This window comes from Actinacidiphila yanglinensis, assembly GCF_900107965.1.
Classification (GTDB): Bacteria; Actinomycetota; Actinomycetes; order Streptomycetales; family Streptomycetaceae; genus Actinacidiphila; species Actinacidiphila yanglinensis.
On sequence record NZ_FNVU01000017.1, the window covers coordinates 1 to 57,671 of the forward strand.

Consider the following 57,671-nt stretch of genomic DNA (forward strand, 5'->3'; position numbering starts at 1 on the left):
ACCTGTCGAAGGAACGGGACGCTCCACCACTGTGGTTATGGTCCTCCAAGACCGGTGCCACCCCCGACGATGTGAACCGCTTCTGGCAGGCATTCCTCCGCCGCTTCGACCTGGAGCACACCTTCCGCTTCGCGAAGCAGACCCTCGGATGGACCACCCCGAAACTCCGCACCCCCGAGGCCGCGGACCGCTGGACCTGGATCCTGATCGTCGCTCACACCCAGCTCCGGCTCGCCCGGCCCCTCGCCGCGGACCTCCGCCAGCCCTGGGAGAAACCCGCCGCCTCCGGCCGGCTCACCCCGGCCCGGGTCCGCCGGGGGTTCAGGAACATCCGCGCTCATCTCGCCTGCCCGGCCCGTGTTCCCAAACCCCGAGGGGCCGGTCCTGGACGGCCACCCGGCGCCAAGAACAAGCACCGGGCACCCCGCTACGACGTCGGCAAAACCGTCAAACGCCCCGACACCCTCAAAGCCATCGGCAAGCCCGGAAGATCTTGGTAGATAAAGAACAAGCTGACGGTCGGTGCCATGCGCTACGTGACGGTCCAGGTACTCCCGTTGACATACGGTTCGCACGCTGGGTACGACGGCTCCATGACGGTGCTGGAGACTCCGGAGCGGCGCCTGCTGGCCTACCTGGAGGCACAGGGCCACAGCTTCCTGGTCGAAGATTGCGACAAAGTCAGTGAACTCAACCAGCGCTATGGGATGGTCCGTTCGCAGGCGCTTAGTGTGAGGGAGTCCGCGAAGGTGATCGAGCAGATGGCAGGAGAGCTATGACCTCCGAGCTCAGCTGGTTCAAGAGCAGCTACAGCGGAAGCGCGGGCGGCGCCTGCGTCGAAGTCGCCCTGGACTGGCGCAAGTCCAGCCACAGCGGCAGCGAGGGCGGGGAATGCGTCGAGGTCGCGGCCTGCCCGCACACCGTCCACGTGCGGGACTCCAAGGACCCCAAGGGCCCCGCCCTCGCCTTCCCCGCCGACGCCTGGGTCGCCTTCGTGGCCTACGCCGCCGCGCGCGCGTAGAAACGGACCACGTCGACCAGGGCCGTCACCAGGACCAGCACCACGGAGCACCCGAAACCGAGCAGCCCGGTCGCGATCCACTCGACCGGACGCCAGTCCGTGCAGGCGAACAGCGGTGAGCAGCCGGGGTCCTGCGGAGTGACCGGCGGGCTCTTCATGCCGAGCCCGATGACGGCGCAGAACACGGAGACCACGCCCGCGGCGGACAGCAGGCTCCACCGGATCCACCGCGGGCCCCACCACGACACGATCCACCCGGCGGCGATCACCCCGGGCATGACGAACACGTAGTCGCTGACTATTCCCACACCGCATCCCGCGACATCGAGTTCCGGCCGATCTGCCGTGGGGCGACGGCGGCCGCCCGTGCCGACCCACCCTACCGAGGGCTGCCCGACCGGCAGGCGTCCGGCCGATCCCCCGGCCGGACGCCCCGCGTCGTCCGGGCCCCACCTCCGCTAACCCGCGGGGGCGGCCTTGCGCAGCACCTCCAGGAACGCCCGCATCCAGGCCGGGTGGTCCGGCCAGGCGCGGGCCGAGACCAGGTTGCCGTTGACCACGGCCTCGCCGTCCTCGTACTCCGCGCCGGCGTAGCCGATGTCGGGTTCGAGTGCGGGGTAGGCGGCCGTGCGGCGGCCGGACAGGGCGCCCGCGGCAGCGGAGATCAGCGGGCCGTGGCAGATCTGGGCGACCGGCTTGCCCTCGGCGAAGAAGTGCTCCACGATCCGCCGCAGCCGCGGGTCGTTGCGCAGGTACTCGGGCGCGCGTCCGCCCGGGATGACCAGGGCGGCGTACCCGGCCGGGTCGACCTCGTCGAAGCCGAGGTCGGCGGGCCAGGTGTAGCCGGGCTTCTCGGTGTACGTGTCGAAGTCGTCGACGAAGTCGTGCACCACGAACTGGAGCTTCTTCTTCGTGGGCGCCGCGATGTCGACCGCGTAGCCCTCCTCCAGCAGCCGCTGGTAGGGGTACATGACTTCGAGGGACTCGGCGGCATCCCCGGTCACCAGAAGGATCTTCACCGTCATTGGTCGGATTCCCTTCGCTCCTCGGCACGCCGCTCCCGGCGCCCTCCCCCACGATCCCGCAAACCGCCGCGAATGCCCCCGGCCGTTCAGGGCGTTTCGGATCACCGATTCCGGCCGGCCTCAGCCGACCTCGGCGACCAGCAGCCGCAGCCCGACGTCGAGGTGCGGCTCCTCCCGCAGGTGCCCGTGCTCCCGGTCCCAGCTCCCCGTCTCCAGGTCGCGGGCGAGCCGGGCCACCACCTCCGCCACGCGTGCGGCGTCCATACGGGCGAAGCCGCTGGTGGCCGCGCGGGCGCCGGGGTCGAGCACCGCCTCGGGACGGTTCCAGAACGAGAGGATGAACCCGTCGGTGCAGTCCGCGGGAATCGGCACGGTGACCACCCGCGTCGGCGCCTTCAGTTCCCTGACCAGGCGGGCGATCGACGGGAACTCGTGCCGGTCGCGCGCGACCACCTCGGGGACGTAGTCCCGGAGCAGCCACATGTCCGACTCGACGTCGACGTCGATCGTCAGCAGCACGATCCGCCGGCGCGCGACCCGGACCAGTTCGGCGAGGCCGCGGTCCACGTCCGCCCAGTGGTGCATCGTCAGCACGGCCATGGCCGCGTCCGCGGTGCCGTCGGCCAGCGGCAGGCTCTCCGCGACCCCGAGGACGGCCGGGGGCAGCGCCGGATCACGTTGCAGGGTCATCGCCGTCGACGGCTCGACGGGGATCACCGGGCGGTCCGTGGGCTCGTAGGACCCGGTGCCGGCGCCGACGTTGACCACCGTCCGGGCGTCGCCGAGCGCGGCGTGCACGGCGGCCTCGATGCGCGGGTCGGCCCGCCGGTAGGCGGCGTAGCCGCGGCCGATCGTGTCGTAGCGCACGCCCCCGGAGGACATCGCCGTCACCAGGGTCTTCAGCTGCGCCCACGACGCGAAGCCGTGCTCGCGGGCGACGACGAGCTGGGCGGCGGCCAGCGACCGGGTCAGACCGGGCGCGTGGGTGGCGAGGCGGGCGAGCGCCTCCGGCCGGTCGGCCCGCAGTTGCCGCAGCAACAGCTTGGCGTCGCGCCGGAGATGCTCCAGATCAGGACGGGCAGGCAGAGCAGAGGTCACGGTCGACCACCTTCCTGGTGCCTCGACGGGTCCGCGTCAGGTCGAGCACAGGAGGGTGGTGACGGAAGAAGGCCGAGCACGCCCCGGGGTGGGCGTGTCGCCCGATCTGCGGACCAGACGCGGCCCCGGCCGCGCTGACGCCCACAGTACAACGGCTCGCGCCCGGCCTCACCCGCGTTTCTTCTACCGCCCGTTGACCTACTGGGGCGACGTGCCGAGCGCCGCGCCGCCGTTCACCGCGAGGTCCTTCGCACCGCCGGCCGGGGCGTCCTGGGGAGCCCGGTCACCGTGGGCGGCCCGGTCGTCCGGGGCGCGGCGGACCGTCGCGAAGACCACGGCCCCGCCGGCGAGGGCGGCCAGCGCGGAGGCCAGGAAGATCCGGTCGAGCCCGGAGGCGTAGGCCGCGTGGAGGTCACCGCCATGGGCGGTGACGTGGCGGAGCCTGGAGCTGAACATCGAGCCGAACAGCGCGATGCCCAGGCTCATGCCCAGCTGCCGGAAGGTGTTGACGGCGCCGCCCGCCATCCCCGAGCGGTTCAGCGGGACCGCGTCGACCGCGGTGGAGACCAGCACCGGCATCGACAGCCCGACCCCGACACCGACCACGGCGAGCCCGGCGTACAGCGAGGCCGCGTGCGACCCGGCCGACACCGACTGCCACAGCAGGGCCGAACCCGCGGCGACCAGCACCAGCCCGCCGCCGATCGGCACCGCGGGCGCGAAGCGGTGGGCGTGCTTCCCGGCCACGGCGGCGACCACGAAGGAGGCGCCGGCCAGCGGCATCAGCGCCAGGCCGCCGCGGATCGGGCTGAGGCCGAGCACGTTCTGGAGCCACAGCGAGACGTAGACCAGCCCGCTGAACGCGGCGGCCTGGTAGAGCAGGGAGGCCCCGAGCAGCCCGGAGAAGGTGGGCCGGCGCAGAAGCGACAGGTCCAGCATCGGGTGGGCGGAGCGCAGTTCGGCCACCACGAAGGCGACGGTGGCCACGGCGGCCACCACGAAGGACGTGAGGGTCGGACCGTCGGTCCAGCCGTGGTCGCCGCCCCGCATCAGCGCGTAGGTGAGCGCCGCGGCGGCCAGCGTGAAGGTGACGGCGCCCGGCACGTCCAGCCGGCCGGCGCCGCGGCGGCCCTCGGGCAGCACGCGCAGGGTCAGGACCACGGCGACGACCGCGATCGGCAGGTTGACCAGGAAGATCGCCTGCCAGCCGAAGCCCTCCGTGAGCAGCCCGCCGAGCACCGGTCCGAGCGCGGCCGCGGCGCCGTTGACCGCGCCCCACACGCCGAAGGCGGTGCCGCGGTCGCGGCCGTGGTATGTCGTGGCGACCAGCGCGGCCGAGGTGGCGAACATCGCCGCGCCGCCGACGCCCTGCACCGCCCGCGCGGTGATCAGCGTCGCGGCGTTCGGCGAGAGCGCCGCCGCCAGCGAGGCCAGCGCGAAGATCACCAGGCCCACCACGTAGAGCCTGCGGTGTCCGAAGAGGTCGGCGAGCGACCCGGCGGCGAGCAGCAGCGCGGCCAGCGCCAGGGCGTACATGTCCATCACCCATTGCAGGGAGGAGAAGGACGCGTTGAGGTCGGACGCCATGCTCGGCAGCGCGACGTTCACGATGGTGACGTCGACCAGCAGGATGAAGGCGCCCAGGCAGATCGCCACGAGGGGCAGCCACTTGCGCATGGGTGGGACTCCGTTCCGGTTTCCGGGGTGGTTCGGGGTGGTGCGGCGAGAGGTGCACGGGAGTGCACCGGTGGTGACCGCTTCACGATGCCCACGGCTCGCGGCGAACCCCAGCCACGGCGGCCTTGGCGGCGTATTCCGACATCGCCTAGCCTGGAGCGGTGGAATCCGACGTCTCCTCCGGCGGCAACCCCGGCTCTGACACCGACCCGGACGCGGCCTGGAGCCCCCTGGCCGCCCTCGACGCCCTCGACCGGCAGATCGTGCACGCGCTGCAGGTCGACGGCCGGGCGCCCTTCAACCGGCTCGCGCAGGTGCTGGGCGTCTCGGACCAGACCGTCGCCCGCCGGTACGCCCGGCTGCGGCGCGAGGGCGCGGTGCGGGTGCTCGGGCTGACCGACCCGCTCCGGCTCGGCCTGACCCCCTGGCTGGTCCGGGTGCGCTGCACGCCCGACGCGGCCGCCTCGATCGGCGAGGCGCTGGCCCGGCGCACCGACACCCGCTGGGTGAGCCTGACCTCCGGCGGCACCGAGATCTTCTGCGTCACCCACGCCGCGCGGGCCGGGGAGGCCGACGCGCTGCTGCTGCAGAAACTGCCGCGCACGCCACGGGTGGTGGGGGTCGCCGCGCACGCACTGCTGCACGTCTTCTTCGGCGGGGACCACAGCCCCGTCAGCCGCACCGGCCCGCTCGGGCCCGACGAGATCCGCGCGCTGACCGCGCCGGACGCCCCCGCCCGGCCGCCGGACACCTCCGAGCCGGTCCGGCTCGGCCCCGCCGACCACCGGATGCTGGAGGTTCTGGCGATCGACGGGCGCACCTCGGCGGCCGACCTCGCGACCGCCACGGGCTGGTCGCAGACCACCGTACGGCGCCGGCTGTCGGAGCTGCGGTCGTGCGGGGCGCTCTACTACGACCTGGACTTCGGCGGCGGCCGGCTCTTTCCCGAACTGCGCACCGGGCTCTGGCTGGAGGTCGATCCGGCGTGCCTGGCGGAGGTGGGGGCGGCGCTGGCCGGGCACCACCAGATCGCCTTCGCGGCGGCGATCACCGGGAACGCGAATGTGTACGCGTCGCTCACCTGCAAGGATCCGGAGGCGCTGTACCGGTATCTCACCGGCCCCATCGCAGCGTTGCCCGGTTTGCGCCGGACCGAGACGGCGCCGATCCACCGTCTCCTCAAGGGCGCGGGCCCCTTCCCCCTCTGAGCCCTCCCGCCGCAACAGTTCAGGCCGCGCCTACCCGCGCCCCCTGGTCGGTGACCCTCTTTTCGCGGAGGGACCCGCACAAACCCAGGGGCGCGGGGAACTGCGCGAGCAACCCACCACCGGCAGGTGGTCCCTCAACCGGCAGGACGGGGCAGCCGGGTGGGTCAGGGGCACCCGGGAGGGTCAGAAGCCGAGCTTGCGGAGCTGCTTGGGGTCGCGCTGCCAGTCCTTCGCCACCTTGACATGAAGATCGAGGAACACCGGCGTACCCAGCAACCCCTCGATCTGGTGGCGGGACTTCATCCCGACCTCCTTGAGGCGGGCGCCCTTGGGGCCGATGATGATCCCCTTCTGGCTGGGCCGCTCGATGTAGAGGTTCGCGTGGATGTCGAGCAGCGGCCGGTCCGCGGGCCGCCCCTCGCGCGGGATCATCTCCTCGACCACCACCGCGATGGAGTGCGGGAGTTCGTCCCGTACCCCTTCGAGCGCGGCCTCGCGGATCAGCTCGGCGACCATCACCTGCTCGGGCTCGTCGGTGAGGTCCCCCTCCGCGTAGAGCTGGGGGCCCTCCGGCAGGAGCGGGACGAGCAGGTCGGCGAGCAGGCCGACCTGGGTGTCGCCGACCGCCGAGACCGGCACGATCTCGGCCCATTCGAGCCCGATCTCCTGGCCGAGCCGGTCGACCGCGATGAGCTGCCGGGCGAGCTGGTCGGCGTCGACCAGGTCGGTCTTGGTGACGATCGCCACCTTCGGGGTCTTCCTGATCCCGGCCAGCTCGCGCGCGATGAAGGTGTCGCCCGGGCCGAGCTTCTGGTCGGCGGGCAGGCAGAAGCCGATCACGTCGACCTCCGCCCACGTGGTGCGGACCACGTCGTTGAGCCGCTCGCCGAGCAGGGTGCGCGGCTTGTGCAGCCCGGGGGTGTCCACCAGGATCAGCTGCGCGTCGGGCCGGTGCACGATCCCGCGCACGGTGTGCCGGGTGGTCTGCGGCCGGTTGGAGGTGATGGCCACCTTCTGGCCGACCAGAGCGTTCGTGAGGGTGGACTTGCCGGCGTTGGGGCGGCCGACGAAGCAGGCGAAGCCGGACCGGTGCGGCGACATGCCGGCGGGCCCGGCGGTTCCGGCGGAGGGGGTACGAGCGCTCATGGCCCCCATTCTCCCCGATACCGCAGAGGTGTACGGACACCGCTCGATCGAGCGGCCCCGGCCCCGGCCCGGGCCCCGGCGGGACGTGAGGAGCCGGAAACGCGGCGGCAACACGAAACACCGCGGAAACACGTACGCCCACGTCCGGTAACGCGTACGCCCGACGCTCGTGCTAGCCGCCGACCGAAGGGACCCCTCCGTGCTGCTCCTGTCCGCCGGCCACGCCCCCTCCCTCAGCCCCTCCCGCGTGCCCCTCGCTCCGCTCGCCGCCCCCGCCGCCCACCACCCGGTCATCAGTGCCGGGGACACCGCCTGGCTGCTGGCCGCGACCGCGCTGGTGCTGCTGATGACCCCGGGCCTGGCGCTCTTCTACGGCGGGATGGTCCGCAGCAAGAGCGTGCTCAACATGCTGATGATGAGCTTCGTCTCGATCGCGCTGGTCACGCTGGTCTGGCTGGTGGCCGGCTACACCCTCGCCTTCGGGCCGGACGCGGGCGGGCTGGGCCTGATCGGGAACCTCAGCCACCTCGGCATGCACGGCGTCGGCCCGGACGACGTCACCAAGCACGTGCCGACGCCGCTGTTCGCCGCGTTCGAGCTGTCCTTCGCGATCATCACCGCCGCGCTGATCAGCGGGGCGATCGCCGACCGGGCCCGGTTCAGCGCGTGGGTGGTGTTCGTCCCGGTGTGGACGCTGGCCGTATACGTCCCGGTGGCGCACTGGGTGTTCGCGTCCGGCGGCTGGGTGGTGGACCGGCTGCACGCGCTGGACTTCGCGGGCGGCACCGTGGTCGAGGTCTGCTCCGGCGCGTCAGGGCTGGCCCTGGCGATGGTGCTCGGGCCGCGGCTGGGATTCCGCAGGGATGCCATGCGCCCGCACAACCTGCCGCTGGTGCTGCTGGGCGCCGGGCTGCTGTGGTTCGGCTGGTTCGGCTTCAACGCCGGTTCCGCGCTGGGCGCCAACGGGCTGGCCGCCTCGGCGTTCCTCAACACCCAGGCGGCCGGGTGCGCCGGGCTGCTCGGCTGGCTGGTGGTGGAGAAGCGCAGGGACGGCCACGCCACCACGCTCGGCGCCGCGTCCGGCTCGGTCGCCGGCCTGGTCGCGATCACCCCGGCCTGCGGCAGCGTGGACCTGCTCGGCGCGGTCGTGGTGGGTCTGGCCGCCGGCGTGCTCTGCTCGTACGCGGTGAGCTGGAAGTTCCGCTGGGGCGTGGACGACTCGCTGGACGTGGTGGGCGTGCACCTGATGGGCGGCGTCGTCGGCACCCTGCTGATCGGCCTGTTCGCCTCCGCCACCCTGACCCACGGCCCGCGGGGCCTGTTCTACGGCGGCGGCCTCGGCCAGCTCGGCCGGCAGGCGGTCGCGGTGGCCGCCGTCGGCGCGTACGCGTTCACGGTGACGTACGGCATCGGCCGGGTGATCGACCGGCTGATGGGCTTCCGCGCGAGTGAGGAGGAGGAACGTACCGGTCTGGACCTGACCGTGCACGCCGAAACCGCCTACGATCACGGCGTACTCACCCACGGGATGGCGGGCGGGGCACCGTTCCCGGGCGGCGCCGGGCACCTGCTCCCGGCCCCGAAGGACAGGAGCCCACTGGCATGAAGCTGGTCACCGCCGTCATCAAGCCGTACAAGCTGGATGACGTGAAGACGGCGTTGCAGGAGCGGGGCGTGCAGGGCCTGACCGTGACCGAGGCCAGCGGCTACGGGCGGCAGCGCGGGCACACCGAGGTGTACCGGGGCGCGGAGTACCGGGTGGACCTGGTGCCGAAGGCGCGGATCGAGGTGCTGGTCGAGGACGCCGAGGTGGACGCGGTGATCGACGCGCTGGTGGCGGCGGCCAGGACCGGGAAGATCGGCGACGGCAAGGTGTGGGCCGTGACGGTGGACACGGCGGTGCGGGTGCGGACCGGGGAGCGCGGCCCGGACGCCCTGTAGCGGACGCTCCCGCGCCCACCGCCTCCACGGCGCGAGGGACTGCCCCGGGACCCGGGGCCCGGCTCAGCCGGCGGTGACGGTGAGCCGCAGGGTGCCGTCCGGGCCGGCGAGCAGCAGCGGCGTGTCCGGGCCGCCCAGGTCGCGGACGGCGGCACGGTCGGCGTCCGCCGGGGCCTCGGCCGCGGTGACCACCGCGGCCGCCTCCAGCGACTTCGCACCGCTGGCCACGGCCATCGCGACCGCGGTCTGCAGCGCCGTCAGCGGCAGGGACGGGAGGTCCACCGTGCCGGCCACGTAGGTACGCCCGGTCTCGTCGCGGACGGCGGCGCCCTCCGGCACACCGTTGCGGGCCCGGGCGGACCTGGCGAGGGTGAGGAGCTTGCGGTCCTCGGGGTTCTCGGGGGCGGCGGGCGGCTGCGTCTGCGGCTCGGTCATACGCGCGATCATAGGACGTTCACCGCACAGGCCGACCCGAGGCGCCGTCACTCTTCGTCACCAAAGATGCGCACGCGGCGACCGCCGCCTAACCTCTTCAGGAGCAATGCCCTCTTCTGAGGAGATGTGGGTGATTCCACGATGCTGCTGCACATGCCCCTCGTCATCGCACTCGCCGCGGCCACGTTCTTCCTGAGCCGCAAGGCCGAACTCAAGGTGACCCACGCACTGGCCTGCGGTGCCTTCGGCTTCTACCTGGCCGACACCAGCCTGGCCACATCCATCCACTCCGCCAGCGCCAACATGCTCGGCATGATCGGGCAGATCGGCTTCTGAGCGCGGCCCGCCTCTCCCGGCGGTCGGCGGGTCAGCGGGTCAACGGGCCTCGGCCCGGCGGTCAATGACCCGGCGTTCGGTGGCCCGGCGTTCGGTGGCCCGGCGGTCAGCTCGCGCGCTCGTCCCGCAGCGGGACCAGCGCACCCCGCCGGCCCTCCCGCCCGGCCAGCCGCTCCAACTTGCCCGCGGTCTCCGCGCCGAGCGGGCTGTGCACCACGATCACCAGGTCCGGGCGTGCGGCCAGCCGCAGTTGGGTGCTCTCGAAGTGCAGGGTGCCCACCACCGGGTGGGTGATCCGCTTCTCCAGCTGGCCACTCGGCTGGATGTCCCCGCGCGCCCACAGCCCGGCGAACTCGGGGCTGAGCGCGGAGACATCGGCGACGATCCGGTGGAAGCCCTCGTCGCCGGGGAACTCCGAGGCCGCCGCGCGGTACTGCGCCACCACGGTGGCCGCCACCGAGTCGACGTCCTCGACCATCGAGCGGAAGACCGGACTGGTGAAGAAGGAGACCAGGCAGTTGCCGGTGTCGTCGGTGAAGCCGAAGGCGCGCCCGGCCGCGTCGTTGTACGCCACGATGTTCCAGTAGGCGTCCATGATGTGCGCCGGGTACGGCATCCACCCGTCGAGCAGCCGGTACAGCCCCGCGCACACGTCGATCTCCGGAGTGGCCTCCGGCAGCGGCGGGTTGAGCCCGGCGAGCACGTAAAGGTGGCGCCGCTCGGGCCCGTTGAGCCGCAGCACCCGCGCGACGGCGTCGAGCACCTGCGGCGAGACGGTGATGTCGCGGCCCTGCTCCAGCCACTGGTACCAGGACGCGCCGACCCCGGCGAGCACCGCGACCTCCTCGCGGCGCAGCCCCGGCGTCCGCCGCCGGGGACCGCCCGCGGGCAGTCCCGCCTCGGCGGGCGACACGCGTGCGCGCCGGCCCTTCAGGAACTCGCGCAACTCCTGCCGGCGCCGCTGATCCGCCGCTGCCCCTGTCCCCGCCACTGGCTCCCCCTCGGCCGTCGGCCCGGCTGGTGGTCCGACCACCAGCATAAGCTGCGGCTCCCCAACGCCGGCCCGTCCGCCGGATGGTGGCCGCATGGCAACCGACACCACGGCGACCACGAGGTCGCCCCGCCCCCCGGCCGGACCCGAGGCGCAACGGCTCGGCACCCGCGCCCGGTTGATCCTCTTCGTGCTGTGCGCGGCCCAGTTCGTGGTCGCGCTCGACTTCTCCATCCTGAACGTGTCGCTGCCCGTGCTCGGCGCCGACCTCGGCATGAGCCAGGCCAACCTCCAGTGGGCGGTGACCGCGTTCGCGCTGCCGTCGGGCGGCTTCCTGCTGCTCTTCGGGCGGATCGCGGACCTCTACGGGCGGCGCCGGCTCTTCCTCACCGGCCTCGCGCTGTTCGCCGTCGCCTCCCTGCTGGCCACGCTGGCGTGGAACCCGGCGGCGTTCCTGGCCGCGCGCTCGCTGCAAGGGCTCGGCGCGGCGATGATCGTGCCCACCGGCATGTCCCTGCTGACCACGACCTTCCCCGAAGGCCCGCAGCGCGAGCGGGCGTTGGGCATCAGCGGCACCTTGCTGTCGCTGGGCTTCACCATCGGGGTGGTGCTGGGCGGCACCCTCACCGACGCGTTCGGCTGGCGCTCCACCATGGGGCTGCTCGCGGGCGTCGCCGTGCTGGTGCTGGCCGGGGCGCCCGGCCTGCTCACCGAGTCCCGGCACCCGTCCCGGCCGCGGATCGACGTGCCCGGCGCGGTGACGGTCACCGGCGGGCTGCTCGCGCTGATCTACGCGCTGTCGACCGCGGCGCAGCGCGGTTTCGGGGACCCCGCGGTGATCGCGACGCTCGTGCTCGGCCCGGTGCTGCTGGGCGCGTTCGCGGTGATCGAGTCGCGGACCGCGGAGCCGATGGTCTCGCTGGCGATGCTGGGCCGCCGCAGCGTGGCCTTCGGCAACCTCGCCGGGCTGACCACCTTCGCGATGATGAGTTCGGTGGTCTTCCTGATCACGCTCTATCTCCAGGACGTGCGGGGGCTGTCCGCGTTCCGGGCCGGGCTGGTCTTCGGCGTGCAGGGCGTGTTCGCCGCGGTGACCGGGATGACCGCGGCGAGGGTGATCGGGCGGATCGGGGCCCGCGCGACCGTCCTGACCGGGCTCGCCGTCCAGGCCCTGCTCACGCTGCCGCTGGTGCTGATCGGTTCCGGTTCCTCCGGGACGTGGCTGGCCATGGCGGCGATCTCGCTCGCGTGCGTCGGTCACCTGCTGGTCGTCGTCTCCTACGGGATCACCGCGACGTCGGGGGTGCCCGATCATGAGCAGGGGCTCGCGACCGGGCTCGTCACCAGCTCGCAGCAGGTGGGGCTCACGGTCGGGATTCCCCTCCTGTCCGCCCTCGCTGCCGGCCGAGCCGATTTCCTGAGCGGAGCTCACCTCGCCCTCGGGGTGGACGCGGCGGCCGTCTGCGCGGTAGCCCTGCTCGTCGCGGCCGGCCTCCCCCGCAAGCAGTAGCGGGGTGCCCCTGACCCCCCAGGCTGCCCCGTCCTGTGGACTACGGGACCTTGCGGTCCGTGGGTGGCTTGTCGCGCAGTTCCCCGCGCCCCTGGGTATGTGCGGCTCCCTCCGCGAAAAGAGGCCAACCCCCAAGGGGCGCGTGGGGGCACCTCCCAGCCGCCAGGCTGGGGGAGAACTGCGCGGGAACCCACCACCGGCAGGTGGTCCCTCAACCGGCGGACCGGGGCACCCTGGAGGGTCAGGCGCCCTCAGCCGCGCTGACCGGCTCCACCAGCACCGTACCGATCCGGTTCCGCCGCCCCGCCTGGGTCTCCGCGGTGAGCCGCAAGGCAACCGCCCCGTCCGGACCGACCACCGAGGGATCCACCGGCAGCGGCACCACCGTGACCGCCCCCGGAATCGGCACCCGCCCCAGCGACTTCGCCAGCAGGCCGCCGACCGTCTCCACGTCGTCGTCGTCCAGCGGTACCCCGTACAACTCCCCCAGATCCCCGATGTCCAGCCGCGCGGTGACCCGGAACCGGCCACCGCCCAGCCGCTCCACCGGCGGCGTCTCCCGGTCGTACTCGTCGGTGATCTCCCCGACGATCTCCTCCAGGATGTCCTCGATCGTCACGATGCCGGCGGTGCCGCCGTACTCGTCCACGACCACCGCGACGTGGTTGCGCTGCTGCTGCATCTCCCGCAGCAGATCCCCCGCGTTCTTGGTGTCCGGCACGAAGGACGCCGGCCGGATCAGCGAGGAGACCTGGTCCGACTCGGCCTCGCGGTTGATGTGCACCCGCCGCGCCAGGTCCTTGAGGTAGACGAAGCCGACCACGTCGTCCTCGCTCTCCCCGGTCACCGGGATCCGGGAGAAGCCGCTGCGGAGCGCCAGCGTCATCGCCTGACGGACCGTCTTGAACCGCTCGATCATGACGAGTTCGGTCCGCGGCACCATCACCTCGCGCACGATCGTGTCGCCCAGCTCGAAGACCGAGTGCACCATCCGGCGCTCCTCGTCCTCGATCAGCGACTCGGACTCGGCGAGGTCGACGGCCGCGCGCAGTTCCGCCTCGCTCGCGAACGGCCCGCGCTTGAAGCCCCGCCCGGGGGTGAGCGCGTTGCCGAGCAGGATCAGCAGCCCCGGCACCGGACCCATCACCCGGGCCAGCGGCAGCAGGACGTACGACGCGGCGGTCGCGGTGTTCATCGGGTGCTGGCGGCCGATGGTGCGCGGCGAGACGCCGACCGCCACGTACGACACCAGCACCATCACGCCGATCGCGACGCACAGCACCTGCCAGGTGCGGTCGAAGTGCCGGTCCGCGACAACCGTGATGAGCACGGCCGCCGCGGTCTCGCAGGCGACCCGCAGCAGCAGCGCCACGTTGAGGTAGCGGGTGGGGTCGGACGCGACGGCGAGCAGGTTCGCCGCGCCGCGCCGGCCCGAGCGCAGCGCGTCCTCGGCGCGGAACCGGGAGACGCGGGCCAGCCCCGCCTCGGCGCACGCCGCGAGCCAGGCGACGATGACGAGCAGGACAGCGAAGACGATCATGACGGTGCTGCCGCGGCCGTCAGCGGGTGGTGGGCGCGGGCGAGGGGCCCTCGACACCGCGCTCGGCCCGCCAGCCGTCCAGGATCGCCTTCTGGAGGCCGAACATCTCGGCCTTCTCCTCCGGCTCCTCGTGGTCGTACCCGAGCAGGTGGAGGACGCCGTGCACGGTGAGCAGCTGCAGCTCCTCGTCCATGGAGTGCTTCGTCGGCGCCTCCTCACCCTGCTTCTTCGCCACCTCCGGACAGAGCACGATGTCCCCGAGCAGGCCCTGCTCGGGTTCGTCGTCCTCCTTGCCGGGCCGCAGCTCGTCCATCGGGAAGGACATGACATCGGTGGGGCCCGGGAGGTTCATCCACTGAAGGTGGAGCTGCTCCATCGCGGGGGCGTCCACCACGATCACCGAGAGTTCGGACAGCGGGTGGATGCGCATCCGGTGCAGGGCGTAACGCGCGGCGTCGAGAACCGCCTCGTCGTCGATGTCCCAGCCGGACTCGTTGTTGACGTCGATCGCCATGGTGGTGGGGTGCTTACCTTCTCTTCGACCCTGGGGCGTTGGCGCGGGCGCGCCCGGCGTCGTGGCCGCGCGCGGGCTCCTCCTCGGCCTGGGCGTTGTCGTAGCGCTCGTAGGCGTCCACGATGCGCCCGACCAGCTTATGGCGGACCACGTCGGTGCTGGTGAGCCGGGAGAAGTGCACGTCGTCCACGTCGAAGAGGATGTCCTGCACCTGGCGCAGGCCACTCTTGGTGCCACCGGGCAGGTCGATCTGGGTGATGTCGCCGGTGATCACGATCTTCGAGTCGAAGCCGAGCCGGGTCAGGAACATCTTCATCTGCTCGGCGCTGGTGTTCTGCGCCTCGTCCAGGATGATGAACGCGTCGTTGAGCGTGCGGCCGCGCATGTACGCCAGCGGGGCGACCTCGATGGTGCCGGCCGCCATCAGGCGGGGGATCGAGTCGGGGTCGAGCATGTCGTGCAGCGCGTCGTAGAGCGGGCGCAGGTACGGGTCGATCTTCTCGTAGAGGGTGCCGGGCAGGAAGCCCAGCCGCTCGCCGGCCTCGACCGCGGGACGGGTCAGGATGATCCGGTTGACCTGCTTGGACTGGAGGGCCTGCACGGCCTTCGCCATGGCCAGGTAGGTCTTGCCGGTACCGGCCGGGCCGATGCCGAAGACGATGGTGTGCCGGTCGATCGCGTCGACGTACCGCTTCTGGTTGACCGTCTTGGGACGGATGGTGCGGCCGCGGCTGGAGAGGATGTTCTGGGTGAGGACCTGAGCGGGCGTCTCCGCCTCGCCGTCAGCCGACTTCCCGTTGGCCCGGAGCATCGCGATGGAGCGCTCGACGGCGTCCTCCGTCATGGGCTGGCCGGTGCGCAGCACCAGCATCATCTCGTCGAACAGCCGCTGGACCAGTGCCACGTCGGCGGCGTCGCCGACCGCGCTGATCTCGTTGCCCCGGACGTGGATGTCGACGGCCGGGAACGCCTGCTCGATCACCCTGAGAAGGGCGTCACCGGAGCCCAGGACGGTCACCATGGGGTGCTTGGCCGGGACGACGAAGTGGGCGCGCGCCTGCTGCGGCTGCGGCTGCTGCGGCTGCTGGGTCGGTGTCTGAGTCATGGGCCGGCGCTAGGGCCTGCTCATCCCGCCTTCTGCTGGTCGAGGGGCCCGACGGGGCCTTGGAGTACCAAGCCTACGACGCGGAACGCCGCAGGCAGAGGGGATTACGGCTCCCCGTTGCGGGCCGGCCTCCCCGGCTGCTCGTCCGCCGGGCGGAAGCCGATGGTGGGGACCGCGCGCCGCAGCGGCCACGGGCGGGTGGCCGCGGGCAGCAGCTCCTCCAGGAAGCCGTACCGGTAGAGCGCCTCCCGGTCGCCCGGGGCCTGGCCCGCGTACGCCTTGGCCTGCGCCCACCACCCGGCGATCTCGATCCAGCCGGGCGCGGACAGCGACCCGCCGAACTCCTGCACCGACAGCGCGGCGCACAGCGAGGCGAAGGCCAGCCGGTCGGCCAGCGGCCACTTCGCCAGGGTGCCGGTGACGAAACCCGCCACGAAGACGTCCCCCGCGCCGGTCGGGTCCAGCGCCTCGACCGCCAGCGCGGGCACCTCGGCGGTCTCGCCGTTCGCCGAGTCCACCGCGAAGGCGCCCTGCTCACCGAGGGTGACCACGGCGAGCGGGACGAGCTCGGCGAGCCGGCGGGCCGCCTCCCGGGGGCCGTCGGCGCGGGTGTAGCGGACCGCCTCCTCGGCGTTCGGCAGGAACGCGGCGCAGTGCCGCAGGCCCGCGAGGTCGGCCGGATCCCAGCGGCCGGTGTCGTCCCAGCCGACGTCCGCGAAGACCTGGGTGCCGGACGCGGCTGCCCCGGCGATCCAGTCGTACCGCTCCGCTCCGCCCTGCCCGCCCTGGCCGGCGCTGTCGCCCCCGAGCGAGGCGACCGCGGCGCGGGCCGGCGGCGGGCAGGCCGGCACCGCCTCCTCGGGCGGCGGCGCCTGGTGGCCGTGGCTGACCATGGTCCGCTCGCCCTCGTACGCCATCGAGACGGTCACCGGGGAGTGCCAGCCGGGGATGCGGCGGGACGGGCCGAGGTCGATGCCTTCGCCCTCCCGGAGGGACTCCCAGCAGTAGTCGCCGTACATGTCGTCGCCGAAGGCCGCGGCGAGCGTCGTGCGCAGCCCGAGGCGGGCCAGGGCGGTCGCCATGTTGGCGACCCCGCCGGGGCTGGAGCCCATGCCGCGGGCCCACGACTCCGTGCCGCGCACCGGGGCGGTGTCCAGCCCGGTGAAGATGATGTCCAGGAAGACCGTGCCCGTCAGGTAGACGTCCGTGCCGGGGTCGCCCGGCGCGCGCAGTCCTTCCAGGGGGTCGAGAACGGGGTGATCGTCCATACCAGCAACGATCGCACGCCGCCCCCGTCCCCCCGGGTTTCCCCGTCCTGTGCGTCGCGGGACCACCCGTCGCGGGGTGACGCTCTTTCGCGGGAGGACGCGCACATATCCAGGGGCGCGGGGAACTGCGCGACAAGCCAGAACGGACCGCAAGGTCCGGGGACGGGCTCAAGGGGCTGGGCGGACGGGCTGGGCGGGCGAACCCGCTAGGCTCACCCGGGTGCGGCTGACAATTCTGGGTGGCGGCGGATTCCGGGTCCCCCTGGTACACAGGGCCCTCCTGGGCGACCCCACGATCACGGAACTGGTCCTGTACGACACGGACCGCACCCGCCTGGGAGTGATCGCGAAAGTCCTCGCCGCACAGGCGCAAGCAGAAACGGGCGCAGCCCGAAAAGGCCCCCACGTACGCATCGAGCCGCACCTGGACGACGCCCTGCGCGGAGCGGACTTCGTGTTCTCGGCCATCCGCGTCGGCGGCACCCGGGGCCGGGTCCAGGACGAGCAGCTCCCCCTCGCGGAGGGCCTCCTCGGCCAGGAGACCGTCGGCGCGGGCGGCGTGCTCTACGGCCTTCGCACCCTCCCGGTCGCCATGACCATCGCGGAACGCGTCCGCGCCCTCGCCCCGGCCGCCTGGCTGATCAACTTCACCAATCCCGCGGGGATGGTGACGGAGGCGATGGCACGCGTGCTCGGCCCCCGCGTCATCGGCATCTGCGACTCCCCGGTGGGACTGGTGCGCCGCGCCGCCCGCGCGGCGGGCGCGGACCCGGACGCCCCGGGCTTCTCCTACGACTACGTGGGCCTGAACCACCTCGGCTGGCTGCGCCGGCTCACCGCGGACGGCCGGGACCTGCTGCCCGGTCTGCTCGCGGACCCGGCGGCGCTCGGCACGTTCGAGGAGGGCCGGCTGTTCGGCCCGGAGTGGCTGCGGGCCCTCGGCTCGCTGCCCAACGAGTACCTGCACTACTACTACTTCCGCCGGGAGGCCCTGGCGGCGGTGCGCACGGCCGAGGCCACCCGGGGGGAGTTCCTGCACCGCCAGCAGTCGGACTTCTTCGCCGCGGCCGACCGCGCGGACCGGGCCGGCGGCGGACCGACGCCCTTCGACCTGTGGGAACGCACCCGGCGGGAGCGCGAGGAGACCTACATGGCCGAGAACCGCGCGGCCACCGGCGGCTGGCAGCGCGACCCGCACGACCTGGACGGCGGCGGCTACGACAAGGTGGCGCTCGCCCTGATGCGGGCCGTCGCCCGCGACGAGCGCACCGTGCTGATCCTCAACGTGCCCGGCGGCGGCGCGGTTTCGCTGCTCGACCCGGACGCGGTCGTCGAAGTGCCGTGCGAGGTCGGCGCGTTCGGGGCCCGGCCGCTGCCGGTGGCCGCGCCGGACGAGCACCAGGCCGGGCTGATGCTCGCGCTGAAGTCGGTGGAGCGCGCGGCGATCGAGGCGGCGGCCACCGGTTCGCGAGCGGCGGCGCTGCGCGCGCTGGTCCACCATCCGCTGGTCGACTCCGCGGCGGCGGCGAGCCGCGTCCTCACCGCCGCAGGATGGTGAACGCACCACCGCACCACGCCTGAACTGCGGGTTAACGCAGGCGAAACCGCCAACTGCCCCCGCACGGACCGCCACGCGCGTAGATACTCCTTGACCTGCTCGGATGCCGGGGTCTACATTCCGCCGCACCAACGAGCTCTGAAGGAGCACCGCCATGCCCCGTGCCCGTCTGTCCCTGCGCACCCGCGCGCTCGCCGTCGCCGCCGCCGCGGCCACGCTCGGCGCCACGTTCTACGGTGTCGGGGTCGCCACCGCCGACAACTCCGTGCCGCGCAGCGACCAGCAGATCCCCAACCTGACCGACGTCGTCAACCAGATCAAGGCGTACTACGGCGACACCGTCGACACGTCGGGCGAGCACCAGGCGTCCGCGACCAGCAACTACGCCAAGCAGGTCGCCGGGATCGAGGCGAAGGCGAAGGCGTACCTGGCGCACGCGGAGGCGGGCGCCGGCCACGACAAGGGCCACGGCAAGGGCGGGAAGCCGGCGATCGTGCTCGACGTCGACGACACCAGCCTGCTCACGTACAACTACGAGCTGGAGGTCGGCTTCAACTACACCCCGGCGAGCAACCAGGCGTACCTGGACACCAAGAACATGCCGGCGGTGTTCGGCATCGACACGCTCACCAACTGGGCCGCCGCCAAGGGGATCACGGTCTTCTGGATCACCGGCCGGCCGGAGTCGCAGCGGGCGGACACCGTGCGCAACCTGACCGCGTCGGGCTTCCAGCCGGCGGCCGACACCGCGCACCTGTACCTGAAGAACACCGCCACGCCGCCGTCGTACCTGCCGTGCGGCGCGACCTGCACCACCATCGAGTACAAGTCCGGTACCCGCGCGCACATCGAGTCGCTGGGCTACGACATCGTCGGCAACTTCGGTGACCAGTACAGCGACCTGTCGGGCGGTCACGCGGACCGGTCGTTCAAGCTGCCGAACCCGATGTACTACCTGCCGTAGGGCCGTTCGCCCTCGCCTTCCGGCGGGTCCTCAGCCGTCCTCTGCGCGGCGGCGGGGCACCTGGACGCGCATCAGGTCGTGGGCCACGGTGAGTTCGCCGGTGAAGCCCGCCGCGCGGGCCTGCCGCCCGAAGTCCTCGGGGTCGGGGTAGCGCTGCGAGAAGTGGGTGAGCACCAAGTGGCGCACACCCGCTTCCGCGGCCACCCGGCCGGCCTGGCCCGCCGTCAGGTGGCCGTACTCCTCCGCGATCCCGGCGTCCTCGTCGAGGAAGGTCGACTCGATCGCCAGGAGGTCGCAGCCGGCGGCGAGTTCGGGCACCGCCGGGCACATCCGGGTGTCCATCACGAACGCGAACGACTGCCCCGGGCGGACCTCGCTGACCTCGTCCAGCGCCACCCCGCGCAGCGCGCCCTCGCGTTGCAGCCGGCCGATGTCGGGTCCCGCGATGCCGTGCTCGGCCAGCCGCTCCTGGAGCATCCGCCGCCCGTCCGGCTCGTCCAGCCGGTAGCCGAACGCCTCCACCGGGTGCGACAGCCGCCTGGCCGACAGCGTGAAGCCGGCGCCGGTGGCGATCGGGCCGTCCGCGTCGACCGGCTGCTCGCGCAGCTCCACGCTCTCGTAGTACGCGGTCGCGTGCCGCAGCCGGTCGAAGTACCGCTGCCCGCTCGCCGGGTAGTGCGCGGTGATCGGATGCGGCACCCGGTCCAGGTTGATCCGCTGCACCACCCCGGCCACGCCCAGACTGTGGTCGCCGTGGAAGTGCGTGACGCAGATCCGGGTCAGGTCGTGGGAGGTCACCCCGGCGTGCGTCATCTGCCGCTGGGTGCCCTCGCCGGGGTCGAAGAGGATGCCCTCACGGTCCCAGCGCAACAGGTAGCCGTTGTGGTTGCGTTGCCGGGTCGGCACCTGGCTGGCGGTGCCGAGGACGACGAGTTCGCGCGGTGACATGGTGCGGGTGCCGCTGCCCTTACGGTCGTCGGTCGCGGGCCGGAAGGGGCGGGTGCCGGTACGGCCCCCCGCCCGCCGCCCGGCTCAGACCAGCCGCTGGAGGTCGCGGCCGCCCAGCACGTGGGCGTGCGCGTGGAAGACGGTCTGGCCCGCGCCCGGACCGGTGTTGAACACGATCCGGTAGCCGGAGTCCACCACCTTCTCCTTCGCGGCCACCTCTCCGGCCTCGCGCAGCACGTCCACGACCGCCGCCGGGTCGCCCGCGGCCAGCTCGGCCGCGTTCGCGTAGTGCACCCGCGGGATCACCAGCACGTGGGTCGGCGCCTGCGGGTTGATGTCCCGGAAGGCCACGGTGGTGTCGGTCTCCCGGACCACCGTCGCCGGGATCTCCCCGGCCACGATCTTGCAGAACAGGCAGTCCGGCTGCGCTTCTCCCGCCACCGCGGCACCCCTTCGTCTTCCGGCTCGTCGTGCCGCCCGGCGCCACCGCCGACCGGCCACCCGGGCATCGTAGCGGCCCGGACGGCCCCGGCCCCGTAAGGGCCGACGTCCACCGTGTGGGGGATGCCCGGCAGCGAGGGAGAGGAGCATCGTGGGGGGATGGGACGCTTCGCGAAGGACTGGGGAGTGGGGGCGGCGGGCGCCGTCCTGGTGATCGCGGCGGTCGCGGCCTGCGATCCGGTGGACGGGCTGAACAGCTCCAACGTCTCCGTGACCACTGATCAGTTGGCCACCAAGGCGCTGAAGCAAGACCACGTCAAGGTGCAGTGGCTGTCGTGCAGCGCGAGCGAGGACACGAAGGACCCGAAGGTCGACTGCGTCGGACGGACGAACGACCAGAAGAAGATCACCGTGAAGGGGGACGTGACCCGGCAGTCGGACCTCAAATGCGTCCAGGGCCACCTGACCGGCGCGGTGGACGGCCGCACCGTGTTCGACGTACACGGCCTCGGCAACTGTTGAGGGCCACTGCTCAGGGCAGTTGATCGTGGTTAGGCTGGCGTGGTGACGCAGTCCTCGCTCTCCGCGCGCCCTCCGGGCCCCGCACAGCCCTCGTATCCGAGGTACCCGCATCCGCACGGCGACCTGGTCGTCTTCACCGCCGAGGACGACGTGTGGGTGGCGCCCCTGGACGGCGGCCGGGCCTGGCGGGTCAGTGCGGACAACATGCCGGTCCGCCGGCCCCGGATCTCCCCGGACGGCACGTCGGTGGCGTGGACCTCCACCCGTGACGGCGCGCCCGAGGTGCACGTCGCGGCGCTGGCGGGCGGACCCGCGCGCCGCCTCACGTACTGGGGCAACGCCCTGACAGGCGTGCGCACCTGGACACCGGACGGCGAGCTGGTGGTGGTGACCACCGCCGGCGAGGCGTCGATCCGCCGCACCTGGGCGCACCTGCTGCCGCTGGACGGCGGCCCCGCACGGAAGTTGCCGCTCGGCCCGCTCGGCGACCTCGCCTACGGCCCGGACGGCGCGGTGCTGCTCCAGTCGGTGACGATGGGGCGCGAGGCGGCGTACTGGAAGGGCTACCGGGGCGGCACAGCGGGCAAGTTGTGGCTCGACCCCACCGGCGGCGGCGACTTCCGCCGGGTGCACGAAGGGCTCGACGGCAACATCGAGTGCCCGATGTGGGTCGGCGGCAGGATCGCGTTCCTCTCCGACCACGAGGGCCAGGGCGCGGTGTACTCCAGCCTGCCCGACGGCGGCGACCTGCGCCGCCACACCCCGCTCGGCGGCTTCTACGCCCGGCAGGCCGGCACCGACGGCAGCCGGATCGTCTACGTCTCCGGGGGCACTCTCCACCTGCTGGACAGCCTCGACGCGGACGCGCGCCCGCGGCCGCTGGAGCTCGCGCTCGGCGGCCAGCGCGCGGACCTGCAGCCCCACCCGGTGCGCACGTCCGCGTTCCTGGGCGAGGCGCGCCCGGACCGTACCGGCCGCGGCAGCGCGGTGGAGGTGCGCGGCACCACGCACTGGGTCACCCACCGGGGCGGCCCGGCCCGGGTGCTCGCGGCGCAGCCCGGTGTCCGCACCCGCCATCCGCGGGTGTTCGCGCAGGGCGAGGACCAGCACGTGGTGTGGGTGACCGACGCCGACGGGGACGACGCGCTGGAGATCGCCCCGGCCACCGGGCTGCCCGCCGGCGCCACGCCGCGCCGGCTGGCCGCGGGCCGGCTGGGCCGGGTGCACGAGATCGAGGTGTCGCCGGACGGCCACCGGATCGCCGTGGCCTCGCACGACGGGCGGGTGCTGCTGGTCGACACGCAGACCGGGGAGGTCCGCGAGGTGCCGACCGGCGGCTCGCCCGAGGGGGACGCCGACCCGGCGCCGACGCCCGACCCGGCCGGGAACGCCGGCGACGCCAGCGACCTGGCCTTCTCCCCCGACTCCGGCTGGCTGGCCTGGTCCCAGCCGGGCCCCGGCGCGCTGCGCCAGGTCAAGCTCGCCTCGACCGCCGACCTCGCCGTGGTCGACGCGACCCCGCTGCGCTTCACCGACTTCGCGCCCGCCTTCACCGCCGACGGCCGGCATCTGGCGTTCCTGTCCGAGCGGGCCTTCGACCCGGTCTACGACGCGCACGTCTTCGACCTCTCCTTCCCCAACGCCTGCCGCCCGTACCTGATCACGCTCGCCGCGACCACGCCCTCGCCGTTCGGCCCGCAGCGGCAGGGGCGGCCGTACGACGACGAGGAGGACGGCGACGGCGAGCACGGGCACGACAGCGGCGCGAGTGCGAGCGCGGGCTCGACGGGGCCGGAGCCGGGACCCGGCACCGACCCGGACGACGCCGGCGAAACCGGCTCCGACGCCGACCCGGACGCCGCCTCCGATGCGGACGACTCCGGTGCGGACGGCGACAACGGCGGTGCCGAGGAAGCCGGTTCGGGCCGGCGGGGCCGGCGCGACCGCCCGCGCGCCACGCGGGTCGACGCGGAGGGCATCGCCGACCGGATCGTGCCGTTCCCCGTCGAGGCCGGGCACTACTCGGGGCTGCGGTCCGCCAAGGGCGGGGTGCTGTGGCTGCGGCACCCGCTCGTCGGCACTCTCGGGTCGGCGCTGGCCACACCCGACGCGGACCCGCCCGAGACCGTCCTGGAGCGCTACGACCTGCGGCAGTTGAAGACCGAGGAGATCGCCTCCGACGTCGACGACTTCGCGGTGTCCGGCGACGGCGCGAAGGTACTCGTCAGCAGCGGGTCGCGGCTGCGGGTCGGACCGGCGGACAGCAAGTCCGACGACGACTCGGACAGTTCGGTGAGCATCGACCTGACCCGGGTCCGGGTCACCGTCCAACCCGCCGACGAGTGGCGGCAGATGTTCGACGAGACGCACCGGCTGGCCCGCGACCACTTCTGGCGGGCCGACATGGGCGGCCTGGACTGGGACGCGATCGGCGCGCGCTACCGCGCCCTGCTGGACCGGGTCGCCACCCACGACGACCTGGTCGACCTGCTGTGGGAGCTGCACGGCGAGCTGCGCACGTCGCACGCGTACGTCTCCGCGGCCGGCGGCTCGGGCGACCCGCGCCGCCGCCAGGGCCTGCTCGGTGCGGACATCTCCCGTGCGGAGGACGGCGGTTGGCGGGTGGACCGGGTGCTGCCCGGGGAGTCCTCCGACCCGAGAGCGCGCTCACCGCTGGCCGCGCCGGGTGTGGCGGTCCGGGCCGGGGACACGCTCGTCGCGGTCGACGCGCTGCCCGTCGACCCGCTGACCGGCCCCGCGCCGCTGCTGGTGGGCACCGCGGGCAAGCCGGTCGAGCTGACCGTCGCGCCCGCCGCGGGCGGCCCGCTCCGGCACGTGGTCGTGGTCCCGCTCGCCGACGAGGAGGCGCTGCGCTACCACGACTGGGTCGCCGACCGGCGCGCCTACGTGCACGCGGCGTCCGGCGGGCGGCTCGGCTACCTGCACGTGCCCGACATGGTCAGCAACGGCTGGGCCGAGATCCACCGCGACCTGCGGGTGGAGGTGGCCCGGGAGGGGCTGGTGGTCGACGTCCGCGAGAACCGCGGCGGGCACACCTCGCAGCTGGTGGTGGAGAAGCTGGCCCGCCGGGTCATCGGCTGGGACCTGCCGCGGCACGGCCGTCCCTTCAGCTACCCGCAGGACGCCCCGCGCGGGCCGGTGGTGGCCGTCGCCAACGAGTTCTCCGGGTCCGACGGCGACATCGTCAACGCGGCGATCCGCACCCTCGGGATCGGCCCGGTGGTCGGCACCCGGACGTGGGGCGGCGTGATCGGCATCGACAGCCGCTACCACCTGGTCGACGGCACCTCGGTGACGCAGCCGAAGTACGCCCTGTGGTTCGAGGGGTTCGGCTGGTCCGTGGAGAACCACGGGGTCGACCCCGACGTCGAGGTGGTCGTCACCCCGCAGGACCACGCCGCCGGCCGCGACCCCCAGCTCGACCGGGCCATCGCGCTGGCCCTGGAGGCGCTGGCGGCGAACCCGGCGAAGTCGGCCCCGCCGCTGCCGGAACTGGGCTAGCCCGTCCCGCCCGCGCCCCCGAGCAACGGTCCCGGGGGCGCGGGCGCCGGGAGTCGGTCCCGGGCGGGAGGGCCCTCGCCCCGCGCCGGGCCGTCCTCGTCCCGGCGGAACAGGGCCGTGTGGAGGAAGGGTTCGCCGAACCGCGGCGAGCCGGGCGGCTCGTCCCGCATGGGGCGCAGCTCGATCTCGTCGAGGTGGCCGAAGATCCGGCGCAGGTCCTCGGGCCGGTAGGCGAGCCCGCCGTGCAGGGCGGCTTCGCCGTAGAAGGCGGCGTCGGGCAGCTCCGACCCCATCGCGCCGTGCGCGAAGCAGGCCAGCGCGAGGTGCCCGCCGGGCGCGAGGTGCCGGTCCAGGAGGTCCAGGTAGCTGATCCGGCGGTGCGGCGGCAGGTGGTGGAAGCAGCCGGAGTCGACGATCAGGTCGTACCGGCCGGTGAGCGGCACGGCGGCCGGGTCGAAGGCGTCGCCCCGGTGGAAGCGGACGGCGGCGCCGCTCTCCCGCGCGCGGGCCTCGGCCCAGGCGATCGCGGCCGGCGAGAGGTCGACGGCGTCCACGTCGAACCCCGCGGCGGCGAGGTACAGCGCGTTGCGGCCAGGGCCGCAGCCGAGGTCGAGGGCGCGGCCGGGGGCGACCAGGCCGCGGTCGAGGTAGTCGGCGAGGTTCTCGTCCGGCTTGTCGACGAAGAAGGGCACCGGCCGGTCGCGGTCGGCGTAGAAGCCGTCCCACCACCCGGCGCCGTCCGCCGTCCACCGGTCTGCCCCCGGTGCGAACAGCCCGTCGAGCAGCCGGAGTACGTCGTCCACGGTGCGGATGCCCCGGTGCATGTCCATGCCGGAAGCGTACGGGGGCGTACCCGTCCGCCCCTCCGGAGCCTCCCCGTAGGCCAGTTGGCGGACGGCCGTCGACACGGCGCGCGCCGCCGCGCGGGCGCGGTCCGCCGCCCGAAGCGTCCCGGAGGTCGCGGCACGCGGCGACCCCACCCGAACTGATGAAGTTTCAGGTACGGACCGCGGCAAACGGCAGGCACGCGGGTTGCCGGACCCGCACGGGCGGTCATGCATGACCCACATCCCCCCGATCCCCGTGATCTCCGCAACGAGAGGTGACCGTCCATGCGCCGAAGGCTCCTCGCACGTACCGCATCACTAGTGTGCGCGGGTCTGGCGGTGGCGGGCCTGCCCGCCGCCACGTCCGCCGCGTCCGCCGCCGCACCCACCGTGCCCGCCGGCCGGATCGGACTGCCGGACTCCCTGCCGTCCTGGGCCACCGCGGACGCCGACCAGGGCCAGGCACCCACCGGCACGACGGTCACCGCGCACGTGTACCTCGCCGGGAAGGACCCCGCCGGACTGGCGGCGGCCGCCCGCGCGGTCTCCGACCCGGCCTCGCCGCAGTACGGCCGGTACCTCACCCCGCAGCAGGTCAGGGCGCGTTACGGCGCCACGCCCGAGCAGCAGGCGGCCGTACGCGACTGGCTGACCGGCGCGGGCTTCCGGGTGACCGGCGCCGACGCCCACCAGATCACCGTGCAGGGCAGCCCGTCGGCCGTCGACACCGCGTTCGGCACCACGCTGCACCAGTACCGGAAGGACGACCACCTCTACACCGCCCCGGTCGCGGCCGCGTCGGTCCCGGAGGACCTGGGTGACGCGGTGCTGACGGTGACCGGCCTGGAGGACACCCCGCACCTGGCGACGCCCAAGGCCGACCGGGGCGGCGTGCACACCGGCGGCCCCGCCGCCACGCCCTCCGCCGCCGCCCCCTCCGGCGGGCCGCAGGACCAACTGCCGCCGCCCACTGCCGCGTTCGTCAACGCCCCGCCGTTCTCGACGGCTTGGGGCGACCACCCCGCGACCGACGTGCCGCAGGCGTACGGAGCCGTGCAGCCGTACGCCGTGAAGGGCTACACCGGGAAGCAGCTGCGCAGCGCGTACGGCGTGACCGGCTCCGGGCTGAGCGGGAGCGGCGTGAAGGTCGCCGTCGTGGACGCGTACCACTCCCCCACGCTGGCCGCCGACGCGACGACGTACGCCGGGCGCAACGGTGACGCGGCCTACCGCAGCGGCCAGTTGAGCTCGGTGGACGCGGCGAAGTGGACCGACACCGACGAGTGCGGCGCGGCCGGCTGGTACGGCGAGCAGTCGCTCGACGTGGAGGCGGTGCACGCGATGGCGCAGGACGCCGACATCGCGTACGTCGGCGCGGCCTCCTGCCAGGACTCGGATCTGCTGTCGGCGCTGAACACCATCGTGGACCGCCACCTCGCGGACATCGTCAGCAACTCCTGGGGCGAGCCGGAGAACACCGCCGACCCGGCGATGGACCCGGCCTTCGACCAGACCTTCGCCACGGGCGCGCTGGAGGGCATCGGCTTCTACTTCTCCAGCGGTGACGACGGCGACGACCAGGCGGCCACCGGCGTCAAGCAGAGCGAGACGCCCGCGTCGCGGCCGGGGGTGACCGCGGTCGGCGGGACCTCCCTCGCGGTGGGCGCGGACGACGGCTACCAGTGGGAGACCGGCTGGGGCACCGCCAGTTCGCGGCTGAACGCCGCGGGCACCCGGTGGAGCACGGCACTGCCGGGCACCTTCGACGACGGCGCCGGCGGCGGGGTGAGCGCGCGGGCGGTCCAGCCGTCGTACCAGCGCGGCGCCGTGCCGACCGCGCTCGCGCAGGCCGGCGGCGGGCCCGCGATGCGGACCGTCCCGGACATCTCCGCGGTCGCCGACCCCACCACCGGCTTCCTCATCGGCCAGACCCAGACCTGGCCCGACGGCACCACGAAGTACGGCGAGTTCAGGATCGGCGGCACCAGCCTGGCCGCGCCGGTGATCGCCGGCATCCAGGCGCTCGCGCAGCAGGCGCAGGGCTTCGCGATCGGCTTCGCCAACCCGGCCCTCTACGCCCGCATGGACACCGCCGCCTTCCACGACGTCACGGACCACCCGCTGGGCAGCACGCAGCTGGCCGCGGTGCGGGTCGACTACCGCAACGGCGTGGACACCTCGGCGGGCACCTACACCACCCTCCAGAGCCTCGGCCACGACTCGTCGCTGGTCGCCGGCACCGGATACGACGAGGTGACGGGCGTCGGCTCGCCGGCCGCCGGCTACCTGCAGTCCTTCCTCTCCCCGGCCGCCAAGCGCTGAGCGCCGAACTCCCGCACGGGGCCCCGCCGTTCGCGGTGGGGCCCCGTCTGGTTCCCCGGACCCCGCGCACCGCGCGACGGGCCGCGTCTGGCAGGGTCGGGCCCATGACGGACGACGACGGCACCCTCGCCGAGCTCTTCGACCGGCTCGGCTGCGAGATCGCGCTGTGCGTGCAAGCGCTGGACGGCGCGGCCGAGTTCACCCTCGCCGCCGACCGGCAGGTCACCCCCGGATCCACGATGAAGGTGCAGGTCGCGCTGGAGGCGGAGACCTGGTTCGCGGAAGGGCGGCTGGACCCGCGCGAGCAGGTGGCGCTCCCGGCCGAGGGCCGCACCCCCGGCCCGGTCGGGCTCTCGCTGTTCGCGGACGAGGCCACGCTGTCCCTGCGGGACATGGTGACGCTGATGCTCACCATCAGCGACAACCCCAGCACCGACGCCCTGCTGCGCCGGGTCGGCACCGGCGCGGTCAACGCCACCGCCGCCCGGCTCGGACTGACCGGCACCGTGGTCACCTCCGACCTCGCGACGCTGGTGGACGCGGTCGCCCGCGACCTCGGCCGGGCCGACTGGAACGACCTCGACACGTGGGCGGCGACCGCCTCCGCCGAGGACCACGCCCGGGCCGACGCGCTGCTGGTCGCCTCGCCCACCCTGAGCCCGACGACCGGTACCCGCACCACGCCGTACGACATGGCCCGCCTGCTCCGGCTGATCTGGACCGACCAGGCCGGGCCGCCCGAAGCCTGCGCCCGGGTCCGCGCGGTGATGGCGCGCCAGCTCACCCGGCACCGCCTCGCCGCCGGCTTCCGCCGGCCCGTCGCGGTGGCCGCCAAGAGCGGCAGCCTGCTCGGCGTGGTCCGCAACGAGATCGGGGTGATCACCCATCCCGACGGCCGCCGCTACGCCGCCGCCGTCTTCACCCGCTCCCGTCCCGGCGCGGACGACGCCGCCGTGAACGCGGCGATCGGCACCGCCGCCGCCCGGGCGGTCGCCGCCCTGCGCGCGGCCGGCGCCTGAAACACACCGGCAACGGACCCCGCCCACCGCCCCGGACCGCGCCCTTCCCGGCCGCTTCCGACCGTCCTGATCCGGCCGCGCGGCGCCCCACCCTGCCGGGTTCGGGTGCCGTCCATGTGGCTGACCTGTGTGTTCATCTCCTTGAAGCAAGAACCGTTTTCTCGGCCGATGTGCCCGGGGGCTGGATTCACCCCTTGAAAGCAGCCGGGCGGGTGCTGACGGCGGGTCAAGGGCCGGTCGCAAAGGCGGTCCCGGACCTTGACCCGGCACCGGGAGGCGAGTTCAATCACACCCGCACCATGGGCACACGACCGGCCCTCCGGGGCGGGCCGCAGGTCCACCGCTCGGCGAACAGCACTCCCGCTCTCCCGTCCGGCACGGAAGGGTGCGTGGACGCGCACCCTGGGAGCGCTCCACCCGCGGCCCGGCCGCGGGACGGAGCACGCCCTCCCGCAGCCGCGGCGGCACACGGTCACCGAAGGGCATGTGTCCATGTTCCGAAGCCTGTTGAGCCGAACGAGTCGCACCAGCCGCGCGAGCCGCACGCGATCCGGGAAACCCGCGGCACCCGCGCCACCGTCGCGGCCCCGGGCCCACCCCCACGGCGTACCCCCGCACGCCGGGACCCGCTGACCCGATCCCACCCGATCCCCCGGACCCCCACGTCCTCCGGGCTCCGATTCCCCGGTGCCCCCATCCTCCCGACCCCGACCGGAACACCCCCCTCGGCAGATGCTTGGAGGCATCGTGCACACGTTCCGCACATCGGCGAGACGGCGAACGCCGTATCTGGCCGTCCTGGCCCTGGTGGCCGGCGGCACCGGCGTCCTCGGTGCCGTCACCGCGCCCACCGCGCAGGCCGCCCCCACCGCCTCGGCCGCGGCCTGTCCCTGGGTGCACTCCACCGCGCCGATCCCGCAGCGGGTCGCCCAGGTACTGGCGCAGATGACCACCGCCCAGAAGGTGTCGCTGGCCACCGGATCCGGTGGCTCCAGCTACGTCGGCTTCACCCCGGCGATCCCCGCGCTGTGCATCCCGGCGATGAACTTCGAGGACGGGCCGGCCGGCGTCGCCGACGGGATGGGCAACGTCACGCAGCTGCCCGCGCCGGTCAGCGTCGCCTCCACCTGGGACACCGCCGCCGAGCAGACCTACGGCCAGGTGATCGGCAACGAGCAGGCCGCCAAGGGCACCACCGTCGACCTCGGCCCGACCATCAACATCGACCGGGACCCGCGCTGGGGCCGTGCCTTCGAGTCCATCGGCGAGGACCCCTACCTCAACGGCCAGTTGGGCGCCGCGGACATCCGGGGCGTGCAGTCCACCGGGGTGATGGCGCAGGTCAAGCACCTGGCCGTCTACAACCAGGAGACCAACCGCAACACCCCGTCGGACAACGCGGTGATCAGCAACAAGGCGATGCAGGAGATCTACCTGCCCGCCTTCCAGGACGCGGTGCAGCAGGGCGCCGCCTCCTCCGTGATGTGCTCCTACAGCACGGTCAACGGCACCTACGCCTGCCAGAACCCCTACCTGCTGAACACCACGCTGCGCCAGCAGTTCGGCTTCCAGGGCTTCGTGACCTCGGACTGGGGCGCCACGCATTCCACGGCGCCGTCGGCCAACTCCGGCCTGGACCAGGACATGCCGGGCAACGACGGCTACTACGGCAGCGCGCTGACCACCGCGGTCGGCTCCGGCGCGGTCAGCCAGGCGACGCTCGACACGATGACGAGCCGGATCCTCACCGAGATGTTCTCCTTCGGGCTGTTCGACAAGGCGCCCACCGGCTCGCCCGGGCAGACCGCCACCAGCACCGCGAACAAGAACGCCGCGACGCAGCTCTCCGCCGAGGGCACCGTCCTGCTGAAGAACAGCGGCAACGTCCTGCCGTTCGGCTCGGGCACCAGCTCCATCGCGGTGATCGGCGCGGACGCCTCCACCAGCCCGCAGACCGCCGGCGGCGGCAGCGCGGCGGTCAGCTCCAGCGGCACCGTCACCCCGCTCCAGGGCATCACCTCCCGGGCCGGCAGCGGGATCAGCGTGAAGTACGACAGCGGCTCCAGCACCAGCTCGGCCGCCTCGCTCGCCGCGTCCTCGTCCGTCGCGGTGGTCTTCGCCAGCGACTTCGAGTCCGAGGGCAGCGACCTGGGCGGCATCGACCTGCCGTCCTCGGAGAACAGCCTGATCTCCGCGGTCGCCGCCGCCAACCCGAACACGGTGGTGGTGCTCAACACCGGTTCCGCGGTGACCATGCCGTGGCTGAACTCGGTGAAGGGCGTCCTGGAGGCGTGGTACCCGGGCCAGAACGACGGCACCGCGATCGCCTCGCTGCTCTTCGGCGACACCAACCCCTCCGGCCACCTCCCGGTGACCTTCCCCGCCTCCCTCTCCCAGGTCCCCGCGCACACCACCGCGCAGTGGCCGGGCACCAACGGGCAGGTGCAGTACTCCGAGGGCGTCGACGTCGGCTACCGCTACTACGACGCCAACAACCTCACGCCGCTCTTCCCGTTCGGCTTCGGCCTGTCGTACACCAGCTTCTCCTTCAGCAACCTGCACGTGGGCACCCTGGCGGCGGGCGGCACGGCCACGGTGACCGCGACCGTCACCAACACCGGCTCCCGGGCCGGCGCGGACGTCGCCCAGCTGTACGTCGGCCAGCCGGCCGGCAACGGCGAACCGCCCCGGCAACTGCAGGGCTTCGCCCGGGTGAGCCTCCAGCCGGGCGCCAGCCAGACCGTCAGCTTCCCGGTCGGCCAGCAGAACCTGCGGTCCTACAGCGCGTCCGGCGACGCATGGACCACCGCGACCGGCGCCTACGGCATCTCGGTCGGCGACTCCGACGGCAACCTGCCGCTGACCGGCACTCTGAACGTCACCTCGGCCCAGCTCGGCACCCCGCTGACGGTCACCGCTCCCGGCGCCCAGGAGGGCCTGACCGGCTCCGCGGTGTCCTTGCAGGTCGCCGCGCACGACACCACCAGCGGCCAGACCCCGACGTTCACCGCGACCGGGCTGCCGGCCGGCACGTCGATCTCGTCGTCGGGCGCCGTCACCGGCACCCCGACGCAGGCCGGTACCAGCACGGTCACCGTCACGGCCCACGACGGGGCAGGCGCCGGCGCCGCGACCACCTTCCTGTGGACGGTGGTGCCCGCCAACGCGGCGCAGGCCGGCCCGATCGTCGGCTACCAGGGCCTGTGCCTCGACGTGAGCGGCGCCAACTCCGCCGACGGCACCAAGGTCGACGTCTACACCTGCAACGGCACCACCGCGCAGCAGTGGACCGTCGGCGCCGACAGCACCGTGCGCGCGCTCGGCAAGTGCCTGGACGTCACCGCGGCGGGAACGGCCAACGGCACGAAGGTGCAGCTCTACACCTGCAACGGCACCGGCGCACAGGTCTGGCAGCCGCAGTCCGACGGATCGCTGCGCAACCCGTCCTCGGGCAGGTGCCTGGACGACACCGACCAGTCCACCACCCCGGGCACCCAGGTGCAGATCTGGGACTGCACGGGCGGCGCCAACCAGGTCTGGAAGCAGTCCTGACGGCGGGGCCGCCGGGTCGGCCTCACCTGCCCGGCGGCCCTTCCCGCTCGACCCGCTCCAGCCGTTCCGGCCGCGCCACCTGCTCGACCCGCTCCCCCGCATGACCACGGGCCCTACGGCCCCTGCCCGGCCCGGACGCGCCGTCCCTTACCCCCACCGGCACGTCCGGGCCATCAACACGGAGACCGCCGCCACGCCCGCCGTCGAGGTGCGCAGCACCGTCGGCCCGAGCCGGTAGGACGCCGCGCCCGCCTCCGCGAACAGCGCCAACTCCTCCGGCGCGACGCCCCCTTCGGGACCGACCACCAGCACCACCGAGCCGGTCGCGGGCAGTTCGGCGCCGGCCAGCGGGGCGCTTCCCTCCTCGTGCAGCACCGCCGCGAAGTCCGCCTCGGCCAGCAGCGCGCAGAGCTGACGCGTCGTCACCTGCTCGGCGACCGGCGGGAACCGCAGCCGCCGCGCCTGCTTGGCCGCCTCCCGGGCCGTGGAACGCCACTTCGCCAGCGACTTGGCGCCGCGCTCGCCGCGCCACTGGGTGACGCAGCGGGCCGCCGCCCACGGCACGACGGCGTCCACCCCGGCCTCGGTCATGGTCTCCACGGCCAGCTCGCCGCGGTCGCCCTTCGGCAGCGCCTGGACGACGGTGACCGTCACGGCCGGCTCCGGCTCGGTCCGCAGCTCGCGGACCTCGACGGTCAGCGCGTCCTTGCCCGTGACCTCGCCCACCACCCCGATCGCGCCGCGCCCGGCGCCGTCGGTGAGCACGATCTCCTCGCCGGCCTGGAGCCGCCGCACCGCGACCGCGTGCCGCCCCTCGGCGCCGTCGAGCCGCACCCGGGCCGGGGAGCCGTCGAGCGCCTGCGGCCCGACCAGGAAGACCGGCGCGGTCATGCGCGGGCCTCCTCGGCGGCGTGCATCTCGGCGACCAGGGTCTCCACCAGCGCGCCGGCCGACAACTCCCGGGCCAGCCGGTGGCCCTGCCCGGCCCACAGCGCCATCGCCTGCGGGTCGCCGAGATCGGCGGCCGCCCGGCGGACCGGCAGGGTGAGGTGGTGCAGTTGCGGATACCCCGCCGGGGCGTAGCGGCCGTGTTCACGGATGAAGCGGTTGACCAGGCCGCGCGCGGGGCGACCGGTGAAGGCGCGGGTCAACTCGGTGCGCGCGTACACCGGGTCGGTGAGCGCCTGCTTGTGCAGGGCGGGCGCGCCGGACTCCGGGCAGACCAGGAACGCGGTGCCGAGCGCGGCCGCGCCGGCGCCCGCGGCGAGCACCGCGGTGATCTGCTCGCCGCGCATCAGCCCGCCGGCGGCGATGATCGGCAGCCGCACCACCTCGCGGACCTGCGTGATCAGCGACAGCAGCCCGATCCCGGCGCCGTCGAGCTGCGGGTCGTCGCGGTGGCTGCCCTGATGCCCGCCGGCCTCGACGCCCTGCACGCACACGGCGTCCGCCCCGGCCCACTGCGCGGCCAGCGCCTCGGCGGGTGTGGTGACGGTGACGACGGTGTACGTGCCGGCCTTCGTGAACGCCTCCAGCACGGCCCGCTCGGGGCAGCCGAAGGTGAAGCTCACCATCGGCACCGGGTCCTCCAGCAGGATCGCCACCTTGGCCTCGTACCCGTCGTCGGAGCCGGCCTCCGGGTCACCGAGCGCCGTCGCGTACCAGGCGGCCTCGCCGGACAGCTGCTCCGCGTAGACCTCGACCGCGGACGGGTCGACGGTGCCGGGCTGCGGCATGAAGAGGTTCACCCCGAACGGCTGCGAGGTGTGGTCCCGCAGTTGCCGGATCTCCTGGTACATCGCCTCGGACGTCTTGTACCCGGCGGCCAGGAAGCCGAGGCCGCCCGCGCCCGCCACGGCCGCCGCCAACCGCGGGTTGGACGCGCCGCCGGCCATCGGAGCCTGCACGATCGGGTACGTCGAGAAGGAGGAGAGATCGGTCAACGCGGACATGGCGTCATCGTGTCACGTAGGGTGCGGCGACCTGCGACGCGGGGTGCGCGGGGGCGGGACACCGCCCCCGGCGGCGGGCCGCCCGCGCCCCGCCGGGCACGCAGCGGCAGAGCGGTCCGCCCCGGCGGCGCGTGGTGGACCACCGCGGGGCACCCGGACCGCCCGGACCGGCGCGACCCGGACCACCCGGCCACCCCGGACCGCGGCCCTGGCCTACCGCCCGTTGAACGCGTCCTTCAGCCGGGAGAACAGCCCCTGCTGCCCGGGCGCGAACTGCCCGGTGGGACGCTCCTCGCCGCGCAGCTTCGCCAGCCGCCGCAGGAGATCCTCCTGGTCGGCGTCGAGCTTGTGCGGGGTGACCACCTCGACGTGCACGATGAGGTCGCCGCGCCCGCCACCGCGCAGGTGGGTGATGCCGCGCTGGTGCAGCGGGATCGACTGGCCGGACTGGGTGCCGGGCCGCACGTCGACCTCCTCCAGGCCGTCGAGCGTCTCCAGCGGGCACTTGGTGCCGAGCGCGGCCGCGGTCATCGGGATGGTCACGGTGCAGTGCAGGTCGTCACCGCGGCGCTGGAAGACGGCGTGCGGCAGCTCGCGGATCTCCACGTACAGGTCGCCGGCCGGGCCGCCGCCGGGGCCGACCTCGCCCTCGCCCGCCAGCTGGATCCTGGTGCCGTTGTCGACGCCGGCCGGGATCTTCACCGTCAGGGTGCGCCGCGAGCGCACCCGGCCGTCGCCCGCGCACTCCGGGCACGGGGTGGGCACCACGGTGCCGAAGCCCTGGCACTGCGGGCACGGCCGCGAGGTCATGACCTGGCCGAGGAAGGACCGGGTGACCTGGGAGACCTCGCCGCGGCCGCGGCACATGTCGCAGGTCTGCGCGGAGGTGCCGGGCGCGGCCCCCTCGCCGTTGCAGGTGCCGCAGGTGACCGCGGTGTCCACCTGGATGTCCTTGGTGGTGCCGAACGCGGCTTCGTCCAGCTCGATCTCCAGCCGGATCATCGCGTCCTGGCCGCGCCGGGTGCGCGAGCGCGGGCCGCGCTGCGAGGACTGCCCGAAGAAGGCGTCCATGATGTCGCTGAAGTTGCCGAAGCCCGCGCCGAAGCCGCCCGCGCCGCCACCTCCGCCCGCGGCCGACAGCGGATCGCCACCGAGGTCGTAGACCTGCTTCTTCTGCGGATCGGAGAGGACCTCGTAGGCCGCGTTGATCTCCTTGAACCGCTCCTGCGTCTTCGGGTCCGGGTTGACGTCCGGGTGCAGTTCGCGAGCGAGGCGGCGGAAGGCCTTCTTGATCTCGTCCGGGCCCGCGTCGCGGCGTACGCCGAGTACGGCGTAGTAGTCCGTGGCCACCTACGACTCCGCCAGGATCTGTCCGACGTAACGTGCCACTGCGCGTACCGCTCCCATCGTTCCGGGGTAGTCCATGCGGGTCGGTCCGACCACGCCTAGCTTGGCGACTGCCTCGTCGCCCGAACCGTAGCCGACCGCCACCACGGAGGTGGAATTGAGGCCCTCGTGAAAATTCTCATGCCCGATCCGGACGGTCATGGTGCCGTCGGCGGTCTCCCCGAGGAGCTTGAGGAGCACCATCTGCTCCTCGAGCGCTTCGAGCACCGGCCGGATCGTGAGCGGGAAGTCGTGGTGGAAGCGGGTCAGGTTGGCCGCGCCGCCGAGCATGATCCGCTCCTCCTTCTCCTCGACGAGGGTTTCCAGGAGGGTGGCGAGCACCGTGCCGACCGACGGGCGGTCGTCGGGGTCGAAGCCGTCCGCCATGTCCTGCACCCTCGGCGCCACCTCGGAGAAACGGCTGCCGGTGACCCGGCTGTTGAGCCGGGCGCGCAGGTCCGCGAGGACCGTCTCGCCGACCGGACCCGGGCAGTCGATGATGCGCTGCTCGACCCGGCCGGTGTCGGTGATCAGCACCAGCATCACCCGGGCCGGCGCCAGCGACAGCAGCTCCACGTGCCGCACCGAGGAACGGGTCAGCGACGGGTACTGCACGACGGCGACCTGCCGGGTGACCTGCGCCAGCAGCCGGACGGTGCGGGCCACCACGTCGTCGAGGTCGACGGCGCCCTCGAGGAAGTTCTGGATCGCGCGGCGCTCGGCGCCCGACAGCGGCTTGACGCCGGCGAGCTTGTCCACGAAGAGCCGGTAGCCCTTGTCGGTGGGGATGCGGCCGGCGCTGGTGTGGGGCTGCGCGATGTAGCCCTCCTCCTCCAGCACCGCCATGTCGTTGCGCACGGTGGCCGGGGAGACCCCCAGCGAGTGCCGCTCGGTCAGCGCCTTCGACCCGACGGGCTCCTCGGTGCCGACGTAATCCTGAACGATGGCACGCAGCACTTCCAGCCGGCGTTCGCTCAGCATCGCGCACCTCCAACCCGGTCCAGGCCCTCTGGCCTGGCACTCGTCAGTTTCGAGTGCCAGCGCTCCCGCAGCCAGTGTACGGCGCTGCGGCAAGGGCTCGGCAAGAGTGACAGCGATACGGCGTCATGCGGCGGGCGGTACGAGCGATACGCGCGGTACGTACGGTGTTGCGCGCGGTGGTTCGGCCCGCGGGGTCCGGCACGCGGGACGGCGGGCGCGGCGATAGCGTCGTCCCGTGGGCGATGCGGAGGACGACCGGTCGGTATGGGAACAGCTCGCGCCGGGGGTCGCCCGGTGCCGGCTGCCGCACCTCGACGTGACGATCGGGCTCGTGGTCGGCGCGGAGGGGGTCCTGCTCGTCGACACCGGGTCCACGCTGCGCGAAGGGGCGCGGCTGCGCGCCCGGGTCGAGGCGCTCACCGGCCGCGGGGTCACCCATGTCGTGCTCACCCACGGGCACTTCGACCACGTCTTCGGCGCGGCGGCCTTCCCGGAGGCGACGGTGTACGGGCACCGCGGGCTGGCGGGCCATCTGCGGCGCGAGGGGGACGCGCTGCGTGCGGACGCGGTCGCGCACGGGACCGACCCCGAGGAGGCGGCCGGGGCGGCCGCGGCTCTCCGGTACCCGGACCGGCTCGTCGCCGAGCGGCTCGCCCTCGACCTCGGGGGGCGGCCGGTGCTCCTCGTCCATCCCGGCCCCGGGCACACCGGCCACGATCTCGTCGTGCACGTCCCCGGGGCCACCGCGAGTGATCCCGGGGTCGTCTTCTGCGGGGACCTGGTCGAGGAGTCGGGGGAGCCCCAGGCGGGCCACGACGCCTTTCCCGCGGCCTGGCCCGCCACCCTCGAGGTGGTGCTCGCGCTCGGCGGGGAGACGGCCCGCTACGTCCCCGGGCACGGTGCGGTGGTCGACGCCCGCTACGTTCGCGCGCAGCGCGACCAGTTGACCCCCTAGGCTGCCCCGTCCCGCCGGTCGAGGGACCACCCGCCGGTGGGTGGCTTGTCGCGCAGTTCCCCGCGCCCCTTGGGGGTGACCCTCTTCCCGCGGAGGAACCGCACATACCCAGGGGCGCGGGGAACTGCGCGCTCAGCAGACCACCGGGGCGCGGGCGCACACGCACCCCAGCCGGGGCGGCGCCTCGAAGGGGCGCGGGGGACGGCGCGACGAGCCACGGCGGACGGGTGGTCCCTCGGGCGGGAGGTCCACCCACTTCGGGGGGTCAGGCCCTACGATCATCCGCATGCGCAGCCGGAGTTACGACCCTGACCTGACGCCGCCGTGGAAGAAGTCGGGCCCGGTGCCCGAGGTGGCCGCGGACCGGGACCTCGTGGTGGAAGAGGTGAGCACGGGGTTCTGCGGAGCCGTGGTCCGGGTGGAGAAGACCGCCGAGGGCCTGACCGTGACCCTGGAGGACCGGCACGGAAAACTGCGGGTCTTCCCGATGGCACCGCGCGGTTTCATGATCGACGGCAGGACCGTCACCCTCGTCCGCCCGCGCGCCGCCGCCCCGGCGCCGCGCGGCCCGCTGCTGTCCGCCTCGGGCTCCATCGCAGTGCAGGGCGCGAAGGCGCGGGTCGCCCGCGCCGGGCGGATCTACGTCGAGGGCCGCCACGACGCGGAACTGGTGGAGCGGGTGTGGGGCCACGACCTGCGGGTCGAGGGCGTGGTCGTGGAGTACCTGGAGGGCGTCGACGACCTGCCCGCCATCGTCTCGGCGTTCCAACCCGGCCCGGACGCCCGCCTCGGGGTGCTGGTCGACCACCTGGTGCCGGGGTCGAAGGAGTCCCGTATCGCGGCGTCGGTGAGCGGGGACGACGTCCTGGTCGTCGGGCACCCGTACATCGACGTGTGGGAGGCGGTGAAGCCGTCGTCGGTCGGCATTCCCGGCTGGCCCCGGGTGCCGCGCGGGGAGGACTGGAAGACCGGCGTGTGCCGGGCGCTGGGCTGGTCGGCGATGAGCACCGGTGAGGCGTGGCAGCGCATCCTGGCGTCGGTGGCGTCGTACAAGGATCTCGAACCGGAGCTGCTGGGAGCCGTGGAGCACCTGATCGACTTCGTCACCGCACCGTAGCGGCGGTGCGCCGGAACGGGACCGGGTCCGTCAGTCGACCAGGTCCCTGACCACCGCGTCGGCCAGCAGCCGGCCGCGCAGGGTGAGGACCGCGCGGCCCTCAGCGTAAGGGACGGGCTCCAGGAGACCGTCCCTTACCGCCCGCGCGGCGGCCTTCGCGCCCGCCTCCGCGAGGATGTCCAGCGGGCAGCCGTCGGCGAGCCGCAGTTCCAGCAGGACGCGCTCCACCCGGCGGTCCTCGGCGCCCAGCACCTCCCGGCCCACTCCGGGGGTGCGCCCCTCGGCGAGGGCCTGCGCGTAGGCGCCCGGGTGCTTGGCGTTCCACCAGCGCACCCCGCCGACGTGGCTGTGCGCGCCCGGCCCGGCGCCCCACCAGTCCGCGCCGGTCCAGTACAGCTCGTTGTGGCGGCAGCGCGCGGCGGGGTCGGTGGCCCAGTTCGAGACCTCGTACCAGGAGAAGCCGGCGGCCGACAGCCGCTCCTCGGCGATCAGGTAGCGGTCGGCGTGCACGTCGTCGTCGGTCATCGGCACCTCGCCGCGCCTGATCCGGCGGGCCAGCCCGGTGCCCTCCTCCACGATCAGCGCGTACGCCGAGACGTGGTCGGGCCCGGCGCCGATCGCCGCGTCCAGCGACGCGTGCCAGTCCTGGTCGCTCTCCCCGGGGGTGCCGTAGATCAGGTCGAGGTTCACGTGGTCGAACCCGGCGGCGCGGGCCTCGGCGACGCACGCCTCGGGGCGCCCGGGGGTGTGGGTGCGGTCCAGCACCTGGAGGACGTGCTGCCGGGCGCTCTGCATGCCGAAGGACATCCGGTTGAAGCCCGCGGCCCGCAGCTCGGCGAGGTAGGCCGGGTCGACGGACTCCGGGTTCGCCTCCGTGGTCACCTCGGCGTCCGGGGCGAGCCCGAACTCCGACCGGACCGCGGCGAGCATCCGGCCGAGGTCGGCGGCCGGCAGCAGCGTGGGGGTTCCGCCGCCGACGAACACGGTGCTGACCTGCCGGGGGTCGTCACCCAGCACCTTCCGCGCCAGCCGCACCTCCTCCGCCAGCGCCTCCGCGTAGTTCTCCCGCGACGCCAGCACCCCGCCCGAACTTCTCAGCTCGCTCGCGGTGTACGTGTTGAAGTCGCAGTACCCGCACCGCGTGGCGCAGTACGGCACGTGCAGGTAGAACCCGAGGGGGCGGGCGGCGGCGCCCTCGAACGCGGAGGGCGGCAGCGCACCGTCCGCGGGTACGGGTTCCCCCTCGGGGAGTACGGAAGGCATCCCCCCAGTATCCCGCGCCCGCGACCGTTCGGTGCCCACCCACCTAGGCGGCTACCGGGACGGGAGCACCGGCACCACCAGGGGCGCGGGTTCCTCGCCGCGGGAGCCCCGGGCGGAGCCGTTATGCCTCGCGGGAGCCCGCGTACATCTCCTCGATGAGAGGCGCGAAGGCCCGCTCGACGACCGGCCGCTTGAGTTTGAGGCTGGGGGTCAGGTCGCCGTGCTCGATGTCCAGGTCGCGCGGGAGGACCCGGAACCGGCGGATCTGCTGCCAGCGCTGCAGGCCCGCGTTGACCTCGCTGACGAATCCGTCGATGAGCTCGCGGACCTGCTCGGTGGCGACGACCTCGGCGTAGCTCTTGCCGCCCAGGCCGTTCTCCTCCGCCCAGCCGAGGATCGTCGGCTCGTCGAGGGCGAGCAGCGCCGTACAGAAGTTGCGCCCGCCGCCGATCACCAGGACGTTGCTGATGAACGGGCACACCGCCTTGAACTGCCCCTCGACCTCGGCGGGCGAGATGTACTTGCCGCCCGAGGTCTTGATCAGGTCCTTCTTGCGGTCGGTGATCTTCAGGAAGCCGTCGGGCGACAGCTCGCCGATGTCACCGGTGTGGAACCACCCGTCGGGCTCCAGCACCTCCGCGGTCTGCTCCGGCAGGCCGTGGTAGCCCTGCATGATGCCGGGGCCGCGCAGCAGGATCTCGCCGTCCTCGCCGATCCGGACCTCCAGGCCGGGCAGCGCCTTGCCGACGGTGCCGGTGCGATAGGACTCGCCGGGGTTGACGAAGCTGGCCGCGCTGGACTCGGTGAGGCCGTAGCCCTCCAGGATGTGGATGCCGGCGCCGGCGAAGAAGTAGCCGATGTCGGGAGCGAGCGCCGCCGAACCGGACACGCAGGCGCGCAGCCGGCCGCCGAACGCCTCCCGCAGCTTGGAGTAGACCAGCCGGTCGGCGACCGCGTGCTTGGTCCGCAGCGACACCGGCACCGTGGGGGCGCCGGTCAGCCGCATGCTGTTCTGCGACGCCTTGGCGTACTCGCGGGCGACCTGCGCGGCCCACTGGAAGATCTTGTACTTCGCGCCGCCGCCCTCGCGGGCCTTGGCGGCGACCCCGTTGTAGACCTTCTCGAAGATCCGCGGCACCGCGGCCATGTAGGTGGGCTGCACCACCGGCAGGTTCTCGATGATCTTGTCGACCCGGCCGTCCACGGCGGTGACGTGCCCGACGGTGATGTGACCGGCGGTGAGCACCTTGCCGAAGACGTGCGCCAGCGGCAGCCACAGGTACTGCACGTCGTTCTCGTCGAGCAGGCCGACCGCGTCGATGGCGCGGGCCATGTACGCCCACGCGTCGTGCGGCAGGCGCACGCCCTTGGGGCGGCCGGTGGTGCCGGAGGTGTAGATGAGCGTGGCGAGCTGGTCGCGGGTCAGCGCGGCGACGGCGTCGGTGACGGCCGCCGGGTGCTGCTCCAGGTAGGCGGCGCCGCGCTTCTCCAGGTCGGCGAGGGACAGCACCCATCCGTCGCCGCCGGCGTCGACCGCGCCCGCCGGGTCGATCACCACGACGTGCGCGAGTTCCGGCAGCTCGGCGCGGCGCTCGCGGGCCTTGGCCAGCTGGCCGGCGTCCTCGGCGATCAGCACCCGGCTGCCGGAGTCGGCCAGGATGAACGCGGTCTCGTCGGCGTTGGTCGACGGGTACACGGTCGTGGTGGCCGCGCCCGCGCACAGCACGCCGAGGTCCGACAGGATCCAGTCGACCGAGGTGTTCGCGGCGATGGCCACCCGCTCCTCGGGGCGCACCCCGAGGTCCATCAGACCGGCGGCGATGGCGTACACCCGGGTCGCGGCCTGCCCCCAGGTGAGCGAGCGCCAGCCGTCGGGGCCCGAGCCGGACGCGGGAGGTACCGGCATGCGGTACGCCTCGGCATCCGGTGTCGCGTCGACCCGCTCCAGGAAGAGCGTGGCCACGGAAGGCGGCCGATTCTCGATCAACGTCTGTGTGTCGGTCACGACAACCTCCGGGCCCGAGCGGCGTTCTTAACTCACCAGTAACCTATCCGCGATCAGGGTAGAGGCCCAGCGCCCGGCACGTAAGGGGGAACGGGCGGCGGGTCGAAAACCGTGACCCGCCGCGCGTAAACCCGCCGCCCGGCCCGGACGGACTACTTCTTCGCCTTGGCCTCACCCTCGGAGTCGGTGGACAGCACCGCGATGAAGGCCTCCTGGGGCACCTCCACGTTGCCGACCATCTTCATCCGCTTCTTGCCCTCCTTCTGCTTCTCCAGCAGCTTGCGCTTGCGGGAGATGTCGCCGCCGTAGCACTTCGCGAGGACATCCTTGCGGATCGCGCGCACCGTCTCGCGGGCGATCACCCGCGCACCGATCGCGGCCTGGATGGGCACCTCGAAGTTCTGCCGCGGGATGAGCGCGCGCAGCTTCCCGACCAGCCGCACCCCGTAGGCGTACGCCTTCTCCTTGTGGGTGATCGCGGAGAACGCGTCGACCTTGTCGCCGTGCAGCAGGATGTCGACCTTGACCAGGTCGGCGCTCTGCTCGCCGGTGGGCTCGTAGTCCAGCGACGCGTAGCCGCGGGTCTTGGACTTGAGCTGGTCGAAGAAGTCGAAGACGATCTCGGCGAGCGGCAGGGTGTAGCGGATCTCCACCCGGTCCTCGGAGAGGTAGTCCATGCCGAGCAGCGAGCCGCGCCGGTTCTGGCACAGCTCCATGATCGCGCCGATGAACTCGGTGGGGGCGAGCACGGTGGCGCGCACCACCGGCTCGTGCACCTCGGCGATCTTGCCCTCGGGGAACTCGCTGGGGTTGGTGACGATGTGCTCGGCGCCGTCCTCCATCGTCACGCGGTAGACCACGTTGGGCGCGGTGGCGATCAGGTCGAGGCCGAACTCGCGCTCCAGCCGCTCCCGGATCACGTCCAGGTGCAGCAGCCCGAGGAAGCCGACCCGGAAGCCGAAGCCCAGGGCCGCGGAGGTCTCGGGCTCGTAGACCAGCGCCGCGTCGTTGAGCTGCAGCTTGTCCAGGGCCTCGCGCAGCTCGGGGTAGTCGGAGCCGTCCAGCGGGTACAGGCCGGAGAACACCATCGGCTTGGGGTCCTTGTAGCCGCCCAGCGCCTCGGTGGCCCCGGCGGACTGGGTGGTGATCGTGTCACCGACCTTGGACTGCCGGACGTCCTTCACCCCGGTGATCAGGTAGCCGACCTCGCCGACCGCCAGGCCGTCCGCGGGAAGCATCTCCGGGGAGTTGGTGCCGATCTCCAGCAGCTCGTGGACCGCGCCGGTGGACATCATCCGGATCCGCTCGCGCTTGGTGAGCTGCCCGTCGATCACCCGGACGTAGGTGACCACGCCGCGGTAGGAGTCGTAGACGGAGTCGAAGATCATCGCGCGGGCGGGGGCGTCGGCGACGCCGACCGGGGCGGGCACGTCCCGCACCACCCGGTCCAGCAGCGCGTCCACGCCGACGCCGGTCTTGGCCGAGACCCGCAGCACGTCGGCGGGGTCGCAGCCGATCAGGTTGGCCAGCTCGTCGGCGAACTTCTCCGGCTGCGCGGCGGGCAGGTCGATCTTGTTGAGCACCGGGACGATGGTGAGGTCGTTCTCCATCGCGAGGTAGAGGTTGGCGAGGGTCTGCGCCTCGATCCCCTGGGCCGCGTCGACCAGCAGGACGGTGCCCTCGCAGGCGGCCAGCGAGCGCGACACCTCGTAGGTGAAGTCGACGTGGCCGGGGGTGTCGATCATGTTCAGGATGTGGGTGCGGCCCTGGCCGTCGCCGGTGGTCGGCGCCCACGGCAGCCGGACGGCCTGCGACTTGATGGTGATGCCGCGCTCGCGCTCGATGTCCATCCGGTCGAGGTACTGGGCGCGCATCTGCCGCTGGTCGACGACACCGGTGAGCTGGAGCATCCGGTCGGCCAGCGTCGACTTGCCGTGGTCGATGTGGGCGATGATGCAGAAGTTCCTGATCAGCGCCGGGTCGGTACGGCTCGGCGCCGGCACGTCGTGCGGCAGAGGGGAAGGGGTCGCGGGCACGCGGGGTCCAGTTTCTTGAGAACGTGAGGATCGTGGGAACGTGATCGAGGGCGCGTTGCGTGGCTGGCTGGTGCGGGACGGGCGGGCTGGCGGTGCTTGCGGTCGGGCGTGACGTGCGGTCGGGCCGGCTGCTGACCGGCCACGGTGTCCTCCATAATCCCACGACCCCGGCCCGGCCACGGTTTGGGAGCGCCCGTGCGCTGCTGGTAGTCTGGACCGCTGCGTCTCGTGCCCTCTACCCGAGGCGCGCACCCTGGTAGACACGCCACCGGTACAAGCCGGCGGCCAGACGAACCTGAGAAGGCTCTTTCGTGGCGAACATCAAGTCCCAGATCAAGCGCAACAAGACCAACGAGAAGGCGCGCCTGCGCAACAAGGCCGTCAAGTCCGAGCTGAAGACCGCGATCCGCCGCACCCGCGAGGCCGTCGCGGCCGGTGACAGCGCGAAGGCCGACGCCGCCGCGCGCGCCGCCGCCAAGAAGCTCGACAAGGCCGTCAGCAAGGGCGTCATCCACAAGAACCAGGCCGCCAACAAGAAGTCGGCGCTGGCCCAGTCGGTCTCCGCGCTCGAGGGCTGATCACCCGCACCACCCTGTTCCACGGTCGTCACCCGACCCGCTCCGCATCGGAGCGGCCCGACGGTACGACCCGCGTCACGGATCGCGGCATCGCCGGCAACCGGACCCAGCGGCCCCTCTACCGCCCGGACCGGCACGGCCCCGACCCAGTGCGCCGCACGCGGACGTTCGCCACGTGCCTGCGGCGCCCGACGTACTCCGAGAGCCCGCCCTGGTCCGCCCGGGCGGGCTCTCGTGCGTCCGGTCCCGGGGCCGTCACGGGTCCGTACGCGTTCGGTGACCGCCCGTGGCCGCGGGGGTACGGCTGCCGATATTCTCGCCGCATGTCGACGCCGCCCGAGCAGCCGAACCCCAACCCCTACCAGCAGCCCGCCCCCGGCCAGAACCCGGTCCCGATATCGCAGCAGCCGACGCAGATCGGCGGGTACGGCACGCCGGTGCCGGCGCAGCACAATCCCTACGCCCAGGGCGGGCCGTACGGGCAGCCGGGTGCCGGGCAGCCGGGGATGGGACAGCCGGGGCAGCCGCCGGCGCCGGGGTACTACGCGCAGCCGGGGATGCCGGGGATGCCGGGGACGCCGGGGACGTCCGGCGGGGCCGGGCGGGCGGTGCTGTGGGCGGTGGTGGGCGCCGTGGTGGCGTCCGCGCTGTGGGGCGGCGGGGTGCTGCTGCTCGGCAAGAGCTCCTCGGACAAGCCCGACCTGCGCGGCTACACGGTCAAGGACAACCTCTGCGAGACCGCGGACCTCTCGGCGTTCAAGTCCACCTATCCGAAGGACGACGACGACCCGACGAAGTACGCCGCCAAGACCCCGACGCTGGACGAGATGTACTGCGACGAGGGCCTGGAGAAGGACGACTCGACCTACTCCGACGCCTACCTCTACGTGCAGGTGGACCTGCACAAGAAGACCGACCCGTCCGGCGAGTTCGCCGACAGCTGGCGCGGCTACACCCAGCATGACAGCGACTACAAGGTGACCCCGGTCAAGGGCTACGGCGACGAGGCGTACCTCGTCACCGACGACACCTCCACCAGCCCGTACGTGACGCTCGCGGTCCGCGACGGCTGGATGACCTACACCATGCAGTGGAGCGCGTTCGGCAGCAGCTCCTCGGACTCGGACATCCCCTCGGCCGACGAGGCGAAGCAGTGGGTGCTCCAGGCGACGAAGGCGACGCTGCCGAAGCTGAAGTAGCGGGACCGGAGGGGGTCGGGCGGGAGCCGGATCAGGCGCGCGAGCGGGCGGCTCGGGCGATGGTGACCACGGCCCGCTCCAGGGCGTAGGCGGGGTCGGCGGCGCCGCCCTTGACCGCGGCGTCGGCGTCGGCGACCGCGCGCAGGGCCACCGAGACGCCGTCCGCGGACCAGCCGCGCATCTGCTGCCTGACCCGGTCGATCTTCCACGGCGGCATGCCGAGGTCGCGGGCGAGCTGGCCCGGGTTGGCGCCCCGGGGCGCGGACGCGAGCTTGCCGATCGACCGCACCCCCGAGGCCAGCGCGAAGGTGATGCCGGGCAGCGGCTGGCCGACCGACAGCGCCCAGCGCAGCCGCTCCAGCGCTTCGGCGGCCCGCCCGGTGACCGCGAGGTCGGCCACCTCGAAACCGGTCGCCTCAGCCCGCCCGGTGTAGTAGCGGGCGACCACGTCGACATCGATGGTGCCGTCCACGTCGGCGGTCAACTGGGCGCAGGCGCTGGCGAGTTCCCGCAGATCGCTGCCGATGGAGTCGACCAGCGCCTGGGCCGCCTCCGGTGTCGCGGAGCGGCCGAGCGTGCGGAACTCCTGCCGCACGAACCCGAGCCGGTCGGCCGGCTTGGTCATCTTCGGGCAGGCCACCTCGCGCGCCCCGGCCTTGCGGGCGGCTTCCAGCAGCGCCTTGCCCTTGGCCCCGCCGGCATGCAGGAGCACCAGGATGATCTCCTCGGCGGGCGCGGCCAGATACGCCTTGATGTCCTTGACGCTGTCCGCCGAGACGTCCTGCGCGTTGCGCACCACGATCACCTTGCGCTCGGCGAACAGCGACGGGCTGGTCAGCTCCGCGAGCGTGCCCGGCTGCACCGCCTCGGGCGGCAGGTCCCGCACGTCGGTGTCGGGGTCGGTGGCCCTGGCCGCGGTCACCACCTCGCGCACCGCGCGGTCCAGCAGCAGGTCCTCCTGGCCCACGGCGAGGGTCAGCGGGGCGAGTACGTCGTCTGAAGCGGTCTTCCTGGCCATTGCCGACCAGCATCCCACGCGCCACCGACAGCCCGGTCCGCATCCCCTCCGGCGACGCCGGGCGGGGGCCGAGTGGGCGGGCCGGGCCGGATGCGGCCCGCTGCGGGCGCTCGGGCACAATGCCGGGGTGAGCGACGTACGACATGTCCTGGTGCTGCCCGAGCGCGACGCGGCCGAGGAGGTCGCCGAACTCCTCTCCGACCGCTTCGACCTTCCCGGCGAGCCACGCGTCCTGCGGGACGCGCTGGCCGGGGAGGACGACGCCGAGGACGCGCAGTGGCTGGTGGTCGTCGAGGACGCCGGCGACCTGCTCGACCCGGCCGCACTGGACGAGATGGCCGGACGGCTCGGCGGCTGGCTGGAGGAGCAGTAGCCGCGGGCGTTCCGCAGAACCGGTCGGAGGGCCGGTCGGAGGGGCCGGTCGGAGCAGCCGCTCCAGGGTCAGCTCGTCGTGCAGGGGGATGCCGTACTCGCCGCTCAGCGGGATGGACGGCTTCACCGCTCGCGCCTCGTCCACCGCCCCGGGGGCGACATCGACGATCCGCAGCCCACGGCGCTGGTAGAACCGCAGCGCGTCCAGGTTGTCGTTCGTGGTGACCAGCCGGATGCGTCGCACGCCGGCCTGCCGGGCGACCCCGGTGGCAGCGGCCAGCAGGGAACTGCCGACGCCCCTGCGCCGCACGACCGCGTCCAGCGACACGATCTCCAGTTCCTCGTCCGAGACGGCGTAGGTGAGCAGGCCGACGATCCGCCCGTCCTGCTCGGCCAGCAGGGCCGGAAGCCTTGAAGCGTCGTGGGCCGTCGCGTGAACCACGATCGTCGTCCCGCCCCAGGACGAGGTGAGCAGGTCGGCGATCGCCTCGCGATGCGCGGCCGTGGCGGGCCTGACGTGGAGATCCCCCATTCAGCGAACCGTAGCCCGAACAGGCCGTCCCGGCCCGGAGGTTCGGCATCAGCGCCACCACCTCCGACCCGCGTCCTACGGCCCGGCCGGCACCGCGGCGGGGGCCGGCGACGGGTCCGGGTCGGTGACCGGGTCCTGGGCCTTCGGCGGGAGGGCGTGCATCCGCGGGACGGGCGAGGGCAGCAGCCACAGCACGCAGAGCACGCCGCCGACGGTGGCCAGCCACAGGGTGGGCCGCAGCCCGAGGGTGCTGCCCAGGAGGCCGCCGGTCAGCGCACCGAGCGGGCGCATGCCGTAGTTGACCGTCTGCCACGCCCCGCTGATCCGGGAGCGCAGCGCGTTGGGCGTCAGGGCGGCCTGCAGCGACCCGCTGGCTATGTCCAGCAGCATCACGCCGACACCGGAGAGGAACTCCGCGGCGAAGAACGCCGCGAGGATCACCACCTTCGGTCCGCCCGCCAACGGCACCAGGACGAGCGGCGCGGGAAATCCGAAGTAGCCGAGCAGGACGGTACGGCCGACGCCGAGCACGCGTACCAGCCGGCCGGCGAAGACCGCGCCGAGCACGCCGCCGATCGCCCCGGCTCCGAGCACCACACCCAGCGTGCCCGCGTTCAGGCCGAGTTGCCGCACCGCGTAGAGCAGGACCAGGGCGTGGAAGATGTAGTTGAAGAAGTTCACCGTGGCCGCCGCCAGCAGCAGGGCGCGCAGCGACCGGGAGCGGGCGAGGTAGCGCAGCCCCACCAGGAGCTGCCCCTTGCCCCGGCGCGCCGCCGGGGGCTCCGCGGGCGTGATCCGGCCCAGCAGCAGCGCCGAGACCACGTACGACACCGCGTCCACGAGCAGCGCGAACGGCGCGGCGAGCACCTGCACCAGCAGCCCGCCCACGCTGGGGCCGGCCATGAACGAGAAGGCGCTGCTCCCGTTCGTCAGCGACTTGCCCTCCACGTACTGCTCGGGTGCGACCAGCGACACGAAGAGGGCGGCGTTGCTGACCGCGAAGACGACGCCGAGGGTGCCGACGGCGAACGCCACCGCGTAGAGCTGGACCATGGTCAGCCGGCCGAACGCGTAGGCGAGCGGCACCGACGCCATCAGGACGGCCCGGGCCAGGTCGGCGGCGATCATCACCTGCCGGCGCCGGCCCCGGCCGTCCACCCACGCGCCGGCGACCAGCGAGAACAGCAGCGCCGGCAGCACGGCGGCCATCGAGAGCCAGCCCATCTGGGCCGCGTCGGCGTGCAGGATGAGCACCTCGGAGAGCGGCAGGACCAGGAAGGTGACCTGGTCCCCGAGTTGGGAGACGGTCTGGCCGGTCCAGTAGCGGCGGAAGGACCGCTCCCGCAGCAGCTCCGGCGCCCGCGCGGCGACCGCCCGCACGGCCGAGGCGGCGCTCACGACTCCTCCTCCCCGGGCTCCGGCCGTCCGTCGCCGCCCACCGGCGGCTCCGCCTCCGGGGCGACGTAGGCGACCTGGAGGATCGGGACCCGGCGGGCCCCCTCCGGGCGACGGGACGGATCGGCACCGCGGTCGTCGAACTCCGCGACCAGCGCGGTCATCCGCTCGCTCAGCATCTTCAGCTCGTCCGGAGTGAGGTAGAGCGTCCGGTCGGAGAACTGCTCGACCTCCTTCCACTCCCGCGGCAGTTCCCCGCGCGTCTCCAGTGCCCTGGTCATCCGGTGGAAGTAGTTCTCCGCCACGGCCAGGGTCAGCGCCTCTGCCGCGGCTGCGACCGCCGGATCCTCCGAGTAGGTCGGCCAGTCGGTGAACTGGGCCGTCGCCCGCCACGGCTTCTCCCGGCCCGGCCCCGCCGGATCGGCCTCCTCCACCAGGCCGTACTTGGCGAGTATCCGCAGGTGGTACGAGCAACTGGCGACGGACTCCCCCGTCAGCTCCGCCGCCCGGGTCGCCGTCAGCGGCCCCTCCCGCCGCAGCAGGCCGGACAGCGCCATCCGCGTCGGATGCGCGTACGCCCGCAGCGCGCGGGGATCGGTGAGCTGGACCTTGGACTGCATCGGCTTCTCCGGCATGTATGTAAAGGTATCTTTAGAAAGAAGCGCATACAAGGGTTCCTTGCTAAACAACTCTTTATATGTTCGGGGACCTGGGCGGAGGCCGCCCGGCGGGGTCCGCGTGCCGCGGGACGAACGAGGTCCGCAACTCCGCCGGGGTGTCCCCGCTGACCGCGATCGGCCCGTCCAGGTCGGTGCGCAGGACCACGGCGCCGAGCGCGCGCAGCGCGGCGACCGTACGCAGCGCGGGATGGCCGTAGGGGTTGCCCGCACCGACGCTGATCAGCGCGAGGCGCGGATGGACCCGGGCGAGCAGCGCGGGTTCCTGGTACGCCGAACCGTGGTGCGCCACCTTCAGCACGTCCACCCGCGGCAACCCGGGCTCCTCCGCCAGCACTTGGGCCTGCACGTCGGGCTCCAGGTCGCCCATCAGCAGCAGGGTCAGGCCCGCGTCCCTGACCAGCAGCGCGATGCTCGCGTCGTTGGGCTCCCCGGCCGGCAGGGCCGCCCCGGCCTCGGCGGTCGGGCCCGGTGCGGGCCACAGGGTGCGCCAGGACAGCGGGCCCACCGCACGCTCCTCCCCCGGCACCACCCGCCGGATCGGCACCCCGGCACTCGCGGCCTCCCGCCGGACCCGGGCGACCTGGCCGGGTGGGTCGTCCAGCAGGGTCGTCTCGATCGCGCCCACCCGGCGGCCGCGCAGCGCCCCGGGCAGACCGTCGACATGATCGGCGTGGAAGTGGGTCAGGATCAGCAGCGGGATCGAGGTCACCCGCAGGTCGCGCAGACAGCGGTCGACCGGGGCCGGGTCGGGGCCGGTGTCCACCACGACCGCGGATCCCGGGCCGGTGGACAGCGCCAGCGCGTCCCCCTGACCGACGTCGCACATCGCGAAACGCCAGTCCCCGGGCGGCCAGGCCGCCGTGATCCGCGGCAGCGGCACCGGGCGGACCAGAGCGAGCAGCAACGCGACCGCGGCGCCCGCGCACACCCACGGACGGCGGGCCAGGCTCCGCCCGCAGACCGCCGCCGCGGCCGTGACCAGCGCGAGCAGGGCCGCTCCCGGCCAGCCGCCCGGCCAGGCGATCTCGGCACCCGGAAGGGCCGCGCCATGCCGCGCCACGGAGGCGATCCAGCGCGCCGGCCAGCCCGCCAGCCAGGCCAGGGCGCGGGCCACCGCCGGTGCCGGCGGGGCCGTGACTAGCGCACCGAACCCCAGCACCGTGGCGGGACCGACGGCCGGCTCGGCCAGCAGGTTGCAGGGCACCGCGACCAGGCTCAGCCGCGCCGAGAGCAACGCGATCACCGGTCCGCAGGCCGCCTGCGCGGCAGCCGCCGCGGCCAGCGCCTCCGCCAGGCGCGGCGGCAGGCCGTGCCGCCGGAGGGCCGCGGCCCAGGGCGGCGCCAGCGTCAGCAGCGAACCGGTGGCGAGCACCGACAGCGCGAACCCGTAGGAACAGGCCAACTCCGGTTCGTACAGCACCAGGAGCAGCACCGCCGCGGCCAGTGCGGGAAGCAGCGACCGGCGCCGGCCCGTGCCGACCGCCAGCAGGGTGATCAGACCGCACGCCGCTGCCCGCAGCACGCTCGGGCTCGGCCGGCAGACCAGGACGAAGGCGGCGGTGAGCGAGGCGCCGAGCAGTGCGGTCCAGCGCAGCGGCAGGCCGAGCCGGGCGGCCAGGCCACGCCGCTCCACGCGCGTGGCCAGACCCGGCGGGCCGATCAGCAGGATCAGCACGATCGTCAGGTTGGCGCCGGACACGGCGGTCAGGTGGGCGAGGTCGGTGGCTTTGAACGCCTCCGCCAGGTCCTCCGGCAGCCCTGCCGTGTCCCCCACGACCAGGCCGGGGAGCAGGGCGCGGGCGTCCTCGGGCAGCGGCTCCGCCGCCTTGCGCAGCCCGGCACGCAGCCCCGCGGCCAGACGCTGCGGGCCCGTCGGCGGGCCGGTGATCCGCGGAGCGCCGCGCACCCGCAGCAGCGCGGCGGTCTGTCCCCGGTCGTCCGGCACGAAGCGTGCGGTGGCGGTCAGCCGGGTCGACGGGACCAGGAGCAGCCAGCGGTCGGCGGCGCCCGTCGCCATCACCACCACCGGCGTACGCAGCCGGGTCAGGCCCACCCGCTCGATCGTGGCCGGCACGACCACCACCGAGTGGGGCGCTCCTGGCTCCGCCTCGGACGGGTCGCCCGTCACCCTCAGCACCACGCTCGCGGTCGCCCGGTGACGGGCGAGGGACGCCACCGGGCCGCGGGTCAGGTCGGCGCGCTCCAGGCCGGCGGCCATCGCGGCGACCGCCGCGCACAGCGTCATCGCGAGCGCGGCAGGCAGCAGGCCGGCCCATCTGCGGCCACGGAACGACGCCACCACGGCCGCTCCGGTGACGGCCGCACCCAACGCCACCGACGACGCGACCACCGGGGCCGCCCCCACCGCCGGCACCGCCGCCGCGGCGCCCCACGCGGCCAACGCCGGTCCCACCAGCCGGAGATCGGGCGGGCCCTCCTGCCGAGGGTTGGCCGCGCCGAGCCGGGAGGCGGCGGCCGCGTGCACCGCCGCTCGGTCACCGCCAGAGCCCGTCCCTGCGGCGCCGCCAGGGTGGTCCGGCCGCAGCATGTCCTCCGGCCCGCCCGTCTCTACGCCGCCCGCCGACGGCGGTCCGGCACCGCCGGTCCCGATCGCGCGGGTCACCCCGGTGGGGCGCCGTCGCGGCAGCGGCACGGGGGCGGCCGGTCCCCCTGGCCGCCGCGGCGGGGTCATGGCGCGACCAGGGGCTGGAGGGTGGCGAACCGGCGGGGCCCGATGCCCGGGATCTGCTGGAGCTGCCCGGGAGAGGTGAACGCCCCGTGCTGGGTGCGGTAGGTGAGGATGCGCTGCGCGGTGACGGGGCCGACACCGGGGAGGGCGTCGAGTTGGGGCTCGGTGGCGGTGTTGAGGTGGAGCGGCGATGCGGGGCTGCCACCGGAGGCGGCGGCACCGGCGGAGGTGCCCGTACCCGCGTCCGCGGTGGACGGGGGCGGGGCGATGCCGACGAGGATCTGCTCGCCGTCCGCGAGGGGGCGGGCCAGGTTGAGGGCGGTGGTGTCGGTGCCGGGCAGGGGGCCGCCGGCGGCGGTGAGGGCGTCGGCGACCCGGGCGCCCTTGCGGAGGTGGCGCAACCCGGGCCGGGCGACCTTGCCCGCGATGTCGACGGTGAGTTCGGGAGGAGGCGGCGGCGAGGCGGAGGGAGGTGCGGCAGCGATCGCCGGCGGCGGGGGCACTCGGACGCTGCGGGGCCGGCCCGCCCAGTAGTGCTGGACGGCGAGCCCGGCCGCGACGACAAGGACGACGCCGAGCGCCAGCACCGTTTTCAGCTCCAGCCCGCACCGCACGAAGAGCCACGCGCGCATCCGGCCGAGCGGGCCGGTGCCGAAGACGGGCGCCCCCGCGACCGGCGGGGCGAGCCGTGGCGCGTCCGCCCGCGCCGCACCCGGTGGCCCTTCCCGCGCCGTGCCGAAGATCGCCGCGGCGCGCTCACGCGCCGCGGCCGCACCGGCCTGCGCACCACCCGAGCGGATCGGACCCGCCGCACCGGCCGAGCCGCCGGCACGGCCACGCGCGTCGCGCCCCGACGAAGAAGGCCCCGGTGCTTCCGACGCTTCCGGCCGGTCCAGGGAGTTGAGCGAATCCAGCGAGTCCAAGAGGTCCATGACTCGATGCTGGCCCGGCGCCACCCCCCGGAACGATCTTGGTCCCGATCTGTGGACAACTCACCGGCTGTGGATAACTTCGCCACACGTGTGGGTGACGCGCGCCCCGCGCGTCCTCGCCGGCTCAGCGCGGCGACACCACGACCCCGAGCAACCCCGGCCCGGCATGCGCCCCGATCACCGCGCCCACCTCGCTCACCACCAGCTCCCCCAGCCCGGGCACGCGCGGCCGCAGCCGCTCCGCGAGAGCCGCGGCACGGTCGGCCGCACCCAGGTGGTGCACCGCGAGGTCCACCCGTCCCACCCCCGCCGCACCCTCGGCGGCAGCCGAACCCGCGGCCCCCGAACCGACGGCACCTGAACCCACCGAGCCCACACCCCCAACGCCCGTACCCGCGACGCCCGTACCCGCTCCGGCCGGGACACCCGCCCCCGCGGAAGCGACCACACCCGCAGGAACACCCGTCGGACCACCCACCGCCGCCCCCGCGCACTCCACCACGATCTCCTCGAGCCGGATGATCGCCCTGGACGCCGTCCGCACCTTCTCCAGCAGCTCGATCCGCCCGTCCGACAGCCGCAGCAGCGGCTTCACCGCGAGCGCGGAGCCGAAGAGGGCCTGGGCGGCGCCGATCCGGCCGCCGCGGCGCAGGTAGTCCAACGTGTCCACGTAGAAGAAGGCGGAGGTGCGGGCGGCACGGCGCTCCGCGGCCGCCACGACGTCGTCCATGCTGCCGCCGGCCTCCGCGGCCTCGGCGGCGGCCAGGACGGTGAAGCCGAGCGCCATCGCGACCATGCCGGTGTCGACGACCCGGACCGGGACCGGTGCCTCCTTCGCGGCGACGGTCGCGGCGTCGTACGTCCCGGAGAAGTCCGCGGACAGGTGCAGCGAGACGATCGCGTCGGCGCCCCCCGCCGCTGCCGCCTCGTACGCCGCGGTGAACTCGGCCGGACTCGGCCGGGAGGTCGTGACCGGGCGGCGGCGCTGGAGGGCGCGGGCCACCGCCGGCGCCGAGATGTCGGTGCCCTCCTCGAAGGCCTCGTCGTCGATCACCACGGTGAGGGGTACCAGGCTTATGGCGTGGCGGTTCAGGGCCTGCGGGCTCAGGTAGGCCGTGGAGTCCGTGACGATGGCGACGTGCGGGGGCATGCCCGGAGGTTACCGGGGTGGAGCGGGAAGAGGCACGTCGGGACCTGGCCGGGCACGCCGCCCGGCGCGATGGAGGACGCGGTTGACGACGCCGTGGACGGGCCCGGCCGCCCCCGCCGGAAGTGCGACGTCACTGGTCGGGCAGGGCCTTCTTCCCGCCGGGCGGAGGGAGCGGCTCCCAGTGCCGGAGCGCGGTCGCCTCGATGTCGATGTCCCGGGTGAGGGAGGCGAGATCGTCGCCGGTGGCGTGGTGGACGCGGTCCTGCGCGGCCCAGCGGAGGGCGTCGGCGGAGTGGGTGATGCGGTGGGTGCGTTCGGTGAGGGCGGGGAGCTGCGCCGCGACGCGGGCCCGGTCCGGCTCGCGCTCCAGGAGCTTGAGTTCGCCGTCGAGGGTGCGCGCGTGGTCGTTGAGGCGGTCGAGGAGTTTTGCGGCCTCGGGGAGGTCGGCGCGGTCCATCGCCTCGAAGGTGCTGTCGATGGAGGTGCGCAGGTCGAGGCGGAGCTGGGTGAGGGCGCCGATGTCGCCGGGCTGCGCGAACCGGCGGGCCCGCAGCCGCTGGTCCTCGATGACCCGGCGGGCGTGGGCGGTGCGCCGCTCGACTCCGTGCTTCACGGCGCGGGTGGTCTTCACGATCGCCACGGTGGCGAGCGTCGCGAAGATCAGGAAGAACAGCAGCGCGATGATGCCGACGGTCTCCACGGGCAGCGCCTCCGATCGCGGGCCACCGGCCCGTTCAGGGCCTGCTTCCACGGTAATGCCTGGCGGCGGGCTGGGGGGCCGGTCCGGCCCCCCAGCCCGCCCGGGCTCTCCCCCTAGGGGAGCCGGCGCCGTGCCCGGGTACACGGCGCCCTCACGTCACGGCGCGCGGCCGCCTCACGCCGCCGCGGTACCGCATCCGCACCCCCTCCGGGGCGCGGCCGCCTCACGCCGCCATGCCACCGCACCGCACCGCACGCCCCCTCACACCACGATGTTGACCAGCTTCGGCGCGCGGACGATCACCTTCCGCACCGTGGCGCCGCCGACCGCGTCGACGACCGCGGGGGCGGCCAGCGCCAGGACCTCCAGGTCGGCGTCGGTGATGGCCGGGGGCACCTCCAGACGGGCCTTGACCTTGCCCTTGACCTGGACGACGCAGGTGACGGCCTCGTCCTGGACCAGCGCGGGATCGGCGACCGGGAACGGCTCGTGGGCCAGCGAGCGGGTGTGCCCCAGCCTGTCCCACAGCTCCTCGGCGAAGTGCGGGGCCAGCGGCGCGATCAGCAGCACCAGCGGCTCGACCACGGCCCGCGGCACACCGCCGGAGGACGTACGGGTCAGCGTGTTGTTCAGCTCGGTGATCTTGGCGATGGCCGTGTTGAAGCGCAGGTGCGCCATGTCCGCCGAGACACCGTCGATCGCCTTGTGCAGGGCGCGCAGGGTCGCCTCGTCGGGCTCGGTGTCCACGACGGTGACCGCGCCGGTGGACTCGTCGACGACGTTGCGCCACAGGCGCTGCAGCAGGCGGTACTGCCCGACGACAGCCCGGGTGTCCCAGGGCCGGGAGACGTCCAGTGGGCCCATCGCCATCTCGTACAGCCGCAGGGTGTCGGCGCCGTACTCCGCGCAGATCTCGTCGGGCGTGACCGCGTTCTTCAGCGACTTGCCCATCTTGCCCAGCAGCCGGGAGACCGGCTCGCCGTCGTGGTAGTACGCGCCGTCGCGCTCCTCGACCTCCGTCGCGGGCACCGCGATGCCGCGCGCGTCGCGGTAGACGAACGCCTGGATCATGCCCTGGTTGTACAGCTTGTGGAACGGCTCGAAGGACGAGATGTGCCCCAGGTCGTACAGCACCTTGTGCCAGAAGCGGGCGTACAGCAGGTGCAGGACGGCGTGCTCGGCGCCGCCGACGTACAGGTCGACGCCGCCGGCCGGTTCACCCTCGCGCGGGCCCATCCAGTACGCCTCGGCCTCGGCGGAGACCAGCTTGTCGCTGTTGCGCGGATCCAGGTAGCGCAGTTCGTACCAGCAGGAACCCGCCCAGTTGGGCATGGTGTTGGTCTCGCGGCGGTAGCTGCGGGTGCCGTTGCCGTCGCCCAGGTCCAGCTGGACGTTCACCCAGTCCTCGTTGCGCGCCAGCGGGGGCTCCGGGGAGGTGTCCGCGTCGTCGGGGTCGAAGGTGCGCGGGCTGTAGTCGTCGACCTCGGGCAGCTCGACGGGCAGCATCGAGTCGGGGACGGCGTGCGCGGTGCCCTCCTCGTCGTAGACGATCGGGAACGGCTCGCCCCAGTACCGCTGGCGGCTGAACAGCCAGTCGCGCAGGCGGTAGTTGACGGTTCCCTCGCCGATGCCGCGCTCGGCCAGCCAGGTGGTGACGGCGGCCTTGGCGTCGACGACACCCAGGCCGTCCAGACTGATGGTGTCCGACGCGGAGTTGACGATCGTCGCGTCGTACGACACGAAGGCGTCGTCCCAGGTGTGCGGGTCGGTGCCGCGGCCGTCGCCCGGCTCGACGACGCAGCGCATCGGCAGCTCGAAGGCGCGGGCGAAGGCGAAGTCACGGCTGTCGTGGGCGGGCACGGCCATGATCGCGCCGGTGCCGTAGCCCATCAGGACGTAGTCGGCGATGAAGACCGGGACCGGCTCGCCGCTGACCGGATTGACCGCGTAGGCGCCGGTGAAGACGCCGGTCTTGTCCTTCGCCTCGGCCTGCCGCTCGACGTCGGACTTGGCGGCGGCCTGCTTGCGGTAGGCGGCGACGGCCTCGGCGGGCGTGGCGTGGCCGCCGGTCCAGGCGTCGTGGGTGCCGGCCGGCCAGGCCGCGGGCACGATCGACTCGACCAGTTCGTGCTCGGGCGCCAGCACCATGTAGGTGGCGCCGAACAGGGTGTCCTGGCGGGTGGTGAAGATGGTGATCGCGGCGTCGTCGCGGCCCTGGACGGAGAAGTCCACCCGGGCGCC

General features: G+C 73.6%; 48 protein-coding genes and 2 pseudogenes (1 of these 50 running past the window's edge). 20 read left to right on the forward strand and 30 right to left on the reverse strand.

From position 1 onward, the window contains the following. The 3 genes and pseudogenes from C4U44_RS29690 to C4U44_RS29700 form a co-directional block, all read left to right on the forward strand. Window positions 1-500: pseudogene (locus C4U44_RS29690) on the forward strand (NF041680 family putative transposase); the annotation flags it as partial. A 27-nt stretch (window positions 501-527) separates the two neighbouring features. Continuing rightward, window positions 528-779 carry a Scr1 family TA system antitoxin-like transcriptional regulator gene (locus C4U44_RS29695; RefSeq protein WP_103889136.1) on the forward strand — a complete coding sequence of 84 codons (252 nt, stop codon included), beginning with the start codon at window positions 528-530 and terminating at the stop codon, window positions 777-779. Continuing rightward, complete coding sequence (locus C4U44_RS29700) at window positions 776-1,021, forward strand: DUF397 domain-containing protein (RefSeq protein WP_103889137.1); 246 nt, start codon at window positions 776-778, stop codon at window positions 1,019-1,021. Before C4U44_RS29695 ends, C4U44_RS29700 begins: the two co-directional genes overlap by 4 nt. On the opposite strand, the gene C4U44_RS29705 is transcribed toward C4U44_RS29700, so the two are convergent. The 4 genes from C4U44_RS29705 to C4U44_RS29720 all read right to left on the reverse strand — a co-directional run bounded on the left by C4U44_RS29705 (window position 1,000) and on the right by C4U44_RS29720 (window position 4,821). Then, window positions 1,000-1,329: a hypothetical protein gene (locus tag C4U44_RS29705; RefSeq protein WP_103889138.1), complete on the reverse strand. Its 330-nt coding sequence runs from the start codon at window positions 1,327-1,329 to the stop codon at window positions 1,000-1,002. The two genes, C4U44_RS29700 and C4U44_RS29705, sit on opposite strands and share 22 nt — an antisense overlap. A 150-nt stretch (window positions 1,330-1,479) precedes the next feature. Further along, window positions 1,480-2,046 carry a DJ-1/PfpI family protein gene (locus tag C4U44_RS29710; RefSeq protein ID WP_103889139.1) on the reverse strand — a complete coding sequence of 189 codons (567 nt, stop codon included), beginning with the start codon at window positions 2,044-2,046 and terminating at the stop codon, window positions 1,480-1,482. A 120-nt stretch (window positions 2,047-2,166) separates the two neighbouring features. Beyond that, the gene (locus C4U44_RS29715; RefSeq protein ID WP_235032453.1) at window positions 2,167-3,144 is read right to left on the reverse strand and encodes a methyltransferase domain-containing protein; all 978 of its coding nucleotides are present in this window, start codon (window positions 3,142-3,144) and stop codon (window positions 2,167-2,169) included. Window positions 3,145-3,342: 198 nt separating this feature from the next. Further along, window positions 3,343-4,821 carry an MFS transporter gene (locus C4U44_RS29720; protein WP_103889140.1) on the reverse strand — a complete coding sequence of 493 codons (1,479 nt, stop codon included), beginning with the start codon at window positions 4,819-4,821 and terminating at the stop codon, window positions 3,343-3,345. Between the two features lie 161 nt (window positions 4,822-4,982). Here C4U44_RS29720 and C4U44_RS29725 point away from each other — a divergent pair, with 161 nt between their 5' ends. After that, the gene (locus C4U44_RS29725; protein WP_235032454.1) at window positions 4,983-6,029 is read left to right on the forward strand and encodes an Lrp/AsnC family transcriptional regulator; all 1,047 of its coding nucleotides are present in this window, start codon (window positions 4,983-4,985) and stop codon (window positions 6,027-6,029) included. Between the two features lie 183 nt (window positions 6,030-6,212). Here the strand turns inward: C4U44_RS29725 and era are convergent, their stop codons facing one another. Beyond that, window positions 6,213-7,184: a GTPase Era gene (gene era / locus C4U44_RS29730; RefSeq protein WP_103889141.1), complete on the reverse strand. Its 972-nt coding sequence runs from the start codon at window positions 7,182-7,184 to the stop codon at window positions 6,213-6,215. A 238-nt stretch (window positions 7,185-7,422) separates the two neighbouring features. On the opposite strand from era, the gene C4U44_RS29735 reads away from it, so the two are divergent. Then, a complete protein-coding gene (locus tag C4U44_RS29735; protein WP_103889270.1) occupies window positions 7,423-8,781 on the forward strand; it encodes an ammonium transporter in 1,359 nt (452 codons plus the stop codon). Next, a complete protein-coding gene (locus C4U44_RS29740) occupies window positions 8,778-9,116 on the forward strand; it encodes a P-II family nitrogen regulator (protein WP_103889142.1) in 339 nt (112 codons plus the stop codon). The genes C4U44_RS29735 and C4U44_RS29740 overlap by 4 nt, the downstream gene beginning before the upstream one ends. A 63-nt stretch (window positions 9,117-9,179) precedes the next feature. Here C4U44_RS29740 and C4U44_RS29745 read toward each other — a convergent pair whose 3' ends face one another. Then, entirely contained in the window at window positions 9,180-9,563 is a 384-nt protein-coding gene (locus C4U44_RS29745) for a cytidine deaminase (RefSeq protein WP_103889143.1), read from the reverse strand. Between the two features lie 114 nt (window positions 9,564-9,677). Between C4U44_RS29745 and C4U44_RS29750 the strand changes: the two genes are divergently transcribed. Next, on the forward strand, window positions 9,678-9,887 hold the full coding sequence (locus C4U44_RS29750) for a hypothetical protein (RefSeq protein WP_146088387.1): 210 nt from the start codon (window positions 9,678-9,680) through the stop codon (window positions 9,885-9,887). Between the two features lie 106 nt (window positions 9,888-9,993). Here the strand turns inward: C4U44_RS29750 and C4U44_RS29755 are convergent, their stop codons facing one another. Beyond that, window positions 9,994-10,878, reverse strand: coding sequence for a helix-turn-helix transcriptional regulator (locus tag C4U44_RS29755; protein ID WP_235032455.1), 885 nt, complete (start codon window positions 10,876-10,878; stop codon window positions 9,994-9,996). 94 nt (window positions 10,879-10,972) lie between these two features. Here C4U44_RS29755 and C4U44_RS29760 point away from each other — a divergent pair, with 94 nt between their 5' ends. Further along, window positions 10,973-12,388, forward strand: coding sequence for an MFS transporter (locus C4U44_RS29760; RefSeq protein WP_103889146.1), 1,416 nt, complete (start codon window positions 10,973-10,975; stop codon window positions 12,386-12,388). Between the two features lie 241 nt (window positions 12,389-12,629). On the opposite strand, the gene C4U44_RS29765 is transcribed toward C4U44_RS29760, so the two are convergent. The 4 genes from C4U44_RS29765 to C4U44_RS29780 form a co-directional block, all read right to left on the reverse strand. Then, window positions 12,630-13,928 carry a hemolysin family protein gene (locus C4U44_RS29765; RefSeq protein ID WP_103889147.1) on the reverse strand — a complete coding sequence of 433 codons (1,299 nt, stop codon included), beginning with the start codon at window positions 13,926-13,928 and terminating at the stop codon, window positions 12,630-12,632. Window positions 13,929-13,947: 19 nt separating this feature from the next. Beyond that, a complete protein-coding gene (gene ybeY, locus C4U44_RS29770; RefSeq protein ID WP_103889148.1) occupies window positions 13,948-14,442 on the reverse strand; it encodes an rRNA maturation RNase YbeY in 495 nt (164 codons plus the stop codon). 13 nt (window positions 14,443-14,455) lie between these two features. Next, a complete protein-coding gene (locus C4U44_RS29775; RefSeq protein ID WP_235032456.1) occupies window positions 14,456-15,547 on the reverse strand; it encodes a PhoH family protein in 1,092 nt (363 codons plus the stop codon). Between the two features lie 104 nt (window positions 15,548-15,651). Continuing rightward, window positions 15,652-16,815 carry a carbohydrate kinase family protein gene (locus C4U44_RS29780; protein ID WP_103889149.1) on the reverse strand — a complete coding sequence of 388 codons (1,164 nt, stop codon included), beginning with the start codon at window positions 16,813-16,815 and terminating at the stop codon, window positions 15,652-15,654. Between the two features lie 220 nt (window positions 16,816-17,035). Between C4U44_RS29780 and C4U44_RS29785 the strand changes: the two genes are divergently transcribed. Further along, window positions 17,036-18,373, forward strand: coding sequence for a family 4 glycosyl hydrolase (locus tag C4U44_RS29785; RefSeq protein ID WP_103889150.1), 1,338 nt, complete (start codon window positions 17,036-17,038; stop codon window positions 18,371-18,373). Window positions 18,374-18,527: 154 nt separating this feature from the next. Further along, entirely contained in the window at window positions 18,528-19,337 is an 810-nt protein-coding gene (locus C4U44_RS29790) for an HAD family acid phosphatase (protein ID WP_103889151.1), read from the forward strand. Between the two features lie 30 nt (window positions 19,338-19,367). Here C4U44_RS29790 and C4U44_RS29795 read toward each other — a convergent pair whose 3' ends face one another. Both C4U44_RS29795 and C4U44_RS29800 read right to left on the reverse strand, forming a co-directional pair. Further along, a complete protein-coding gene (locus C4U44_RS29795; protein WP_103889152.1) occupies window positions 19,368-20,285 on the reverse strand; it encodes a ribonuclease Z in 918 nt (305 codons plus the stop codon). Between the two features lie 84 nt (window positions 20,286-20,369). Then, window positions 20,370-20,726 (reverse strand): histidine triad nucleotide-binding protein, encoded by a 357-nt coding sequence (locus C4U44_RS29800; protein WP_103889153.1) that lies wholly within the window; start codon window positions 20,724-20,726, stop codon window positions 20,370-20,372. Window positions 20,727-20,885: 159 nt separating this feature from the next. On the opposite strand from C4U44_RS29800, the gene C4U44_RS29805 reads away from it, so the two are divergent. Further along, window positions 20,886-21,248 (forward strand): hypothetical protein, encoded by a 363-nt coding sequence (locus C4U44_RS29805; RefSeq protein ID WP_103889154.1) that lies wholly within the window; start codon window positions 20,886-20,888, stop codon window positions 21,246-21,248. Between the two features lie 42 nt (window positions 21,249-21,290). Further along, a complete protein-coding gene (locus tag C4U44_RS42865) occupies window positions 21,291-24,770 on the forward strand; it encodes a S41 family peptidase (RefSeq protein ID WP_235032457.1) in 3,480 nt (1,159 codons plus the stop codon). Here C4U44_RS42865 and C4U44_RS29815 read toward each other — a convergent pair. Then, the gene (locus tag C4U44_RS29815) at window positions 24,767-25,594 is read right to left on the reverse strand and encodes a class I SAM-dependent methyltransferase (RefSeq protein WP_103889272.1); all 828 of its coding nucleotides are present in this window, start codon (window positions 25,592-25,594) and stop codon (window positions 24,767-24,769) included. The two genes, C4U44_RS42865 and C4U44_RS29815, sit on opposite strands and share 4 nt — an antisense overlap. A gap of 288 nt (window positions 25,595-25,882) precedes the next feature. On the opposite strand from C4U44_RS29815, the gene C4U44_RS29820 reads away from it, so the two are divergent. From C4U44_RS29820 to C4U44_RS29830, 3 genes are all read left to right on the forward strand, one after another. After that, entirely contained in the window at window positions 25,883-27,919 is a 2,037-nt protein-coding gene (locus tag C4U44_RS29820) for a S53 family peptidase (RefSeq protein WP_103889155.1), read from the forward strand. Window positions 27,920-28,023: 104 nt separating this feature from the next. Beyond that, complete coding sequence (locus tag C4U44_RS29825; protein ID WP_103889156.1) at window positions 28,024-28,938, forward strand: serine hydrolase; 915 nt, start codon at window positions 28,024-28,026, stop codon at window positions 28,936-28,938. Between the two features lie 747 nt (window positions 28,939-29,685). After that, complete coding sequence (locus tag C4U44_RS29830; RefSeq protein ID WP_200823452.1) at window positions 29,686-32,490, forward strand: glycoside hydrolase family 3 C-terminal domain-containing protein; 2,805 nt, start codon at window positions 29,686-29,688, stop codon at window positions 32,488-32,490. A gap of 147 nt (window positions 32,491-32,637) precedes the next feature. Here C4U44_RS29830 and C4U44_RS29835 read toward each other — a convergent pair whose 3' ends face one another. The 4 genes from C4U44_RS29835 to hrcA all read right to left on the reverse strand — a co-directional run bounded on the left by C4U44_RS29835 (window position 32,638) and on the right by hrcA (window position 36,809). Further along, window positions 32,638-33,381 (reverse strand): 16S rRNA (uracil(1498)-N(3))-methyltransferase, encoded by a 744-nt coding sequence (locus C4U44_RS29835; RefSeq protein ID WP_103889158.1) that lies wholly within the window; start codon window positions 33,379-33,381, stop codon window positions 32,638-32,640. Beyond that, window positions 33,378-34,442, reverse strand: coding sequence for a nitronate monooxygenase (locus C4U44_RS29840; RefSeq protein ID WP_103889159.1), 1,065 nt, complete (start codon window positions 34,440-34,442; stop codon window positions 33,378-33,380). Before C4U44_RS29840 ends, C4U44_RS29835 begins: the two co-directional genes overlap by 4 nt. A 213-nt stretch (window positions 34,443-34,655) precedes the next feature. Beyond that, window positions 34,656-35,792, reverse strand: a complete 1,137-nt coding sequence (gene dnaJ, locus C4U44_RS29845; RefSeq protein ID WP_103889160.1) for a molecular chaperone DnaJ — start codon at window positions 35,790-35,792, stop codon at window positions 34,656-34,658. Next, window positions 35,793-36,809 (reverse strand): heat-inducible transcriptional repressor HrcA, encoded by a 1,017-nt coding sequence (gene hrcA / locus C4U44_RS29850; RefSeq protein ID WP_103889161.1) that lies wholly within the window; start codon window positions 36,807-36,809, stop codon window positions 35,793-35,795. It lies immediately after the preceding gene. A gap of 235 nt (window positions 36,810-37,044) precedes the next feature. On the opposite strand from hrcA, the gene C4U44_RS29855 reads away from it, so the two are divergent. Further along, window positions 37,045-37,764 (forward strand): MBL fold metallo-hydrolase, encoded by a 720-nt coding sequence (locus tag C4U44_RS29855; protein ID WP_103889162.1) that lies wholly within the window; start codon window positions 37,045-37,047, stop codon window positions 37,762-37,764. A 286-nt stretch (window positions 37,765-38,050) separates the two neighbouring features. Beyond that, window positions 38,051-38,881: a DUF3097 domain-containing protein gene (locus C4U44_RS29860; RefSeq protein ID WP_103889163.1), complete on the forward strand. Its 831-nt coding sequence runs from the start codon at window positions 38,051-38,053 to the stop codon at window positions 38,879-38,881. A gap of 30 nt (window positions 38,882-38,911) precedes the next feature. On the opposite strand, the gene hemW is transcribed toward C4U44_RS29860, so the two are convergent. From hemW to lepA, 3 genes are all read right to left on the reverse strand, one after another. Continuing rightward, window positions 38,912-40,144 carry a radical SAM family heme chaperone HemW gene (gene hemW, locus C4U44_RS29865; RefSeq protein WP_103889164.1) on the reverse strand — a complete coding sequence of 411 codons (1,233 nt, stop codon included), beginning with the start codon at window positions 40,142-40,144 and terminating at the stop codon, window positions 38,912-38,914. 121 nt (window positions 40,145-40,265) lie between these two features. After that, on the reverse strand, window positions 40,266-42,149 hold the full coding sequence (locus tag C4U44_RS29870; RefSeq protein ID WP_103889165.1) for an AMP-dependent synthetase/ligase: 1,884 nt from the start codon (window positions 42,147-42,149) through the stop codon (window positions 40,266-40,268). Window positions 42,150-42,301: 152 nt separating this feature from the next. Then, complete coding sequence (lepA, locus tag C4U44_RS29875; protein ID WP_103889273.1) at window positions 42,302-44,152, reverse strand: translation elongation factor 4; 1,851 nt, start codon at window positions 44,150-44,152, stop codon at window positions 42,302-42,304. A 344-nt stretch (window positions 44,153-44,496) separates the two neighbouring features. Between lepA and rpsT the strand changes: the two genes are divergently transcribed. Together rpsT and C4U44_RS29890 are read left to right on the forward strand one after the other, a co-directional pair. Continuing rightward, complete coding sequence (rpsT, locus tag C4U44_RS29880; RefSeq protein WP_103889166.1) at window positions 44,497-44,763, forward strand: 30S ribosomal protein S20; 267 nt, start codon at window positions 44,497-44,499, stop codon at window positions 44,761-44,763. A 323-nt stretch (window positions 44,764-45,086) separates the two neighbouring features. Further along, complete coding sequence (locus C4U44_RS29890; RefSeq protein ID WP_235032458.1) at window positions 45,087-45,962, forward strand: hypothetical protein; 876 nt, start codon at window positions 45,087-45,089, stop codon at window positions 45,960-45,962. A 31-nt stretch (window positions 45,963-45,993) separates the two neighbouring features. Here C4U44_RS29890 and holA read toward each other — a convergent pair whose 3' ends face one another. Continuing rightward, complete coding sequence (gene holA, locus C4U44_RS29895; RefSeq protein ID WP_103889167.1) at window positions 45,994-46,980, reverse strand: DNA polymerase III subunit delta; 987 nt, start codon at window positions 46,978-46,980, stop codon at window positions 45,994-45,996. A 127-nt stretch (window positions 46,981-47,107) separates the two neighbouring features. On the opposite strand from holA, the gene C4U44_RS29900 reads away from it, so the two are divergent. After that, window positions 47,108-47,353 (forward strand): hypothetical protein, encoded by a 246-nt coding sequence (locus C4U44_RS29900; RefSeq protein ID WP_103889168.1) that lies wholly within the window; start codon window positions 47,108-47,110, stop codon window positions 47,351-47,353. A 222-nt stretch (window positions 47,354-47,575) separates the two neighbouring features. Here C4U44_RS29900 and C4U44_RS43700 read toward each other — a convergent pair. The 8 genes and pseudogenes from C4U44_RS43700 to leuS form a co-directional block, all read right to left on the reverse strand. Next, window positions 47,576-47,884: pseudogene (locus C4U44_RS43700) on the reverse strand (GNAT family N-acetyltransferase); the annotation flags it as partial. 75 nt (window positions 47,885-47,959) lie between these two features. Further along, complete coding sequence (locus C4U44_RS29910) at window positions 47,960-49,282, reverse strand: MFS transporter (protein WP_103889169.1); 1,323 nt, start codon at window positions 49,280-49,282, stop codon at window positions 47,960-47,962. After that, window positions 49,279-49,914, reverse strand: a complete 636-nt coding sequence (locus C4U44_RS29915; RefSeq protein WP_235032460.1) for a winged helix-turn-helix domain-containing protein — start codon at window positions 49,912-49,914, stop codon at window positions 49,279-49,281. Before C4U44_RS29915 ends, C4U44_RS29910 begins: the two co-directional genes overlap by 4 nt. Before the next feature lie 58 nt (window positions 49,915-49,972). Then, window positions 49,973-52,507: a ComEC/Rec2 family competence protein gene (locus C4U44_RS29920; RefSeq protein WP_103889275.1), complete on the reverse strand. Its 2,535-nt coding sequence runs from the start codon at window positions 52,505-52,507 to the stop codon at window positions 49,973-49,975. A gap of 140 nt (window positions 52,508-52,647) precedes the next feature. After that, on the reverse strand, window positions 52,648-53,580 hold the full coding sequence (locus tag C4U44_RS29925; RefSeq protein ID WP_103889171.1) for a ComEA family DNA-binding protein: 933 nt from the start codon (window positions 53,578-53,580) through the stop codon (window positions 52,648-52,650). A 124-nt stretch (window positions 53,581-53,704) separates the two neighbouring features. After that, complete coding sequence (locus C4U44_RS29930; RefSeq protein ID WP_103889172.1) at window positions 53,705-54,730, reverse strand: DegV family protein; 1,026 nt, start codon at window positions 54,728-54,730, stop codon at window positions 53,705-53,707. 130 nt (window positions 54,731-54,860) lie between these two features. Then, the gene (locus C4U44_RS29935) at window positions 54,861-55,430 is read right to left on the reverse strand and encodes a hypothetical protein (protein ID WP_103889173.1); all 570 of its coding nucleotides are present in this window, start codon (window positions 55,428-55,430) and stop codon (window positions 54,861-54,863) included. A 261-nt stretch (window positions 55,431-55,691) separates the two neighbouring features. Continuing rightward, window positions 55,692-57,671, reverse strand: partial view of a leucine--tRNA ligase gene (gene leuS, locus C4U44_RS29940; protein WP_103889174.1) — the 3' portion only. It continues 900 nt past the right edge of the window; the window shows 1,980 of its 2,880 coding nt (coding positions 901-2,880); its start codon lies beyond the right edge, outside the window; the stop codon is at window positions 55,692-55,694.

Coding starts and splice junctions, on each gene's coding strand:
- C4U44_RS29820 (WP_103889155.1), top strand. CDS start 25,883: ATGCGCCGAAGGCTCCTCGCACGTACCGCATCACTAGTGTGCGCGGGT.
- C4U44_RS29890 (WP_235032458.1), top strand. CDS start 45,087: ATGTCGACGCCGCCCGAGCAGCCGAACCCCAACCCCTACCAGCAGCCC.
- C4U44_RS29795 (WP_103889152.1), bottom strand. CDS start 20,285: ATGTCACCGCGCGAACTCGTCGTCCTCGGCACCGCCAGCCAGGTGCCG.
- C4U44_RS29840 (WP_103889159.1), bottom strand. CDS start 34,442: ATGTCCGCGTTGACCGATCTCTCCTCCTTCTCGACGTACCCGATCGTG.
- C4U44_RS29695 (WP_103889136.1), top strand. CDS start 528: ATGCGCTACGTGACGGTCCAGGTACTCCCGTTGACATACGGTTCGCAC.
- C4U44_RS29920 (WP_103889275.1), bottom strand. CDS start 52,507: ATGCTGCGGCCGGACCACCCTGGCGGCGCCGCAGGGACGGGCTCTGGC.
- ybeY (WP_103889148.1), bottom strand. CDS start 14,442: ATGGCGATCGACGTCAACAACGAGTCCGGCTGGGACATCGACGACGAG.
- C4U44_RS29710 (WP_103889139.1), bottom strand. CDS start 2,046: ATGACGGTGAAGATCCTTCTGGTGACCGGGGATGCCGCCGAGTCCCTC.
- C4U44_RS29745 (WP_103889143.1), bottom strand. CDS start 9,563: ATGATCGCGCGTATGACCGAGCCGCAGACGCAGCCGCCCGCCGCCCCC.
- C4U44_RS29805 (WP_103889154.1), top strand. CDS start 20,886: ATGGGACGCTTCGCGAAGGACTGGGGAGTGGGGGCGGCGGGCGCCGTC.
- C4U44_RS29930 (WP_103889172.1), bottom strand. CDS start 54,730: ATGCCCCCGCACGTCGCCATCGTCACGGACTCCACGGCCTACCTGAGC.
- era (WP_103889141.1), bottom strand. CDS start 7,184: ATGGGGGCCATGAGCGCTCGTACCCCCTCCGCCGGAACCGCCGGGCCC.
- C4U44_RS29790 (WP_103889151.1), top strand. CDS start 18,528: ATGCCCCGTGCCCGTCTGTCCCTGCGCACCCGCGCGCTCGCCGTCGCC.
- C4U44_RS29700 (WP_103889137.1), top strand. CDS start 776: ATGACCTCCGAGCTCAGCTGGTTCAAGAGCAGCTACAGCGGAAGCGCG.
- C4U44_RS29765 (WP_103889147.1), bottom strand. CDS start 13,928: ATGATCGTCTTCGCTGTCCTGCTCGTCATCGTCGCCTGGCTCGCGGCG.
- hemW (WP_103889164.1), bottom strand. CDS start 40,144: ATGCCTTCCGTACTCCCCGAGGGGGAACCCGTACCCGCGGACGGTGCG.
- C4U44_RS29825 (WP_103889156.1), top strand. CDS start 28,024: ATGACGGACGACGACGGCACCCTCGCCGAGCTCTTCGACCGGCTCGGC.
- C4U44_RS29925 (WP_103889171.1), bottom strand. CDS start 53,580: ATGGACCTCTTGGACTCGCTGGATTCGCTCAACTCCCTGGACCGGCCG.
- C4U44_RS29760 (WP_103889146.1), top strand. CDS start 10,973: ATGGCAACCGACACCACGGCGACCACGAGGTCGCCCCGCCCCCCGGCC.
- C4U44_RS29740 (WP_103889142.1), top strand. CDS start 8,778: ATGAAGCTGGTCACCGCCGTCATCAAGCCGTACAAGCTGGATGACGTG.
- C4U44_RS29815 (WP_103889272.1), bottom strand. CDS start 25,594: ATGCACCGGGGCATCCGCACCGTGGACGACGTACTCCGGCTGCTCGAC.
- C4U44_RS29720 (WP_103889140.1), bottom strand. CDS start 4,821: ATGCGCAAGTGGCTGCCCCTCGTGGCGATCTGCCTGGGCGCCTTCATC.
- holA (WP_103889167.1), bottom strand. CDS start 46,980: ATGGCCAGGAAGACCGCTTCAGACGACGTACTCGCCCCGCTGACCCTC.
- C4U44_RS29915 (WP_235032460.1), bottom strand. CDS start 49,914: ATGCCGGAGAAGCCGATGCAGTCCAAGGTCCAGCTCACCGATCCCCGC.
- hrcA (WP_103889161.1), bottom strand. CDS start 36,809: ATGCTGAGCGAACGCCGGCTGGAAGTGCTGCGTGCCATCGTTCAGGAT.
- C4U44_RS29775 (WP_235032456.1), bottom strand. CDS start 15,547: ATGACTCAGACACCGACCCAGCAGCCGCAGCAGCCGCAGCCGCAGCAG.
- C4U44_RS29835 (WP_103889158.1), bottom strand. CDS start 33,381: ATGACCGCGCCGGTCTTCCTGGTCGGGCCGCAGGCGCTCGACGGCTCC.
- C4U44_RS29780 (WP_103889149.1), bottom strand. CDS start 16,815: ATGGACGATCACCCCGTTCTCGACCCCCTGGAAGGACTGCGCGCGCCG.
- C4U44_RS29860 (WP_103889163.1), top strand. CDS start 38,051: ATGCGCAGCCGGAGTTACGACCCTGACCTGACGCCGCCGTGGAAGAAG.